Origin of the sequence: Glaciihabitans sp. dw_435, from assembly GCF_018449675.1 — a bacterium.
Taxonomy (GTDB): Bacteria; Actinomycetota; Actinomycetes; order Actinomycetales; family Microbacteriaceae; genus Glaciihabitans.
The window spans coordinates 1-55540 of record NZ_JAAVUZ010000002.1 but is presented as its reverse complement, the minus strand read 5'-3'; the positions used below and the strand labels follow the sequence as shown (position 1 = coordinate 55540).

58 protein-coding genes (1 of these 58 cut by a window edge) are annotated in these 55540 nt (G+C 68.4%); 26 read left to right on the top strand and 32 right to left on the bottom strand.

Going from position 1 to position 55540, the window contains the following annotated elements:
• Together HB677_RS03125 and HB677_RS03120 are read left to right on the top strand one after the other, a co-directional pair.
• Nucleotides 1–436 carry the 3' end of an HNH endonuclease signature motif containing protein gene (locus tag HB677_RS03125; protein ID WP_213814217.1) on the top strand. 1319 nt of this gene lie to the left of the window's left edge, so 436 of the gene's 1755 nt are visible here — the last part of the coding sequence; the start codon falls outside the window, past its left edge; its stop codon occupies nt 434–436.
• A gap of 18 nt (nt 437–454) precedes the next feature.
• The gene (locus HB677_RS03120) at nt 455–1000 is read left to right on the top strand and encodes a GNAT family N-acetyltransferase (protein ID WP_213814216.1); all 546 of its coding nucleotides are present in this window, start codon (nt 455–457) and stop codon (nt 998–1000) included.
• Between the two features lie 98 nt (nt 1001–1098).
• Here HB677_RS03120 and HB677_RS03115 read toward each other — a convergent pair whose 3' ends face one another.
• Genes HB677_RS03115 through HB677_RS03100 form a run of 4 tightly spaced genes read right to left on the bottom strand, consistent with a single transcriptional unit; the run spans nt 1099 to nt 4893 of the window.
• Nucleotides 1099–1524: a molybdenum cofactor biosynthesis protein MoaE gene (locus HB677_RS03115; protein WP_213814215.1), complete on the bottom strand. Its 426-nt coding sequence runs from the start codon at nt 1522–1524 to the stop codon at nt 1099–1101.
• A complete protein-coding gene (moaCB, locus tag HB677_RS03110) occupies nt 1517–2512 on the bottom strand; it encodes a bifunctional molybdenum cofactor biosynthesis protein MoaC/MoaB (RefSeq protein WP_307852461.1) in 996 nt (331 codons plus the stop codon). Before moaCB ends, HB677_RS03115 begins: the two co-directional genes overlap by 8 nt.
• Entirely contained in the window at nt 2509–3765 is a 1257-nt protein-coding gene (glp, locus tag HB677_RS03105; RefSeq protein ID WP_213814214.1) for a gephyrin-like molybdotransferase Glp, read from the bottom strand. The genes moaCB and glp overlap by 4 nt, the downstream gene beginning before the upstream one ends.
• A 6-nt stretch (nt 3766–3771) precedes the next feature.
• Nucleotides 3772–4893 carry a ThiF family adenylyltransferase gene (locus HB677_RS03100; RefSeq protein WP_213814213.1) on the bottom strand — a complete coding sequence of 374 codons (1122 nt, stop codon included), beginning with the start codon at nt 4891–4893 and terminating at the stop codon, nt 3772–3774.
• 81 nt (nt 4894–4974) lie between these two features.
• Between HB677_RS03100 and HB677_RS03095 the strand changes: the two genes are divergently transcribed.
• Genes HB677_RS03095 through HB677_RS03080 form a run of 4 tightly spaced genes read left to right on the top strand, consistent with a single transcriptional unit; the run spans nt 4975 to nt 8155 of the window.
• The gene (locus HB677_RS03095) at nt 4975–5379 is read left to right on the top strand and encodes a molybdopterin-binding protein (protein ID WP_213814212.1); all 405 of its coding nucleotides are present in this window, start codon (nt 4975–4977) and stop codon (nt 5377–5379) included.
• A gap of 4 nt (nt 5380–5383) precedes the next feature.
• On the top strand, nt 5384–6187 hold the full coding sequence (gene modA, locus HB677_RS03090; RefSeq protein WP_213814211.1) for a molybdate ABC transporter substrate-binding protein: 804 nt from the start codon (nt 5384–5386) through the stop codon (nt 6185–6187).
• Nucleotides 6188–6200: 13 nt separating this feature from the next.
• Nucleotides 6201–7070 carry an ABC transporter permease gene (locus HB677_RS03085; protein ID WP_213814210.1) on the top strand — a complete coding sequence of 290 codons (870 nt, stop codon included), beginning with the start codon at nt 6201–6203 and terminating at the stop codon, nt 7068–7070.
• The gene (locus tag HB677_RS03080; RefSeq protein ID WP_213814209.1) at nt 7070–8155 is read left to right on the top strand and encodes a sulfate/molybdate ABC transporter ATP-binding protein; all 1086 of its coding nucleotides are present in this window, start codon (nt 7070–7072) and stop codon (nt 8153–8155) included. The genes HB677_RS03085 and HB677_RS03080 overlap by 1 nt, the downstream gene beginning before the upstream one ends.
• 339 nt (nt 8156–8494) lie before the next feature.
• On the opposite strand, the gene HB677_RS03075 is transcribed toward HB677_RS03080, so the two are convergent.
• Nucleotides 8495–9790, bottom strand: a complete 1296-nt coding sequence (locus HB677_RS03075; protein WP_213814208.1) for an alpha-amylase family protein — start codon at nt 9788–9790, stop codon at nt 8495–8497.
• Nucleotides 9791–9867: 77 nt separating this feature from the next.
• Between HB677_RS03075 and HB677_RS03070 the strand changes: the two genes are divergently transcribed.
• Together HB677_RS03070 and HB677_RS03065 are read left to right on the top strand one after the other, a co-directional pair.
• Nucleotides 9868–10953 carry an acetamidase/formamidase family protein gene (locus HB677_RS03070; protein WP_213814207.1) on the top strand — a complete coding sequence of 362 codons (1086 nt, stop codon included), beginning with the start codon at nt 9868–9870 and terminating at the stop codon, nt 10951–10953.
• A complete protein-coding gene (locus tag HB677_RS03065; RefSeq protein ID WP_307852460.1) occupies nt 10946–12556 on the top strand; it encodes an AtzH-like domain-containing protein in 1611 nt (536 codons plus the stop codon). The genes HB677_RS03070 and HB677_RS03065 overlap by 8 nt, the downstream gene beginning before the upstream one ends.
• Before the next feature lie 15 nt (nt 12557–12571).
• On the opposite strand, the gene HB677_RS03060 is transcribed toward HB677_RS03065, so the two are convergent.
• The gene (locus tag HB677_RS03060; protein ID WP_213814206.1) at nt 12572–13039 is read right to left on the bottom strand and encodes an Lrp/AsnC family transcriptional regulator; all 468 of its coding nucleotides are present in this window, start codon (nt 13037–13039) and stop codon (nt 12572–12574) included.
• Between the two features lie 109 nt (nt 13040–13148).
• Here HB677_RS03060 and HB677_RS03055 point away from each other — a divergent pair, with 109 nt between their 5' ends.
• Nucleotides 13149–13616: a DUF2000 domain-containing protein gene (locus HB677_RS03055; RefSeq protein WP_213814205.1), complete on the top strand. Its 468-nt coding sequence runs from the start codon at nt 13149–13151 to the stop codon at nt 13614–13616.
• A gap of 120 nt (nt 13617–13736) precedes the next feature.
• Nucleotides 13737–14714 (top strand): diacylglycerol kinase family protein, encoded by a 978-nt coding sequence (locus HB677_RS03050; RefSeq protein ID WP_213814204.1) that lies wholly within the window; start codon nt 13737–13739, stop codon nt 14712–14714.
• A 27-nt stretch (nt 14715–14741) separates the two neighbouring features.
• Here the strand turns inward: HB677_RS03050 and gap are convergent, their stop codons facing one another.
• From gap to HB677_RS03035, 3 genes are all read right to left on the bottom strand, one after another.
• On the bottom strand, nt 14742–15740 hold the full coding sequence (gap, locus tag HB677_RS03045; protein WP_213814203.1) for a type I glyceraldehyde-3-phosphate dehydrogenase: 999 nt from the start codon (nt 15738–15740) through the stop codon (nt 14742–14744).
• A gap of 106 nt (nt 15741–15846) precedes the next feature.
• Nucleotides 15847–16803 (bottom strand): helix-turn-helix domain-containing protein, encoded by a 957-nt coding sequence (locus HB677_RS03040; protein WP_307852459.1) that lies wholly within the window; start codon nt 16801–16803, stop codon nt 15847–15849.
• A 55-nt stretch (nt 16804–16858) separates the two neighbouring features.
• The gene (locus tag HB677_RS03035) at nt 16859–17101 is read right to left on the bottom strand and encodes a hypothetical protein (RefSeq protein WP_213814202.1); all 243 of its coding nucleotides are present in this window, start codon (nt 17099–17101) and stop codon (nt 16859–16861) included.
• Between the two features lie 105 nt (nt 17102–17206).
• Between HB677_RS03035 and HB677_RS03030 the strand changes: the two genes are divergently transcribed.
• From HB677_RS03030 to HB677_RS03020, 3 genes are read left to right on the top strand one after another with little or no spacing between them, the layout of a single operon-like run.
• Nucleotides 17207–18448, top strand: a complete 1242-nt coding sequence (locus HB677_RS03030) for an alanine--glyoxylate aminotransferase family protein (protein ID WP_255546144.1) — start codon at nt 17207–17209, stop codon at nt 18446–18448.
• Complete coding sequence (locus HB677_RS03025; RefSeq protein ID WP_213814201.1) at nt 18445–19695, top strand: allantoate amidohydrolase; 1251 nt, start codon at nt 18445–18447, stop codon at nt 19693–19695. Before HB677_RS03030 ends, HB677_RS03025 begins: the two co-directional genes overlap by 4 nt.
• Nucleotides 19692–20519, top strand: coding sequence for a MurR/RpiR family transcriptional regulator (locus HB677_RS03020; RefSeq protein WP_213814200.1), 828 nt, complete (start codon nt 19692–19694; stop codon nt 20517–20519). Before HB677_RS03025 ends, HB677_RS03020 begins: the two co-directional genes overlap by 4 nt.
• A 25-nt stretch (nt 20520–20544) precedes the next feature.
• Here the strand turns inward: HB677_RS03020 and HB677_RS03015 are convergent, their stop codons facing one another.
• Together HB677_RS03015 and HB677_RS03010 are read right to left on the bottom strand one after the other, a co-directional pair.
• On the bottom strand, nt 20545–22749 hold the full coding sequence (locus HB677_RS03015; protein ID WP_213814199.1) for an acyltransferase family protein: 2205 nt from the start codon (nt 22747–22749) through the stop codon (nt 20545–20547).
• Between the two features lie 120 nt (nt 22750–22869).
• Nucleotides 22870–23223 (bottom strand): helix-turn-helix domain-containing protein, encoded by a 354-nt coding sequence (locus HB677_RS03010; protein ID WP_213814198.1) that lies wholly within the window; start codon nt 23221–23223, stop codon nt 22870–22872.
• A 113-nt stretch (nt 23224–23336) separates the two neighbouring features.
• On the opposite strand from HB677_RS03010, the gene HB677_RS03005 reads away from it, so the two are divergent.
• Nucleotides 23337–24290, top strand: coding sequence for an NADP-dependent oxidoreductase (locus HB677_RS03005; RefSeq protein WP_213814197.1), 954 nt, complete (start codon nt 23337–23339; stop codon nt 24288–24290).
• Between the two features lie 21 nt (nt 24291–24311).
• Here the strand turns inward: HB677_RS03005 and HB677_RS03000 are convergent, their stop codons facing one another.
• The 3 genes from HB677_RS03000 to HB677_RS02990 form a co-directional block, all read right to left on the bottom strand.
• On the bottom strand, nt 24312–24626 hold the full coding sequence (locus HB677_RS03000; protein WP_213814196.1) for an EthD family reductase: 315 nt from the start codon (nt 24624–24626) through the stop codon (nt 24312–24314).
• Nucleotides 24627–24689: 63 nt separating this feature from the next.
• Nucleotides 24690–26135 (bottom strand): NAD(P)/FAD-dependent oxidoreductase, encoded by a 1446-nt coding sequence (locus HB677_RS02995; RefSeq protein ID WP_213814195.1) that lies wholly within the window; start codon nt 26133–26135, stop codon nt 24690–24692.
• 2 nt (nt 26136–26137) lie between these two features.
• Nucleotides 26138–26698 (bottom strand): hypothetical protein, encoded by a 561-nt coding sequence (locus HB677_RS02990; protein WP_213814194.1) that lies wholly within the window; start codon nt 26696–26698, stop codon nt 26138–26140.
• A gap of 183 nt (nt 26699–26881) precedes the next feature.
• Here HB677_RS02990 and HB677_RS02985 point away from each other — a divergent pair, with 183 nt between their 5' ends.
• Both HB677_RS02985 and HB677_RS02980 read left to right on the top strand, forming a co-directional pair.
• Nucleotides 26882–28066: a sensor histidine kinase gene (locus HB677_RS02985; protein WP_213814193.1), complete on the top strand. Its 1185-nt coding sequence runs from the start codon at nt 26882–26884 to the stop codon at nt 28064–28066.
• Nucleotides 28063–28722 carry a response regulator transcription factor gene (locus HB677_RS02980; protein WP_213814192.1) on the top strand — a complete coding sequence of 220 codons (660 nt, stop codon included), beginning with the start codon at nt 28063–28065 and terminating at the stop codon, nt 28720–28722. Before HB677_RS02985 ends, HB677_RS02980 begins: the two co-directional genes overlap by 4 nt.
• Nucleotides 28723–28742: 20 nt before the next feature.
• Here the strand turns inward: HB677_RS02980 and HB677_RS02975 are convergent, their stop codons facing one another.
• Nucleotides 28743–29342 carry an NTP transferase domain-containing protein gene (locus HB677_RS02975; protein WP_255546141.1) on the bottom strand — a complete coding sequence of 200 codons (600 nt, stop codon included), beginning with the start codon at nt 29340–29342 and terminating at the stop codon, nt 28743–28745.
• Nucleotides 29343–29361: 19 nt separating this feature from the next.
• Between HB677_RS02975 and uraD the strand changes: the two genes are divergently transcribed.
• The 3 genes from uraD to HB677_RS02960 are packed head-to-tail and all read left to right on the top strand — an operon-like array spanning nt 29362 to nt 31282.
• Nucleotides 29362–29883 (top strand): 2-oxo-4-hydroxy-4-carboxy-5-ureidoimidazoline decarboxylase, encoded by a 522-nt coding sequence (uraD, locus tag HB677_RS02970; RefSeq protein ID WP_213814191.1) that lies wholly within the window; start codon nt 29362–29364, stop codon nt 29881–29883.
• A complete protein-coding gene (gene uraH / locus HB677_RS02965) occupies nt 29880–30206 on the top strand; it encodes a hydroxyisourate hydrolase (protein WP_213814190.1) in 327 nt (108 codons plus the stop codon). The genes uraD and uraH overlap by 4 nt, the downstream gene beginning before the upstream one ends.
• Nucleotides 30206–31282: a hypothetical protein gene (locus tag HB677_RS02960; protein WP_213814189.1), complete on the top strand. Its 1077-nt coding sequence runs from the start codon at nt 30206–30208 to the stop codon at nt 31280–31282. The genes uraH and HB677_RS02960 overlap by 1 nt, the downstream gene beginning before the upstream one ends.
• Nucleotides 31283–31305: 23 nt before the next feature.
• Here the strand turns inward: HB677_RS02960 and HB677_RS02955 are convergent, their stop codons facing one another.
• The 4 genes from HB677_RS02955 to HB677_RS02940 all read right to left on the bottom strand — a co-directional run bounded on the left by HB677_RS02955 (nt 31306) and on the right by HB677_RS02940 (nt 35535).
• Nucleotides 31306–31803, bottom strand: coding sequence for a nucleoside deaminase (locus HB677_RS02955; protein WP_213814188.1), 498 nt, complete (start codon nt 31801–31803; stop codon nt 31306–31308).
• A gap of 3 nt (nt 31804–31806) precedes the next feature.
• Nucleotides 31807–32700, bottom strand: coding sequence for a factor-independent urate hydroxylase (gene pucL / locus HB677_RS02950; protein WP_213814187.1), 894 nt, complete (start codon nt 32698–32700; stop codon nt 31807–31809).
• Between the two features lie 89 nt (nt 32701–32789).
• Nucleotides 32790–34124 (bottom strand): allantoinase AllB, encoded by a 1335-nt coding sequence (gene allB, locus HB677_RS02945; protein ID WP_213814186.1) that lies wholly within the window; start codon nt 34122–34124, stop codon nt 32790–32792.
• Nucleotides 34125–34191: 67 nt separating this feature from the next.
• A complete protein-coding gene (locus HB677_RS02940; protein WP_213814185.1) occupies nt 34192–35535 on the bottom strand; it encodes an MFS transporter in 1344 nt (447 codons plus the stop codon).
• Between the two features lie 206 nt (nt 35536–35741).
• Here HB677_RS02940 and HB677_RS02935 point away from each other — a divergent pair, with 206 nt between their 5' ends.
• The gene (locus tag HB677_RS02935) at nt 35742–36368 is read left to right on the top strand and encodes a class I SAM-dependent methyltransferase (RefSeq protein ID WP_213814184.1); all 627 of its coding nucleotides are present in this window, start codon (nt 35742–35744) and stop codon (nt 36366–36368) included.
• A gap of 65 nt (nt 36369–36433) precedes the next feature.
• Here the strand turns inward: HB677_RS02935 and HB677_RS02930 are convergent, their stop codons facing one another.
• The 9 genes from HB677_RS02930 to HB677_RS02890 form a co-directional block, all read right to left on the bottom strand.
• On the bottom strand, nt 36434–37120 hold the full coding sequence (locus tag HB677_RS02930; RefSeq protein ID WP_213814183.1) for an acetoacetate decarboxylase family protein: 687 nt from the start codon (nt 37118–37120) through the stop codon (nt 36434–36436).
• 75 nt (nt 37121–37195) lie between these two features.
• Nucleotides 37196–37786: a pyridoxal 5'-phosphate synthase gene (locus HB677_RS02925; RefSeq protein WP_213814182.1), complete on the bottom strand. Its 591-nt coding sequence runs from the start codon at nt 37784–37786 to the stop codon at nt 37196–37198.
• Nucleotides 37783–38565: a creatininase family protein gene (locus HB677_RS02920; protein WP_213814181.1), complete on the bottom strand. Its 783-nt coding sequence runs from the start codon at nt 38563–38565 to the stop codon at nt 37783–37785. The genes HB677_RS02925 and HB677_RS02920 overlap by 4 nt, the downstream gene beginning before the upstream one ends.
• Nucleotides 38562–39857: an FAD-binding oxidoreductase gene (locus tag HB677_RS02915; protein ID WP_213814180.1), complete on the bottom strand. Its 1296-nt coding sequence runs from the start codon at nt 39855–39857 to the stop codon at nt 38562–38564. Before HB677_RS02915 ends, HB677_RS02920 begins: the two co-directional genes overlap by 4 nt.
• Before the next feature lie 60 nt (nt 39858–39917).
• A complete protein-coding gene (locus HB677_RS02910) occupies nt 39918–40679 on the bottom strand; it encodes an SDR family NAD(P)-dependent oxidoreductase (RefSeq protein ID WP_213814179.1) in 762 nt (253 codons plus the stop codon).
• Between the two features lie 5 nt (nt 40680–40684).
• A complete protein-coding gene (locus HB677_RS02905; protein ID WP_213814178.1) occupies nt 40685–41857 on the bottom strand; it encodes an ABC transporter substrate-binding protein in 1173 nt (390 codons plus the stop codon).
• 58 nt (nt 41858–41915) lie between these two features.
• Complete coding sequence (locus HB677_RS02900; protein ID WP_213814177.1) at nt 41916–42761, bottom strand: ABC transporter permease; 846 nt, start codon at nt 42759–42761, stop codon at nt 41916–41918.
• On the bottom strand, nt 42761–43543 hold the full coding sequence (locus tag HB677_RS02895; RefSeq protein WP_213814176.1) for an ABC transporter ATP-binding protein: 783 nt from the start codon (nt 43541–43543) through the stop codon (nt 42761–42763). Before HB677_RS02895 ends, HB677_RS02900 begins: the two co-directional genes overlap by 1 nt.
• Before the next feature lie 8 nt (nt 43544–43551).
• Nucleotides 43552–44805 carry an amidohydrolase family protein gene (locus HB677_RS02890; RefSeq protein WP_213814175.1) on the bottom strand — a complete coding sequence of 418 codons (1254 nt, stop codon included), beginning with the start codon at nt 44803–44805 and terminating at the stop codon, nt 43552–43554.
• A gap of 220 nt (nt 44806–45025) precedes the next feature.
• On the opposite strand from HB677_RS02890, the gene HB677_RS02885 reads away from it, so the two are divergent.
• Both HB677_RS02885 and HB677_RS02880 read left to right on the top strand, forming a co-directional pair.
• Nucleotides 45026–45607 carry a helix-turn-helix domain-containing protein gene (locus HB677_RS02885; protein WP_213814546.1) on the top strand — a complete coding sequence of 194 codons (582 nt, stop codon included), beginning with the start codon at nt 45026–45028 and terminating at the stop codon, nt 45605–45607.
• A complete protein-coding gene (locus tag HB677_RS02880) occupies nt 45604–46563 on the top strand; it encodes a PDR/VanB family oxidoreductase (RefSeq protein WP_213814174.1) in 960 nt (319 codons plus the stop codon). The genes HB677_RS02885 and HB677_RS02880 overlap by 4 nt, the downstream gene beginning before the upstream one ends.
• A 26-nt stretch (nt 46564–46589) precedes the next feature.
• On the opposite strand, the gene HB677_RS02875 is transcribed toward HB677_RS02880, so the two are convergent.
• Nucleotides 46590–47552 carry a DMT family transporter gene (locus tag HB677_RS02875; protein ID WP_307852458.1) on the bottom strand — a complete coding sequence of 321 codons (963 nt, stop codon included), beginning with the start codon at nt 47550–47552 and terminating at the stop codon, nt 46590–46592.
• Nucleotides 47553–47624: 72 nt separating this feature from the next.
• On the opposite strand from HB677_RS02875, the gene HB677_RS02870 reads away from it, so the two are divergent.
• The gene (locus HB677_RS02870; RefSeq protein WP_213814172.1) at nt 47625–48176 is read left to right on the top strand and encodes a CGNR zinc finger domain-containing protein; all 552 of its coding nucleotides are present in this window, start codon (nt 47625–47627) and stop codon (nt 48174–48176) included.
• Between the two features lie 21 nt (nt 48177–48197).
• Here the strand turns inward: HB677_RS02870 and HB677_RS02865 are convergent, their stop codons facing one another.
• On the bottom strand, nt 48198–49511 hold the full coding sequence (locus HB677_RS02865) for an amidohydrolase family protein (protein WP_213814171.1): 1314 nt from the start codon (nt 49509–49511) through the stop codon (nt 48198–48200).
• An 84-nt stretch (nt 49512–49595) separates the two neighbouring features.
• Between HB677_RS02865 and HB677_RS02860 the strand changes: the two genes are divergently transcribed.
• Nucleotides 49596–50636 (top strand): XdhC family protein, encoded by a 1041-nt coding sequence (locus HB677_RS02860; protein ID WP_213814170.1) that lies wholly within the window; start codon nt 49596–49598, stop codon nt 50634–50636.
• Nucleotides 50637–50655: 19 nt separating this feature from the next.
• Here the strand turns inward: HB677_RS02860 and HB677_RS02855 are convergent, their stop codons facing one another.
• Together HB677_RS02855 and HB677_RS02850 are read right to left on the bottom strand one after the other, a co-directional pair.
• The gene (locus tag HB677_RS02855; protein WP_213814169.1) at nt 50656–53373 is read right to left on the bottom strand and encodes a molybdopterin-dependent oxidoreductase; all 2718 of its coding nucleotides are present in this window, start codon (nt 53371–53373) and stop codon (nt 50656–50658) included.
• Nucleotides 53370–54179, bottom strand: coding sequence for a xanthine dehydrogenase family protein subunit M (locus HB677_RS02850; protein WP_213814168.1), 810 nt, complete (start codon nt 54177–54179; stop codon nt 53370–53372). The genes HB677_RS02855 and HB677_RS02850 overlap by 4 nt, the downstream gene beginning before the upstream one ends.
• A gap of 193 nt (nt 54180–54372) precedes the next feature.
• Here HB677_RS02850 and HB677_RS02845 point away from each other — a divergent pair, with 193 nt between their 5' ends.
• Both HB677_RS02845 and HB677_RS02840 read left to right on the top strand, forming a co-directional pair.
• The gene (locus HB677_RS02845) at nt 54373–55005 is read left to right on the top strand and encodes a hypothetical protein (protein ID WP_213814167.1); all 633 of its coding nucleotides are present in this window, start codon (nt 54373–54375) and stop codon (nt 55003–55005) included.
• Between the two features lie 2 nt (nt 55006–55007).
• Complete coding sequence (locus HB677_RS02840; protein ID WP_213814166.1) at nt 55008–55484, top strand: hypothetical protein; 477 nt, start codon at nt 55008–55010, stop codon at nt 55482–55484.
• The last annotated feature ends 56 nt before the right edge of the window (nt 55485–55540 follow it).

Here is a 55540-nt window from a genome sequence, read left to right as displayed (position 1 = left end):
GCCCTTCACGATGCCCGAGCTTGGGCCGGCCGGGCCGATCGAGCTGCCCGAACTGCCCGAGCTGCCCGAACTGGTCGAACCCGGCGACGGGTCTCCACACGAACGGCCACCACATGTCGGGCCAGCACATGTCGAGCCACCACATGTCGACCCTGTAGAGGCCGACCCCATCGATGACGGCAACTCAGCGGTGCCCATCGATCCCCGCGATCCCTTCGGTTTCCCGGAACTCTTAGAACCTCTTCTCGACTGGCCCGAAACTCCACTCGACTGGCCGGAGCCACCTTCGGACTGGCCCGAACTTCCAGCTGACTGGCCGGAGCCACCATCGGACGGGCCACAACCTCCATCGGACGGGCCACAACCTCCATCCGACCGGCCGGAATCTCTACCCGACGGCCCGGAACGACCGCCCGGCGTTCCGTCCGCCACCTAGCCGATGTACCGTCACAGAATGACGACAGACGCAGCCGCTGGCTCCGACATCTCGCTGGCGCTCTGGGCCCCCGGTGACCTCGCGGTCCTCGAGCGGAGCAACAGCCCCGAGATGATGGTCTTCCTCGGAGGACCCGAAACCCAGCAGCAACTTGCGGCCCGGCACGAACGCTATCTGCGCCTCGTCGCCAGCGGCGAGGCTCAGATGTTTCGCATCGAGTTGGGAGGCCCGGGGCATCCCGTCGGTGCCGTCGGATACTGGAAGACGGAGTGGGAGGGTGCTCCCGTGTATGAGACCGGGTGGAACATCCACTCGCCGTTTCAGGGACGCGGCATCGCCAAGCGCGCCGTAGTCCTTGCCCTGCAGCACGCCGCCGCCCACGGCGACGGCGATCGCAGCCTGGTGCTCGCGTTTCCGCGCATCGATAACAGCGCATCGAATGCGTTGTGCAGGTCGATTGGGTTTGAGTTCCGGGGAGAGCAGGGGTTCGAGTATCCGAAAGGACATCCGATCCGGGTCAACGCGTTCGCGTACGACCTCGCGCGGCTCCGCACCTCGGCCTGAGCCTGAGCGCCACAGCCTGAGCCTGAGCACCGCGGCGTGAGCCTGAGCACCGCGGCGTGAGCCTGCCCTCTGCCTGAGTCTGAGCGCCTCCGCGGGAGCTACAGACCCACCCACTCGGTAGCGCCATCGGCGAGGTGCTGACGTTTCCAGATCGGCACCGTCTCCTTGATGATGTTGATGAGACGCTCACACGCGGCGAAGGCCTCCGCGCGGTGCGGAGCGGCAACCGCCGCCACCAGCGCGACGTCACCGATGGTGAGGGAACCGATGCGGTGGGCCGCAGCAACGCGCAGCCCGGTCTCCTCCGCGACCGTCACGCAGCAATCCTCGAGGAACTGCTGCGCATCCGGGTGTGCAGAGTACTCGAGCGAGCTCACCGCGGCACCATGATCATGGTTACGAATCACGCCGCGGAACGTCACCACGGCACCGTCCTCCGCAGCGAGCACAAAGCTCTCGATGTGATGCTCGTCGAGCGGCTGGTCGGAGACCAGCGCAAACACTGACACGTCCTGGTCACTCATGGGCTCCGCCTCCGCTGATCTGCGCTACGAGATGGTCGAGCAGACCATCGAGAACGGACAGGCCGTCCTTAACACCACCAGGCGATCCCGGAAGGTTCACGATAACCGTTCCGTTGGCGGTGCCGGCCAGCCCGCGACTGAGTGCAGCGGTCGGCGTGACGGCCAGCCCCCTCGCCCGAATCGCCTCGGCGACGCCGGGCAGCTCCCGGTCCAACAGCGCGCGCGTGCCCTCCGGCGTCACATCGGTCGGGCTGAGGCCCGTTCCGCCCGTCGTGATGATGACGGCAGGGGCGGATGCCACGACACGGGCGAGTTCGTCCGCGACGTCCGCATCCGCAACGACCGTCACCGCGTCGACCGCGTAGCCGTGGTCGGCAAGCCACGTCGCGATGCGCGGTCCGGTGGTGTCTTCGCGCGTACCGGCGGCCCCATTCGTGGACGCCACGATGACAGCGGCGGTGGACGGACGCGGCCGAGAGGGAACGGCGGTCGTGCCATCCGCCCCGCTCGTCCAATGCCCACGCTTGCCGCCGGTCTTCTCCCGCAGCTGGATGTCGGTGAGGATGCACCCCGGGTCGACGGCCTTGACCATGTCGTGCAGGGTGAGGCCCGCGATGGCGACCGCGGTGAGGGCCTCCATCTCGACCCCGGTCTGACCGGCAGTTTTAGCGGTCGCGGTGATGAGAATCGAGGTCTCGTCGAAGGCGAAGTCAATCGTCACCGACGACAGCGGCACCTGGTGACACAGCGGGATGAGCTCGCTCGTCTTCTTCGCACCGAGGATGCCGGCGATGCGCGCGGTGGCCAGCACGTCCGCCTTGGGCAGGTCGTCGGCACGCACGAGGTCGAGCACGTCCGGGCGAGTGATGAGCCGGCCGGTCGCGAGCGCGGTGCGGGCGGTGACCTTCTTCGCACCGACGTCGATCATGCGGGCACGACCCTCGGAATCGAGGTGGGTGAGTTCGGTGGGCGATGTCGCGTCGGTCACAGCTGCCAGGTCTCCACGGTGTCGCCCGCTTTCATGTCGAGTGTTTCTGTGGGTACGTCGATGAGGACGTCGGATGCCGCGAGCCCGGCAACCAGGTGGGACCCGGGTCCTGCCACCTGCTCCACCCGGCCATCGCCGAGGGTGCGTCCGCGGAGGAACTGCCGTTTGCCCGGCACCGACCGGATGTCATGCACGAGCCGAAGCACCGGTCGGGTGGCGGCGGGAAGTCCGGCGACCTCCCGCAGTATCGGCGCGACGAAGACCTCGAACGAGATCTGCGTGCTCACCGGGTTGCCCGGAAAACTGATGACTGGAACACCGTCGAACACCGCGGTGGTCTGGGGTCCGCCCGGCTGCATGGCGATGTGCCCGACGCGGGCGCCGAGCGGTCCGAGGACCTCGCGCACGACCTCGTACTCGCCCTTGGAGATGCCGCCAGAGGTCAGCACGATGTCCGAGGCTGCCGCGGCCTCGCGCAGGGCGGCAAGCATGATCGCGTGGTCGTCGACAACGCGCGCGACGAACGACACCTCGGCGTCGATGGCGCGCACGGCGGATGTCAGGGCGATGGAGTTGGCGTCGAACACCTGTCCCGCTCCGGCGACCTCGCCGGGAGCGACGAGCTCGGCACCGGTGGTCAGCACTGCGACCCGGGGCCGGGGGCGCACCGTTACGGTGGCGATCCCGGCGGCGGCAAGCACCGCGAGGTGGCGGGGCGCGAGCCGAAGCCCCGCGGGCAACAGTTCGGTGCCGGCGCTCACGTCACTTCCGCGATCCCGCACGTATTCGCCGATCGCGCGCCCCCGCGTGATGGTGACCGATTCGATCCCGAGGGAGGTCGCGACGGAGGTGTCCTCGACGGGAATGATCGCGTCCGCGTCATCCGGAACCGGCGCGCCCGTCATAATGCGCACGGCGGTGCCTGCAACGAGAGCGGCGGGGTTCCCGGGGCGGGCCGCGACCTCACCGACGACGGGGAGTGTTGCCGGCAGGGTATGCAGGTCCGCGGTGTGCACGGCGAAACCGTCCATCTGCGAGTTCCTGAAGAGGGGGAGGTCCACCGGGGAGGTGACCGCGACCGCGGTCACCCGTCCGAGGGCGTCCGCGAGGCCGACGGCCTGGAACGAGTCGGGATCTGTCGTGCGGGCGACGGCGGGCGCGAGTAGCTCCCGGACGAGGGCCGCATGGTCCTCCACCGACGTCGAGCTGTGCGCGTGGGTGCCGGCAGGCGCGGCGGGAGAAGTCGAATGCATCGTGATTCAGTATCGCGCGAGAGTGGGGTCCACGCGTCGCGCCCACGCGTCGATGCCACCCTCGAGGTGACGCACCGCCGTGAATCCGAACCGCTCGAGAATCTCCAGCGCCGTCGCCGACCGCACACCGTGGTGGCAGTACACGACAATCGGGTCGGACGGATCGAGGTCGGTGAAGCCGTGCTCGAGCGCTGTCTCCAGCGACCCGAGCGGCAGCAAGACGGTGCCGGGCAGGCTCGCGATTTCCGCTTCCCAGGTCTCGCGGACGTCGAGCAGTGTCAGCGCGGCGCCCGATTCGATCTCGCTCGCCAGCTCGTCGGCGGTGACGGTGTCCCGCGGTGGCGTGATGCCGCAAAACAGGTCGTAGTCGATGAGGCCGGTGATCGGCTCCGCCGTCGGATCGATGCCGTACGCGATCTCGCGGAAGCCACCGGTCAGCGCATCAAACGTCGTGACCTTGCCGAGCAGGGGCGCGCCTACACCGGTGATGAGCTTGATGGTCTCGGTTGCCATGATCGAACCGACGACCGCACACACCGTCGGCAGAACGCCACCGACCGCACACGACAGCACCGAGCCCGCGGGCGGCGGCGTGGGGAACAGGTCCCGATACTGCGGACCATGCCCGGCCCAGCAGACCCCTGCCTGCCCGGCGTACTGGGAGACGGCACCCCACACGAGTGGGATCCCGGTCAGCGCGGCAGCGTCGTTGGCCAGGTACCGCGTCGGAAAGTTGTCGCTGCCGTCCAGCACCACGTCGTAGCCGGCGAAGATCTCCAGCGCGTTCTGCGAGGTGAGCCGGGTCGCGTGCGCGACCACGTGCGTCGCGGGATTAAGAGCGGAAATGGATGCCACGGCCGAGTCCACCTTGTTGCGCCCGACATCCGCGGGGGAGTGCAGGTACTGCCGGTGCAAGTTGCTCGACTCGACGAGGTCATCGTCGATGATTCCGATCGTGCCGACCCCGGCCGCTGCCAGCGCCGGGATCGTCGAGCTGCCGAGCCCACCGGCGCCGATCACCAGCACGCGCGCCGCGCGCAGCGAGTCCTGCGCTTGCTGCCCGAAACCGGGAAGGGTGACCTGTCGCAGGTAGCGATCCGAGGGCTCGGGTACCGGGGCGTGTTCCATGTGCGCAATTCTCGCAGTCGCGACCGGGTGGATGCCGGTCAGGTTCATCGCAACCGCGTTCACGGATATATGGTTATCTTCATGACGCAGATACGGATTCGTGAGGCCGCGGGCTACCTCGGCGTCAGCGACGACACAGTTCGTCGCTGGATCGATAACGGCACCCTGTCGAGCACCCGGGATGACGCCGGCGTGATCGTCGTCGATGGGCTTGAGCTCGCACAGCTCGCCCAGGGACACGCGGTGCTACCCGAGGACCCGTCGGGGATGGGCAGTTCCGCCCGCAACCGCTTCGTGGGTCTCGTCACCAAGATCACCATGGACACCGTCATGGCCCAGGTGGAGCTGCAGTGTGGTCCGCACCGCGTTGTCTCCCTCATGAGCAGCGAGGCCGTGCGTGAGCTCGGACTCGAACCCGGCTCCGTAGCTGTCGCCGTTGTGAAAGCCACAACGGTCATCGTCGAAACCCCTCGGGGGAAGGTCTAACCCAATGCGCACATCCACTCGTTTCATCGCCGGGCTCGCCCTGTCGCTCGCTGTCGTCGCCGGCACCGCCGCGTGCTCGAGCAGCTCGTCGCCCGATAGCTCCAGCAGCGATACGGCAACCACGTCGAGCCTGAGCGGATCGATCACGGTCTTCGCCGCGGCATCCCTCAAGGGAACCTTCACCGACCTGGCAGCCAGCTTCGAGAAGGCCAACCCCGACGTGAAGGTCGCGCTGAGCTTCGCCGGATCGTCCGACCTGGTCACGCAGATCACCGAGGGTGCGCCGGCAGACGTCTTCGCGTCCGCGGACACCAAGAACATGACCAAGCTCACCGACGCAAGCCTCACCGCGAGTGACCCCGTGAACTTCGCCACGAACACGCTGGAGATTGCGGTACCGACCGACAACCCGGCATCCGTCGCGTCCTTCCAGGACCTCGCCAAGGCAGACGTCAAGACCGTCATTTGCGCGCCCGCCGTGCCGTGTGGGGCTGCCGCGCTGAAGATCGAGACCGCGACGGGCGTCACACTGAAGCCCGTGAGCGAGGAGTCGTCGGTCACCGACGTGCTCGGCAAGGTCACCTCGGGCGAGGCTGACGCCGGCCTCGTGTACGTCACCGACATCAAGGCCGCCGGCGACACGGTGAAGGGAATCACCTTCCCCGAGTCGAGTGAGGCAGTGAACACGTACCCGATTGCGACGCTCAAGGATTCGAAGGAGTCCGCGATCGCCGACGCGTTCGTCGCCTACGTGACCGGTACCGTCGGCCAGGGCGTGCTCGCCGACGCCGGGTTCGCCAAGCCGTAACATCGCTAGCACCATGACGCGGGCGACGAGACGATACTCCGCGGTACCCCGTTGGGTGATCGTGCTCGCCGCCCTCGGCGCCTGCTTCACCCTGTTGCCACTGGTCGCGATGGCGACCCGCGTCAACTGGGGTGACTTTGGCGCACTCATCACGTCGGAGTCCTCGGTCGACGCGTTGCTGCTGAGCCTGCGCACGTCGGTGTCGGCCACCGTGCTGTGCGTGGTGTTCGGGGTGCCCATGGCGCTGGTGCTCGCGCGCACCTCGTTCCCCGGCCAGCGAGTGCTGCGGGCCCTCGTGCTGCTGCCGCTCGTGCTGCCGCCCGTCATTGGCGGAATCGCTCTGCTCGCCACCTTCGGCCGCCGCGGACTGCTCGGCCACACGTTCGAGGTGCTGGGCATCCAGATCGCGTTCTCCACGACTGCCGTCGTGATCGCGCAGACGTTTGTCGCGCTGCCGTTTCTCGTGGTGAGTCTCGAGGGCGCGCTGCGCGTCGCCGGAACCCGGTACGAGGCGGTGGCCTCCACCCTCGGCGCGCGCCCCACGACGGTGTTGCGCCGCATCACCCTTCCCCTCGTGCTGCCGGCCCTCCTGTCGGGCGCCGTTCTGTCGTTCGCGCGGGCGCTCGGCGAGTTTGGGGCAACACTCACGTTCGCCGGAAGTCTTCAGGGGGTGACGCGCACGCTGCCGCTCGAGATCTACCTGCAGCGGGAGACGGATCCGGATGCCGCGGTGGCGCTGTCCCTCGTGCTGGTCGTCGTTGCCGTGCTCGTTGTTGGCCTGACGCTGCGCACCGGAAGCGTCGACGCGGGACTGGCGCGACGCCCGCGACTCGCGGTCGTCACGCCGGCGCGGGAGACTCACTCGGCGGCGGACGGCTCCTGATGCTGACCTTCGACGCGCGCGTCGACGCCCGCGGTTTCGACCTCGCCCTCGACGTCGCGGAGGGTGAGACGGTCGCAATCCTCGGTCCCAACGGTGCGGGAAAGTCGACGCTGCTGTCCCTCATTTCCGGGTTGCTGCGCGCCGATGAGGGATCAGCCGCGCTGGGGTCGACCGTGTTGTTCGACCAGCCCGGGGCATCCCGAGCCGGATCGCGAGCGGAATCGCGCGGGAGACCCGGGACAGCCGCCTGGCTTGCCCCGCATCTGCGCGGCGTCGCTCTGCTCTCGCAGGAGGCGCTGCTGTTTCCGCACCTGAGCGTGCTCGACAACGTGGCCTTCGGCCCGAGAAGCGCTGGGGTGTCCACCACTGCGGCACGGGCGACGGCGCGCGAGTGGCTCGCGGAGGTCGAGGCATCCGACCTCGCCGACCGCCGTCCGTCACAGTTGTCCGGCGGGCAGGCGCAGCGCGTCGCCATCGCCCGCGCGCTCGCCGCGAACCCCCGGCTGCTGCTGCTCGATGAACCGCTCGCCGCGCTCGACATCGCCGTCGCCCCGGCCCTGCGCCGGATGCTGCGCCGGGTTCTCGTGGGACGCACCGCCATCGTCGTCACGCACGAGGTGCTGGACGCGGTGACCTTTGCCGACCGGGTTGTCGTGATGTCCCGCGGCCAGATACTCGAGCAGGGCACCACGCACGATGTGTTGGAGCGGCCGAGGCATCCATTCACCGCGCAGCTGGCGGGACTCAACCTGCTGACCGGCATGCGCACCGCGGCCGGGATGCGCACCGACGCCGGCGTCGAGATCGCGGCCGGTCCGAGCGATCTCGCGGAGGGCATCGCCGTGGCGGCGGCCGTGCGTCCGGGTGCGGTCGCGGTGCTGCGGGACGGGTCGCCCGAGCCGGGTGCGGGAGTGATCGAGGTTGTCGTTACCGACCTGGAACCGCGGGGCGATGTCGTCCGTGTGCGTGCGGGAGAGCTGAGTGCGGATGTCCCGCCCGCGCGCATCGCGCAACTCGATCTGGTTCCTGGGGATTCCGTGCGCTTCGCGCTGCGTCCCGACGACGTGGAGCTGTACGCGCGCTGAGGATTAGCTGGTGCTATACCGGGTGCAGGTCTCGACCTTGCAGCACGACAATATGCTGAGCAAAACTCCACCAGCTAGGGGCGATCGATGGCAATATCTATGGAGATTTTAGAGTTTGGCGTTCGGGTGCTGGTTGAGGGCGTACTCACCTGGATATGGCCCAACCGCGCGACCGACACAATGACCCAGAAAAAGATGGATGCCGCCAACTCGCGGACACGTGCTCGCTTTCTTGCCAAGAACGAACGGCGTGACCGCAGGATCACGGCACAGCGGGAACGTGCGGGAATCCGACGCAGGTAGGTGGGAGCTCGCGGCCGCGGATGAATGGGTGGCGCGCTAGGCCAATACCGCCCAGCCGTGCGCGGGCACGGTTATTGTGCCCTCAATTCCTGCGGTACCAGCCAACACCTCGGAGACCAATGCCGTGGATGCCTCGACGGCGAGCGGGGCGTCCCCGAGGTTCAGCGCGACCACGAGCCGCCTCGTCTCCGGACCCCCGGGAGCAGTCATCTCGTAGACATACGTTTCGTTGGTCAGCGCGAGCTGACGGCTGGTCGCCGCGTGCAGCCAGGCGTGGCGGCGACGCAGCCCGATGAGTTCTTGGTGCAGCCGGAAGACGGGGTTGTCGTCGGGCGACACCTCGGCAGGGTCGGACGGGAACGCGGGACGAACAGCGTCGTCCCCACCGGCGCGCTGCTCCTTGATGCCGGTCATGCCGAGCTCGTCGCCGTAGTAGACACTGGGCGTTCCACCGAGGGTGAAGAGCAGCACGAGCGCGTGGGCGCGATGGCGCTCGTCGGCGATCTGGCTCGCGATGCGGGTGACGTCGTGGTTTCCGACGAAGGTGTACGGCACGAACGTCTCGAGGAACTCGGTGTGACGTTGTAGCGCCCAATCGATCTCGAAGAAGTTGGCCTCGGCGATGCCGTGCCAGATCGCCTGCCACAGTTCGTACTGGGTGGCGCTGTCCATGGTCGACGACGCCACGATGCCCGGATAGTCGCCGTGCAGCACCTCGCCGACGATGTACACGTCCGGATGGCTCTCGCGCACCCGCGGCAACACGCGCGCCCAGAACCCGACGGGAACCGAGTACGCGGCATCCAGCCGCCACCCGTCCGCACCGCGCTCGAGCCAGTGGTTCATCACCGACACGACGTAGTCGACCACCGCAGGGTTGTCGTGGTTGAGGGCCACGAGGGCGTCGTGCCCCTCGAAGTTGGCGAGCCGCCCCGAGGCATCCCGAACAAAGAGGGCATTGTCGGGTGCGTCGGCGTCCGCGAGCGCTGCCCGCAGCGGAGCGAAGTCGCGTCCGACATGGTTGAAGACGCCGTCGAGCAGCACGCGGATGCCCCGGGCGTGAGCCTCGGCGATCAGGTGCTCGAAGTCCGTGGTGTCGCCCAGCCGCGCGTCGATGCGGAAGTAGTCGGTGGTGTCGTATCCGTGCGTACCCGACTCGAAGATGGGACCGAGGGCGAGGCCGTTGACACCGAGTCGCAGCAGGTAATCGAGCCACCCCTCGAGGCCGGCGAGGCGGTGGGTCGGGGTGCGGTCCTGGCCGGTGGTGTCGGCCCCCACGAATCCGAGGGGATAGACGTGCCACCACATGACGTGCTCAGTCCATTCGGGCATGGTGTCCATTATCCGTGGGCGCGCTGGGCGGCGGCTCGGTGCAGTTTCGCGTAACACCGGGTCGCTAGGGTTCTCAGGTGAGCACGCACAGCATTCTTCAGCCCGGCAGCGGTCCGATTCGGTCGCAGCACTATGTACCCGCGGACGAGGCATCCATTCTGTGGGGCCGCCTTCCCTGCGCCGCCGATGTGCCGGTGCTGACCGTGGATTCCGGCACCGAAGTGACAATCGACACCATCAGCCACGAGGGCATCGTCGAAGACCAGGGACGTAACCCACTCGCGTTCTTCGCGAAGTACGGCGTCGACGCCGACAGTGTGCTGGTGGATGCCTCGGCGCTCGCAACCTCGGATTACCCGCGCGACACCACGACCGATGGGCCGCACGTCATCACCGGACCGATCGCCGTGCGCGGCGCCGAGCCCGGCGACCTGCTGAAGATCACCGTGCTGGAGACACTTCCGCGCGTGCCGTACGGCGTGATTTCCAACCGCCACGGGCGCGGAGCACTTCCCGGCGAGTTCCCGCGGGGCGAGGGCAACGTCAGTGTCTTCGCCGCGGTCGAGGAGCGTGACGGGGTCGACGTGGGCACGATGCCGCGCGTTCTCGGCGGTGCCCACACCGTCACCTTCCCGTTGGCGCCGTTCCTCGGCATCATGGGCGTCGCGGTCGCCGGCGACGTGCGACCGCACTCCGTCCCGCCCGGCGCGCACGGAGGCAACATCGACATCAACCTGCTGACCGTGGGTGCCAGCCTGTACCTTCCCGTGCAGGTGCCGGGTGCGCTCGCGTATGTCGGAGACCCGCACTTCGCGCAGGGTGACGGCGAGGTCGCGCTGACGGCGATGGAGGCGTCCCTGCGGGTGACGCTGCGCTTCGACGTGATTCCCGCGGCCACCGCGCTGCACGAATTCGGGGCGCTGGTGGGGCCGCTCGCGGAGACCACCGACTACCTGATCCCGACCGGCATGAGCCCGGACCTCGACGAGGCCGTGCAGAACTGCGTGCGCGCGGCGATCGCACTGCTGCAGGCCCGCTTCGGCATGGATCCCGAGCACGCGTACGCGTACCTCAGCGCCGCGACAGACTTCAACATTTCGCAGGTCGTCGACCTGGTCAAGGGCGTTCACGCCCGCATCCGAGTGGAGGATTTCCGTGGCTGATTCGGCACACATCGAGGATCGCCCCGCCCCGCACCTTCCCGCGGGCGTTGAGGCGCCCGCCGGCCTGATCGACGCTTTCTGGGAGTACGAGACCGCCCTGATGGGCGACGATCTTGTCGCCCTCGACCGCCTGTTCGCTCCCGGCGAGGACACGCTGCGCGGCGACGCCGGCGGGCTCCTCATCGGTCACGACGCGATCAGCGGGTTCCGCAAGGGACGGGGTGGATCACCGCAGCGCGCCATCCTCCGGGTCGAGGTGCGCCCGGTCGGGCACGACGCCGCCCTCATCGTCGCCGTGACGGCACCGCTGACCGGCGGTCGGGGCCAGCAGACCCAGCTTTGGCGCGCGCAGACCTCCATCGACGGCGCCCGCGAGTGGAAGGTCGAGGCCGCTCACGTGCACCTCCCGGCCCCCGCGATCCCACCGTCCACCTGGCGCGTTGTCGGTTCGCCGCTGGTGACCGGCGCCGGCGAGGGTCCGTTGATGGGCCAGCGCGTCGCCGTGAAGGACCTGTTCGCGGTGGCCCGCTACGCCGTGGGCGGGGGAGTTCCCGCCTTCCTCGATGGTGCCGAGCCCGCGACATCCCACGCTCCCGCCGTTGCCGCGCTGCTGAACGCCGGCGCCGACGTGCAGGGCATCGCGCAGACCGACGAATTCGCCTACAGCATCGCCGGCCGCAACCCGCACTACGGAACGCCTCCCAACCCGGCCGTGCCCGGAGCGATCTCGGGCGGGTCCTCCAGCGGACCGGCCAGCGCGGTGGCCATGGGCCAGGCGACCATCGGCCTCGGCACCGACACGGGCGGCTCGATCCGCGTGCCGGCGTCGTACCAAGGCCTCTGGGGTCTGCGCACGACGCACGATGCCGTCAGCGTCGGTGGGGTGCTGCCACTCGCGCCCTCCTTCGACACGGTGGGATGGATGACCCGGGATGCCGCGACGCTGCGTCTCGCCGCCACCGCGAGCCTTCCCCCCGCGCGTCAGAAGTCTGCGGAACGCAGGTTTGCCGTCGCTCCGGCGCTGACCGCGCTGCTCACCGACGAGGTGCGGACGAGTTTTGCCGCCGCGATCGCGGAGCTCTCGGCCGCCGGTCTCGTTGATGACCTGGTCGAGGTCGATCTCGGTGACATCGACAAGCTGTTCGAGACGTATCGCGTTGTGCAGGCGTCGGAGGCGTGGGGAGTTCACGGTGACTGGATCACCGCGCACCCCGGGTCCCTCGGCGATGACGTCGCGGCCCGCTTCCGCATCGCCGCGGAGATCAGTGGGGAGACCACTGCCCTTGCCCGGAGCGCCGCCATGGTGGCGGAGGCGCGCATCGGGGCCGAGCTGGACGACCGGATCCTGTTGCTGCCGTCCGCGACATCCGCTGCTCCCTCGGCGACAGCCGATTCCGCGGAGATCGAGACGGTGCGCGCCGGAACGATGCGGCTGACCTGCATCGCCGGGATCTCGCGCAAACCCGCCCTGTCGGTGCCGGTGATGACGGTGGCGACCGCCACGACCGACACCGCGCCGGTCGGGCTCTGCCTCGTGGGTCCGCGGTTCACGGACCTGTCGCTCATCCAGATCGGCGAGGACTTCGCGGCGGCGCTGGCCTGACCTGACTGGCCCTCGCTAGCGTTTGCGTGCGGGCAGTGGCTCGATGCGCGGGTTGCGGATGTGTTCGTAGACGACGGATGTCCGCACATCCGCGACCTCGGATCGCTGCGTCAACTCGTCGATGACGAACCCGTACAGGCTGTCGTTGTCGGCGACGGCGAGGTGAATGATGAAGTCCTCGTTGCCGGTGGTGACGAAGACGCCAAGGGTCTGCGGACGGGATGCTGCCCAATCCCGGAATGCCTCGATGACGGCGCGGGACGGCGGGCGGATCCGCACGGCGACGAGCGCCTGCACCGGGCGCCCGATCGAGGGCAGGTCGACATCAAGGACCGTGCCGCGGATGATGCCCCGGGCGCGCAGGGACCTGGTTCGGTCGAGTGCGGTGGTGGGGGAGACGCCGACGGCGGCGGCCACGTCGCGGTTGGTCATCCGGGCATCTGACTGCAATTCCCGCAGGATCGCCTGATCTAATTCGTCCATGTGCGCCAGAATAGCTGCCGTGCCGGACTAAATACGGACTTGCTGTGGCTAGTCCGAATCAGAAACTAGGGTTGCTCTCGGTTACCGGATTATCGAACGCAGGAGAGACATGACGACCGAGGTTGGATTCGCGCCGGACGAGATCGACACGAGCGCGCCCACGCGCGCCGCCCGCCTGAAGTGGGTCATCGTGGTCAACGACTCGCTGAGCCCGGGACTGGCGGTGAACGCGGCCAGCTGTGTCTCGGCGGCCACGTCGCAGCACATCGCCGGACTGCTCGGCGAGGGAGTCGTCGACCTGGACGGGAGCGACCACCCTGGTCTCCCGTGGGCCGGATGCTCCGTGCTCGAGGCGGACGTCGACTCGCTCCGGGTCATCCGTGCCAAGGCAGACGCGCACCCCGAGACCTTCGTCGTCGACATGCCCGCGGCCGCGCAGCAGACCCGCGTCTACGATGAGTACCGCGCCGCCGTCGCCGAGTCATCGGGGGACGCCATCGATTATTACGCCGTCAGCATCGTCGGCCCGCGGAACGCCGTGGATCGCATCGTGAAGAGGCTGTCGCTGCTGGGGTAGTCACCGCGGGCGCACACACGCCCGCGCCGCACAAGCACAGACGTGCGGCATGGACGACAGGTGATGTCAACCCTTGCGACCCGTTTTTGGCGGGGTTGACTGCCCTTCTAGGCTTACGGCATGCCTGATCCCTCGCTCAAGACCGCGGCCGTCATCTACAACCCGATCAAGGTCGACATCGAGGCACCGCGCGCGGCCGTCAACTCTGCCGCGTCGGACGCCGGGTGGGGCGAGAGCCTCTGGCTCGAGACATCCGTCGACGATGTCGGACAGGGCGTAACCCGGCAGGCGATCGATCAGGGAGCCGACCTCGTTATTGCAGCCGGCGGAGACGGAACCGTGCGTGCGGTCGCGGAAGCACTGCGAGGCAGCGATGTGCCCGTTGCCCTGCTGCCGTCCGGTACGGGCAACCTGCTGGCGCGCAACCTCAAGCTGACCCTCAACGACATGGAGGCGTCGGTGAGGTCCGCTTTTACTGGTGTGGACCGGGCCATCGACCTCGGCGTCATCGACATCGAGCGCGCCGATACGTCACGCAGCCGTCACGTATTCGTGGTCATGGCGGGCATGGGTATCGACGCGAAAATGATCAAGAACACCGATGACGACCTCAAGGCGAAGGCCGGGTGGGCGGCCTACGTCGGCGCCATCACCAAGTCGCTGCGGGACCCCGACGAACTGCACCTGCGCTTCCGCCTCAACGACGAGCCCGCGAAGCGCGCGACGGTCCACACCCTGATTCTCGGAAACTGCGGCTCCCTGCCGGCAAACATTCTGCTGCTGCCGGAAGCGGTCGTCGACGATGGGCTGTTCGACCTGCTGCTGATGCGCCCCGGCGGAGTGCTGGGATGGATCCGCATCTGGGCAAAGGTCGCCTGGCTCAACGGAATCGTGCGCCGCACCAAGACCGGCCGCGCCCTGGCCGGCGAGCACAAGAACGACCGCGACCTGCACTACCAAACGGGCACGAAGTTCGTCGCCCGGCTGTCACGCCCCGAGGAGATCGAGCTGGACGGCGACGGTTTCGGCCAGGCGGTCGCGTTCAACGCCCGGATCGACCCCGGTGCCCTGAAAGTGCGGGTTCCGGCCGACGCGTAACAACGCGCCGACCGGCACAGCTATCGGCTAGCTCGCGGCCAACAGCTCGAGCGTGTCGACCACCCGGTTGGAGAAGCCCCACTCGTTGTCGTACCAGGCGACGACCTTGACGTGCCGACCGTCGACACGGGTCAGCGCGGAGTCGAAGATTGCCGACGCCGGATTTCCGGTGATGTCGGACGACACGAGCGCGTCCTCCGAGTACTCGAGGATTCCCGTGAGCGCGCCGTTCCCCGCTGCCCGGTAGGCGGCCAGCACATCCTCGCGGGTCACGTCGCGGGAGACGGTGGTGTTGAGTTCCACGATGGAACCCACGGGGATCGGTACCCGAATCGAGTCGCCCGACAGCTTGCCCTCGAGCTTCGGCAGCACCAGGCTGATTGCTTTCGCCGCGCCCGTGGTGGTGGGCACGATGTTCTCCGCGGCCGCCCGGGCGCGACGGGCATCGCGGTGCGGGCCGTCCTGGAGGTTCTGTTCCTGCGTGTAGGCGTGAACGGTCGTCATGAAGCCGTGCTCGATGCCGGCAAGGTCGTCGAGCACCGACGCCAGCGGGGCCAGCGCATTGGTGGTGCAGGATGCGTTCGAGATGATCGTGTGGATGGCAGGGTCGTACGCGTCGGTGTTGACGCCGAAGGCGAGCGTGACGTCTGCGCCGTCGGAGGGAGCGCTCACCAACACACGCTTCGCGCCGGCGGTGAGGTGAACGCGGGATGCCTCGGCCGAAGTGAAGCGGCCCGTGGACTCCAGCACGATGTCGATACCCAGCTCGGCCCACGGCAACTGCGCCGGGTCCTTCTCGGCGAGCACGGTGATGCTGTGGCCGTCCACCACGAGGCTGTTGCCCTCGACGGACACCGGGCGTCCCAGCCGTCCCGCCGTGGTGTCGAAGGCGAGCAGTCGGGCGAGAGCTGCGGGTTCGGTGAGGTCGTTGATGGCGACGACCTCGAGGTCGCTGTCGCGTTCCAGCATCGCGCGCAGCACGTTGCGTCCGATGCGGCCGAATCCGTTGATGGCAATACGGGTCATGAGGGAAATTCCTTTCGATTCCCCCCTAGCTTCGTCCGGGTCATCCACCCGCAACAGTGGCGTGAGCGCCATGGTTCGAAAGTATCGCGCCACGGGCGCTGGGCCGCTAATCGCCCGGCGTGAAGGTGCTGCGATACTCGCTCGGAGTGGTGCCGAGGATGTGCTGAAAGTGCAGTCGCAGGTTCGTGCCGGTGCCAAGGCCCACGTCGGAGGCGATCTGTTCGATGCTGTGGGCGGAGCCCTCGAGCAGTTCGCGGGCGCGGTCGATTCGGGCTCGCATCACCCACTGCATGGGGGTGTAGCCCGTGTCTTCGACGAAGCGGCGGGAGAAGGTGCGCGGCGACACCGCGGCGTGACGCGCGAGGGAGGCGAGCGTCAGGGGGTCTCCGAGTCGATGGAGCGCCCACTCGCGGGTGGCGGCGAAGCGCTCACCGAGGGGCTCGGGCACGTCCCGCAGCACGTACTGCGCCTGTCCACCGCTGCGGTATGGCGCAGCCACGAGCCGGCGGGCCGCGTGATTAGAGGCGGCAATGCCGAGATCGCCCCGCAGGATGTGCAGACACAGGTCGATGCCGGACGCGGCTCCGGCAGAGGTGAGAACGCTGCCCTCGTCGACGAACAACACGTTTTCATCAACGTGGACGAGCGGATGCCTCGCGGCAAGCGCCCTCGTGTAGTGCCAGTGTGTGGTGGCCCGCTTGCCGTCGAGCAGCCCCGTCGCCGCGAGGGCAAAGGCACCCGTGGAGATGGCGGCGAGCCGCGCGCCCCGGGCGTGCGCGGACACCAGTGCCTCCACGACCGCCGGCACGGGGTCATCCCGGTCGGGAAACCGGTAACCCGGGATGAAGACGATGTCCGCCCACTCGAGCGTCTCGAGCCCGTGCGCGACGTGATACGAGAGCCCATCACCGCCCGCGACGAGCCCGGGAGTCGCGCCGCACACCCGCACCTCGTAGGGCATGGTGGCCCGGGTCGTGAAGACCTGCGCGGGAATCCCCACATCGAGCGGCTTCGCGCCGTCCAGCACCAGAACCGCGACGCGGCGCAGGCGGGTGGATGTCACGGTGACAGGCTACTCGCGACGACCGGAGCCACCAGGCTCCGTGGCCACGCGGGCGTCAGTTGTGCGGTGTGCCGTAGCGCTCGCCGCGAATGACGGCCACGGAGACCCGGAAGCACATGACCGCGGCGGCCACCAGGAGTCCGCCAGCAATCACCAGCTCAACGCCGCCGGCGTCGTGCTCGTCACCCAGCTCGAATGCCCCGAGTGCCAGCAGATACAGGCTGACCGCCAACATCAGCCACGCCCAGACCTGGAACAGAATCGCGCGCGCCTCCTCGGGGCGGTGAGGTGCGCTCATCCCACCAATGTATCTAATGAGGATCCCGATGAAACGTGCATGAAACATTCGTTCCTTAGTCTGGAAGTGAAGAAACAAATGATTCACGCTCCGAAAGGTTCGTCCATGACTTCCGCCCTGCCGCTTCCGATCAACCCGCCGCAGCGTCTGCTGATGGGACCCGGGCCGATCAACGCCGACCCCCGCGTGCTCCGCGCCATGTCTGCCCAGCTGGTCGGACAGTACGACCCGGCAATGACGGCCTACATGAACGAGACCATGGAGCTCTACCGCGGCGTCTTCCGCACGACCAACGACGCGACCCTGCTGGTCGACGGCACCAGTCGCGCCGGCATTGAGGCCGCACTTGTCTCTCTCATCGAGCCGGGCGACCGCGTGCTGGTGCCCGTGTTTGGCCGGTTCGGACACCTGTTGCGCGAGATCGCCGAGCGCTGCGGCGCCGAGGTCCACGTCATCGAGCGGGAATGGGGAACGGTGTTCACCCCGTCCGAGATCGAGTCGGCGATCGAGAGCGTTCGCCCCAAGATCCTCGCGATCGTGCATGGCGACACCTCCACGACTCTCGCCCAGCCCCTCGACGAGATCGGCGCCATCTGCGCCGCCAACGGCGTTCTTCTGTATACGGATGTCACGGCCTCCCTGGGCGGCAACGAATTCGAACTCGATGCCTGGGGCATCGACGTCGCCACCGCGGGACTCCAGAAGTGCCTCGGTGGTCCGTCGGGCAGCGCGCCCATCAGCCTGTCCGCGAAGGCAGTGGATGTCATCAACTCCCGCAAGAGCATCGAGGCGGGCATCCGCGCCGACGGCGACGAGGTCTCCGCCCGTCCCATCGCATCCAACTACTTCGACCTGGCGATGATCCTCGACTACTGGGGACCCAAGCGCCTGAACCACCACACCGAGGCGACCACCATGCTCTATGGGGCACGCGAGTGCGCGCGGCTGCTCATCGAGGAGGGCATTCCCGAGGCCGTCGAGCGTCACCGACTGCACGGAACGGCGATGGCCACCGGCCTTCGTGCCCTTGGCCTCACCCTGTTCGGTGACCAGAGCGTCAAGATGAACAACGTCGTCGGCGTTGAGATCCCCGACGGCATCAACGGCGACGCCGCGCGCTCCGCCATGCTCACCGACTACGGCATCGAGATCGGCACGTCCTTCGGTCCGCTGCACGGCCGCGTCTGGCGGATCGGCACGATGGGCTACAACGCCCGCCGCGACACCGTCCTGCTCACGCTCGCCGCCCTCGAGCAGGTGCTGCGCCGCGGGGGAGTCGGAGTCACCGCCGGCAGCGGCGCCGGCGCGGCCCTCGACTACTACGACTCGGAAGTCGTGGCAGCATGAGCCGCTATGTCGCGGGCGACCTGACCGACGCCGAACTGATCCTCGACCGCTGCAACGACCTCGCGGGCATCTCCAGCCACCCCGACTACCTCGAGCGCGTGCACCTGTCGCCACAGCACCGCGAGGCAAACGACCTCGTTGCCCGCTGGATGACCGAGGCCGGTCTCACGACATGGCAGGACGCCGCGGGCAACCAGTGCGGTCGGTTGGAGGGCCGCGAACCGGGCCTTCCCGCCCTGTTGCTCGGGTCCCACATCGACACCGTCCCGGACGCCGGCCGCTACGACGGGATGCTCGGGGTGCTTCTGGCGATCCAGGTCGTCGAACGGATTCGGCTCAGTGGCGTCGAGCTGCCGTTCGCCCTCGAAGTCGTCGCGTTCAGCGACGAGGAGGGCACCCGCTTCGGCAACGCCCTGCTCGGCAGCCGTGCGCTCTCCGGCACCTGGGACGACGACTGGTGGAAGCTCACCGACAAGGACGGCATCACCCTGGCCGAGGCGTTCCAGGACTTCGGCCTCGATCCCGCCCGCGTCCACGGCGCCTTCCGTCGCCCGGGCAGTCTCATCGGGTACCTCGAGACGCACATCGAACAGGGACCGATTCTCGAGGACGCCGACCGCCGCCTCGCCGTCGTCACATCGATCGCCGGCGCACGGCGCTTCGCGGTCACCATCACCGGCAAGGCAGGCCACGCGGGCGGCACCCCGTTCGACCGCCGCAAGGACGCCCTCGTCGGTGCGAGCGAGCTGGTCATCGAGGTCGAACGCCTCTCGAAGCAATACGGAGTAATCGGGACCGTCGGACGCCTGCAGGCGTTCCCCGGCGGCATCAACGTGATTCCCGGCCGCGTCGAATTCAGCCTCGACCTGCGCGGGGAGTTCGACGACGACCGCGACGAGTGCCTGCGACTGTTCACGAAGGCCGCCGAGGAAATGTGTGCCCGCCGCGGCCTCGGGTTCGATGCCACCGAGATCTACCGTGCCGACGCCGTCATGTGCGACCCCGCGCTGAAGGACGCCATCGCCGCGGGCATCGCCGCCACCGGCGACACCGAGCCGCTCGCATTCTGGAGCCGGGCTGGCCACGACGGAATGGCCGTCGTGAACATCGCCCCGATAGCGATGCTGTTCCTGCGTTGCCGCGGAGGAATCAGCCACCACCCGGATGAGGCAGTGAAGAAAGCGGATGTCGCGGCCGCCCTGGACGCGTTCGAGGCCGCCGTGCTCTCGGTAGCGACGTCCCGATGACCACCGGGCCGGCGCTCGCCCAGCGACTGGACGACGCGTTTGCCGACCTCTCCCCGCAGGAGAAGCGGGCGGCCGACTTCATGCGCGACCACCTCGCCGATCTCGCCATCTATAACCTCACCGAGGTCGCCCGCCTCAGCGGAGTGTCGAAGGCCACGATCAGTCGCCTCTATCGCCGACTCGGATTCGACGGCGCCGAGAGTCTGCGCGACCACGTGCGAGCCCTGCGCGCGGCGGGCAACCCCGTCGCCAGCGACACGGCGGCACCCCTCGGCGCGCATGTCGAACGGGAGCTCGCCAACCTGCGCGCCGCCGTTTCCCAACCGGGAACCCCGGCCGCAGCCGAGGCGATCGCCGCAGCCCGTCGCGTGCTCGTCATCGGGTTCCGCAACAGCTATCCGGTGGCCCTGCACCTGCGCCAACAGCTCGCGCAGGCCCGCGACGCCGTCGAGCTCGCCCCGCTGCCGGGCCAGTCGGTGGGCGAAGAACTCGCGTCCCTCGGCCCGGATGACCTCGTGGTGCTTGTCGGCTTCCGCCGTCGCCCCGAATCCTTCGCCCGCGTCGTAGCGGCGGTCGCGGCCACCGGTGCCCGGACCATTTTGCTGACGGATGCCACGGGCCGCCGCCACGCCGCCGGCGTCGAGTTTCTCCTCGAATGCCCGGTGGACAGCGTCTCCGCGTTCGACAGCTACGCCGCCGCCTCCAGCCTGGTGAGCGTTCTCGCCGCCGCGGTACTCGGCTGCCGCCTCCGGGACGGACGCGAGCGCATCGCCACCATCGGCAACACCTATGCCGCACTGGACGAACTCGAGTCGCTGTCCTGACCGGGTGATGCCCGAGGACGTGCGGTTAGAGCCGCAGGGCTTCGCCCACGAGGGGCGCAAGCTCCCGCGACTCGGCCGCCGACAGGTGCAGCCCGTCTGCGGTCACCGGGGTCGTGCCGACGAACGCGGGGCAGCGTCCCTCCGCACTGCAGAACCACGAGATGGTGGCCGGTACCGTGACTCCCGGGTGTTGGCGTGCCACCTCCCGGGTGATCCTGCCCGCCTCGACGAAGGCGGCGGACGGGGTGCCCACGCAATCGGCGGGAACACTCCAGCGTCGTGCGCAGGTGGCGAGTGACGCGCCCTCCGCGGGAGGGTCGAGCACCGTGACATCCATTCCGGAAAGCGCCGCGAGGGTCCTGTCGGTGCCGGCCCGCCATTCGCCCAGGGCGGCGGCTCCCGTTGCGCCGTCCGCCAGCTCAGCGAGGCTGTTCGGGGTCGAGCTGAGCACGACCCGTTCGGGCCGCTCGGTCGCTACGCGGGCGAGCGCCCACCGGCGGAAGCTGTCGCACTGCGGGTGTGCGGCGCCGCCGATGAAGTTCACGGTGAGGTCCACAGCGGGGCACTGGGCCATCGTGTAGACCTCGATGCGCCAGTTCGTTCCCGCGGCGGCGCGAATCGCCTGCACCCAGCTGATGGCGACGGAATCACCGATCACGGCAATCGTGTGGGGCGCGTCGGGGGTGCCGTACACGCACCGCTGCGCGTCTTTCTCGGGGGTTTGTGTCGCGACCGGGTCGAGCTGGAGGCAGTCGTCGGTCATCCACTCGGGCGCGCGGCTGGCGAGGCCGAGGCGGGTGATGTCGGGCGACAGCGTCGGCCAGGCGGTCGCCGCGAGCGCCGCGGTGACGGCATCGGCGCGCGCGAACTCCAGGGCCGTGGGGGCGGCGGGAAAGCCCGCCGCGGCGACCGGTGTCGTGAGGGCGGAGATATCCATCGTCTCGACGCGGGCGGGAACGCGTGCCGCCGCCGTCACGAAACCGATACCCACGACCGCGGCGACCAGCGCGAGCAGCGCGGCCGGACGCAGCAGGGGCCGTCTCGGGCGGGATGCGGCGGCCCGGGGCATCCCGAATCGCCACGAGCGGGTGCGCAGGGGCGTCTCGATCCAGTGATACGAGAGCACCGAGAGCACGGCGATGAGCGCGAGCGACAGCAGTTCGTAGCGGCGGCCGAGGTCCGGGAAGAGCGCGCCCATCACGACGATCACCGGCAAATGCCAGAGGTAGAGGGAGTACGAGATGGTCCCGATGTACACGCCGACCGGATTGTTCAGGGGAAAGAGCTGGCGGCGGTTCGTGCCGGTTCCCGCCGCGATGACCACCGCGGTGAAAAGCACGGGAGCAACCGCGCCGGGAGCGGGCATGCGGGTCGTCGTGTCGATGAGGAGAGCGGATGCCACGATGCCGGCGATTCCCGCCCAGGCAAACCATGTCCGCACCGCGTCGGGCAGGCGCCGCAGGGAGGGGGCTGCGAAGGCCAGCAGGGCGCCGACGCCCAGTTCCCAGATGCGGGACCCGGTCGAGAAGTACGCGGAGGTGGGATGGGCGGCGCTCTCCCACAGCGACCACGCGAGGGATCCCGCGGTGACGAGGGACAGCACCGCAAGGGGCGCGCGACGGGAGGAGACTGCAGTGCCGTCCGGGCGACGCAGCCGCCACCGGGCGAAGGCGAACGCCGCGACCATGAGCACCGGCCACAGGAAGTAGAACTGTTCCTCCACCGCGAGCGACCAGTAGTGCTGCAGGGGTGACGTGCTGTCGGTGGCGTGCAGGTAATCGGTGCCGAGGGAGACGAAGCGCCAGTTCGCGGCGAACAACGACACCCAGGCCGCATCGACGAGGATCTGCGTGCTGCGCACGAGCGAGAAAATCGCGAACGATGCGGCGACGGTGACCACCGTGACGGTGACGGCGGCGGGCAGCAGACGCTTCACCCGCCGCAGGTAAAACCGGCGGAACGAGATGCGACCGGTGCGCTCGTGCTCCCGCAGGAGGAGACCCGTGATGAGGAACCCGCTGATGACAAAGAAGACATCAACCCCGATGAATCCGCCGCTCGGGCGCCGGATGAGGTGATCGGAGATGACCAGCAGCACGGCGATCGCGCGGAGCGTCTGGATGTCCCCGCGGCGGGAACTGGGAGCGCCGGACGGCGGATCGGCGGCCGTGGTGACGGGAGGCGGTGCTGCGCGGGGCGCGACAAAGGGAGATGACTTCGGGTGTGTCATGAGGGGATGTTAAGCGGGCACCCCGCCGTCGGAAAGACCTAGATGCCCGGAGATGTCGCTGCTACGCGCGGATGCCCCGAGCCCTCGACACCGCCGCCGGTTACCGTTCGCGCGTCCCGGTCAGGCGGCGTCGCAGTGGGACTGTGACCAGGCACGGAGTTGCGCGAGCGGTGCCGTCAGCGTGATTCCGACGGGCGTGAGTTCGTAGCTGACGGCCAGCGGCCTGTCGATGACACTCCTGGTGATCAGTCCCTGGCCCTCGAGGTCCCTGAGCTTGTCGGTCAGGACCTTCTGGCTGATTCCTTCCAGCCGTCGACGGAGCGATCCGAACCGCTGGGGCCCGTCTTCGAGCGCCCCGATGATGAGCACGGCCCATCGGCTGGTGACGAGATCGAGGAGCGACCTTGACGGGCAGGTGGGGGCGTAGACGTCGAACACCGTCACCGTCTGTGGATCCTGACGTAGAACAGCCATCGTGCGTCTCCTTAGTTACAAAAAAGTACCTAGTTGTGAATAGTAACTAGTCGCGGCAGGGTGGACAAGGCCGGTAAGTCCGGTGTGGTTGACGCGAGAGAAGGAGCCCCGGCATGAGCCGTGTCATCGTCCAGAGATCGTTCGGATCCCCATCAGTGCTCGAGGTTGCAGAGGTGGCCGTGCCTCCCTCTGACGAGCTTGCGCCGGGAGAGGTGCTCATCCGGGTGGCGTACGCGGGCGTGAATCCCGTCGACATCAAGACCCGCAAGGGCGGTGCCGTCGCCGGACTGTTCGACGGCTTCCCCGTGACCGTCGGCTGGGATCTCGCCGGCACCGTGAACGCTGTCGGGTCCGAGGTGACCGACTTCGCGATCGGCGATCGTGCCTTCGGCATGTCCCGGTTCCCGCAGCCGGGACGAGCGTATGCGGAACATGTGGTGGCGGATGCCACGGACCTGGTGCACACCCCGGACGCGGTGTCCGACGAACAGGCCGCGGCCCTGCCGCTTGCGGGACTCACCGTCTGGGAGAACCTGGTCGACCTCGCAGAGCTGCAGGCGACCCAGCGGATCGCGATCATGGGAGCCGGGGGAGGCACCGGGCACCTCGCGGTGCAGATCGCCCACCACCTCGGCGCCACCGTCACGGCGGTGGCGAGCGCCGGCAAGCTGGACTGGCTGCGCAGCCTGGGTGCCGACGTGACAGTCGACTATCGGAGCGATGATCTGGTCACCCTCTTCGCCGACCGTCCGTTTGACGTCGTCTTCAACGCCAGCGACACCACGGCGGGGACCGGTATCGCCGTGACCCGACCCGGCGGCGTCGTGATCGACATCTCCGAGACGGTCACCGACGACGACCGGGCGCTCGCCGCGCGGACCGGCGTTCGGGTCGAGGTGCCGTCGGTGACCCGGAACCGGGTGGCGTTGCAGACGCTCGCCGATCTCGCCGCACGCGGCAGTCTCGTCAGCCACATCAGCAGCACCTTCCCGCTGGCCGACGCCGCGGCCGCGCACGCCGAGATCGAGGCCGGTCACGCCCGGGGCAAGATTCTCCTGCAGCCCTGAGCGCGACCGGCCCCGTCGGGGTTAGGACTCTTCGACGTCGGCGAAGACGATGCGCACTCCTCCGGTGGCGATGCCGAAGATGGTGGGGAACAGCTCGCCGGCGGCCGGGGTAGCAACCGCGGCCGACGCGGCGTCATAGTCCGCGAAGTACAGGTCGACGAGACGGTGCGCGGGAGTGGGGGAGCCGTCTTCCTTGGGCCAGACCTTGGAGGATTCGAGCCGCTGGAGGCCGGGAAGTGCGCGGGCGAGGTCCAGCTGCTTCGAGTCGACGAAGCCCTTCTCGAACGCATCGGTGTCGGTCGGGTTGTCGTAGATGATGGTGATCTTCGTAGTCATTGTTCTGTGCAACTTTCTGTGTGGGTGGTAACTGGTGGGTGGAGCGGAAGGAGCGAACGAACGTCAGGCCTCGCGGCCGTAGGTTTCCAGGAGTCGGAGCCAGACCTCGCTCACCGTCGGGTAGGCGGGAATGGCGTGCCAGAGTCGGTCGAGCGGAACTTCTGCGGCGATGGCGATGGTCGCGGCGTGCAGCAATTCGGCGACGTCCGGCCCCGCGATCGTGAAGCCGACGATGACCTTCCGGTCTTCGTCCACGACCATGAGTGCGCGACCGGTGTATCCGTCGGCGTGCAGCGACGCCCCGGCGACAGCCGCGAGGTCGTACTCGACGGCGCGGATGCGCAGCCCCCGTGCAGTGGCCTCGGCGACGGTGTATCCGACCGTGGCGATCTCCGGGTCTCCGAAGATCACCTGGGGCACGGAACGCTCGTCCGCGGTGAACGCGTGGCGCCCCCACGCGCTGTCATCGATCGGGGTGCCCTTCGCGCGGGCAACGATGCTGTCACCCAGCATGCGCGCCTGGTACTTGCCCTGATGCGTGAGGAGAACGCGACGGTTCACATCTCCCGCGGCATAGAGCCATTCGCCGGCTACGGGCTCGCCGCTGTGCTGCACAACGCGCAGGGCGTCGTCGACGGTGAGCCAGTCTCCCGGCGTCAGGCCGACATTTTCGATACCGACGGCGCCGGTGTTCGGGGTGCGGCCCGTGGCAACGAGAACCTCGTCGGCCACCACCGTGGTCCCGTCAGCGAGATCGATGTGGACGTCTCCGCCCTGGTCCCGATGGACGCTCTCCGGCTCGGTGTCCAGGCGCAGCGTGACGCCGTGCGCTTCCAACGACGCGGCAACGAGGCCGCTCGCGAAGGGCTCAACGGCGGGCAGCAGCCCATTGCGGGCGATGATGGTGACGGTACTTCCGAGGGCGGTGAAGGCCGTGGCCATTTCGGTGGCAACAACGCCGCCACCGATGATGGCCAACCGCCCGGGGATCGTGGCAGCGGATGCCGCCTGCCGGCTGGTCCACGGGATGGTCTCGGCCAGTCCCGTGATCGAGGGCACGCGGGCGCTGCTTCCGGTGCTGATGACCACCGCGTGACGCGCCGTGAGTTCCCTCGTCGTGCCGTCGGGGGCGGTGACCGAGACCCTGCGGGCGGAGGCGATTCGGCCTTCGCCGCGGAACAGGGAGATTCCGGCGCCACGCAGCCACTCGGCCTGGCCGTCGTCGTTCCAGTGGGAGGCGAAGGAATCGCGGCGGCGCAGGACTGCGGCGACGTCGAGCTCGCCGGTAATCGCGTGGCTGGCTCCCGGCAGCGCGCGGGCTGCGCGCAGGGCCGCGGCATCCCGCAGCAGCGCCTTGGTGGGCATGCAGGCCCAGTAGGAGCACTCGCCGCCAATGAGTTCGCGTTCAATGATGGCGGCGGTGAGTCCGCCCTGGACGATACGGTCGGCAACGTTTTCGCCGACGGGACCGGCGCCGATGATGATGACGTCGAAGGTGGTGTCGCTCATTGTTAGAGACCCTTCGCGGCGCGGCGCAGGCGCAGGGCGGAAATCAGGAAGAAGACGCCGCCGAGGGTGGCGTAGCCGCCGAGCGAGGTCACGGATGCGGATGCGCCACTGGCCATGCCGATGAAGGCGGCTCCCACGAGCACGGAGAGTCCTCCGGAGATGATCATGATCCACTGGCCGCCCAGTGCGCGGCGGCGGATCCCGACGATGAGCTGCACAAGCCCGGCGGTGAGCGCCCACGCACCCCACACCCGGAGCACCGCGGGGGCACCGGAGGTCGCAGCGATCGCGAGACCGACGGCGGCCAGAAGGCTCAGGGCCATGTTGACGTACAGCAGCCGCACGGACCCGGCGGCCCGGCTGGCCCGGACATCGACGATTGCCGCCGCCAGGTCGAAGAGCGGATACAGCACAAGCACGACGGCCGTGATGGGGCTGAGGCTGGACCCGATGGCGAACACCACGGCCGCCCAGACGAGTGCGAAGCCGAAGCGGAAGAAGTAGAGCTTTCGCAACGATGTCGCGACGCTGGTGGGGGAGAGGGAGGTGGGTGTGCTGGACATTGTCTTCCTTACGAATCGAGATCGCGGCGACTGCCGTGATGAGCAGTCTTCGCGTCGCCGGAGAGGGTCACGTACTTCGTTTGAAGTAATTCCGGCACCGATCCGACGCGAAGTGTCGGGGACGCTCCCCGTCTACTTCGTTCGAAGTACACGGGGACGCCAGTGGTGAACCAGAATCGGAACATGCGCACACCAGCCACCGTTGATGACGGGCCCCGGGTACCCCTGTGGATCCGCCGCCCCGCAGCTCTCCATCTCGGCGCCTACGTTCTGGCCGGCCTGATTTTTGCCGCTCAGATCATCACCGCTCTCGCGATCGGATCGGAGCTCCCGACGATTCTCGCCGTGCTCCTGGCCGGCGGAGGCGTCGCCCTGTCCTGGTGGAGGCCATGGGCGGGGCTCGTCGTCACCAGCGCGGCGTCCCTCGCAGTGACCGCACTGGGAGACGATCCGGTGTCGGTGTGGATGATGGCAGTGCTCGTGCTGTTCTCGTTCACATTCCGGGGGAAGCCACCCGTGCCCGGCACGGCGGTCGTCGCCGCGTTCTTCTTCGCCGGACTGTGGATGGGGCACGGCTTCGGCAGCGGATCCCTCGTGTCCGCCGCGGCGCTGTTCACGGCAATCGGCGGCGGAGCAACGGGAGCCGCCCTGCGACTCTCCCGCGATCACTGGCTGGTCTCCGAGGAGCGCGCACGCACCGCAGTTGCGACCCGGGAAATGGAAGTCGAGCGCCGCGTCACGGAGGAACGCCTCCGGATCGCCCGCGACCTGCACGACGTCGTCGGTCACCAGGTCGCCATGCTCAGCGTGCACCTGGGAGTGGCCGAGATCGGCCTGCCGGAACAGGCAACGTCGTCCCGGCAGGCGCTCGAATCGGCGCGATCGAACGCGCGCAATGTCGTCTCCGAGACCCAGCGAATCCTGTCGCTCCTGCGCCGGGGAGACACGATTCCCCACGACGATGCCCTGCGGCCCACGCCGTCACTCGGCAGTCTCGATGGCTTGATCGCGTCGTTCGGCAGCATCGGACTGGACGTGTCGGCCTCCATCTCCCTCGATGATCCGGAGGGCGAGCCGAGTGTTGGGGTGACCGTGTACCGGATCGTGCAGGAAGCGCTCACCAACGCGTACCGCCACGGCGAGGGAGCCGCGACCGTCGACATCCACGAATCGGACGGCAGGATTCACGTCACCGTCAGCAACCGCATTGGGCACGCCCTCCGGGGAGCGGTCGCCGGCAGCGGGCTCGGGCTCGTCGGGATGCGCGAACGCGTCGAGTCGTGCGGCGGAAGACTGACCATTGTTACCGCGGACGGCCAGTTCCGCGTCAGCGCGGAACTCAGCCCCATCGGAGCGCAACTCGCATGACGAACATTTTGATCGTGGACGATCAGGACGACATGCGGGCCGGGATTGCCTCGATGCTGCTCCTCGACCCGACGTTCGTTGTCGTCGGGGACGTCTCCGACGGACTCCAGGTGCCATCGTTTTTGCGGGACAACCCCGTCGACGTGGTGCTCATGGACATCCGGATGCCCGGGATTGACGGGGTGGAGGCCACCCGGAGGATCCGCAGGGAGTATCCCTCCGAGACCCTGCGCGTGATCGTGCTCACCACCTTCGACCAGGACGACATAGTTCTCGCCGCCCTGCGCGCCGGGGCAAACGGCTTCCTCAGCAAAACTGTGAGCCCCTCCGAGCTCGTCGCCGGCATCGCCGAGGTCGTCGCCGGCGGCGGCGCGCTCTCCGCCGCGGCAACGGCGGCCCTTATTGGTCACATGACCGACAGCCCACCTCCCACCATCGACCAGGAACTCCTCCAGCGCTTCAGCGCTCTCACGCCGCGGGAGCGGGATGTGATCGTGCTCGTCGCGAGCGGCCTGGACAACCACGAGATCGCGGCCCAGATGTCGGTGTCCCCGTTCACCGTCAAGACGCACGCCATCCGGGCGATGACCAAGGTCGGCGCCCGGGACCGCGCGCAGTTGGTGACCTTCACGTTCCGGGCTGGCCTCTACCCCTGATCCGCCGGCACGAGGTTCAACTACAGCGGCAGTTGCGCGGGAGTGTCGATGTCGTGCCCGTCGTAGAGATCGCTGCACTCCACCTCGTCCACGCCGTGCGCGGCGAGAAAGCGGCGGGCGCCGCGATCACCCTCGATATCGAGCGCCAACGCTTCCCAGTGGCGGCGGCCGACGAGCACCGGATGTCCCGGAGCCCCGTGAAACATCGCCTGCCGCAGGGTGTCATCGGTGATGGGCGAGTCCAGGATGCGCCGCACGACGGAGAGCGGAAGGTCGGGCATGTCCACGAGGGCGATGAGCGCGGCCGTGCCCGTTGCTCCGGATAATCCCGCGCGCAGCGAGTGCGACATCCCCTCCACCCAGCGGTCGGCGACCACGACGGTGACGTCGGCGCCGGCGGGCACCAGCGACTCCGCGACATCCGCGTCCGCACCCAGCACCACAACGACCCGGTCGCAGCCCGCATTCCGCAGGAGGAATACGGCGCGTGACAGCCACGGTTCACCGTCGGGAGTGTGGAGGAGCGCCTTGGCGCGGCCCATGCGGGATCCGGCGCCGGCGGCAAGCACGATCCCCGTTACGCCGTGCGTCGGCGCTCCCGAAGTCTGCATATCCGCCATGGGTACAGTTATACACACGATGATCGACCTTCCCGCCGCAGAGCTCCGCGCGGCCCTCACCGCCGCCCTGTCCATCACCCGCTGGGTCGACGACGTTGCCGCCGCCGCGCCGTATTCCTCCCTCGATGAGCTGCTCGCCGTGGCGTCTGCCGCCGCGACTCCGCTGTCGCCGGCCGAGATTGACGAGGCAATGGCCCACCACCCGCGCATCGGCGACAAGCCCGTCGGCGAGGGTGCCGCGCAGTCCTTCAGCCGCAGCGAGCAGGCGTCCGCCGACGCGGACGACGCCGAGCTCGCCGCATCCCTCGCGCGTGGCAACGCCGACTACGAGGAGCGCTTCGACCGCGTATTCCTCATCCGCGCCGCGGGTCGCTCGCGCGCCGAGATCCTCGCCGAGCTGCGCCGCCGCATCCAGTTGGATGACGCGACCGAACTGGCAATTGTGGGCGAACAGCTGCGCGACATCGCCCTGCTGCGTCTCGAGAAGACGTTCGCCTCCACCGTCCCGTCCGTACCCACCGATCCCCCGGAGCGCGCATGAGCCACGTCACCACCCACGTTCTCGACGCAGCGCTGGGCAAGCCGGCCTCCGGCGTCGCCGTGTCGCTGCGGGATGCGTCGGGGCTCGAGCTGGGCTCCGGTGCGACCAACGCGGACGGGCGCATCCCCGAACTCGGACCTGACGCCCTCGCCGCGGGAACCTACACGCTGGTGTTCGACACCGGCTCGTACTTTGCGGCGCTCGGACAGCCGTCCTTCTACCCGCGCGTCACGATCGATTTCGCCCTGGCCGATGCCGCATCGCACTATCACGTGCCCCTGCTGCTCAGCCCGTTCGCGTACTCCACCTACCGAGGAAGTTAATGATGACAACCCCAACGACAGCTCCCACCCACGCACACCTCGTCGGCAGCATCAACCTGCCCGACGCGGACTCCACCTTCCGCCACGTGAGCGAGCATCTCGGCACCCGCGTGACCCGCATTCCCGACGGTGAAGTGGGCGAGCGTTTCTACTGGATCCAGTTCCAGCGCAACCGCTTCGATCAGGTCGACGGCCTTGTGCGGGTGGGGGAGACACGCATCCCGTTCCGCGAGATCTTCGATGCACGTCCGATGGCGCTCGCTGCCGGTTTCGACGCGACAGAGCTGCGCTTTCCATCCCTCGGGTACGCGGACGCGGCAATCGCGTCATACGCCGACTTTGCCCGGCTCAAGGCCGACGGCATCATTCCTGCGCACGTACGGTTTCAGGTGTCATTGCCGACACCGGCGGGAGTCATCGGGAGCTTCGTCGTGAGCGAAAGCCAGGCGGCGGTGGAACCCGAGTACGAGAAGGCGCTGTTCTCCGAGCTCGACCGAATTCTCGCCGCAATCCCGCACGACCAGCTCGCGATCCAGTGGGACACCGCGTTCGAATTCGGGATGCTGGAAGAAGCCGTCATTTGGGGCACCAAGCTCACGTCGTGGTTCGCCGACACCCACGAGGGGATCCTCGAAGGTGTCATCGAGCGCGGCGTGCGGCAGGCTGCCGCGGTGCCCGGTGATGTCGAGGTTGGCTATCACCTCTGTTATGGCGACGTCGAGGAAGCCCACTTCGTGGAGCCCGAGGACGCGTCAACTCTCGCGGAGGTACTCACGGGGCTCTTCGTCGAGGCTCCCCGCGTGATCTCGTTCGTGCACCTGCCGGTACCGATTGAGCGCGACGATGACGCGTTTTTCGCTCCCCTCGGAGCTGTGGCCTGGCCGCAGAACACCGAGGTTTTTCTCGGGCTGGTCCATCACGAGGACGGCGTCGAGGGCGCTCTGCGTCGCGCCGCCACCGCCTCCCGGGTGGTGCCGAACTTCGGCATCGCCACCGAGTGTGGCTTCGGTCGCGGACCGAGCGAGCGGACCGACGGGCTGCTCGACCTGCACAACGAAGTCGCCGCGGCCCTCTGACCGCACCTCCGCGAGCAGGGGGGCTAGTAGTCCGTGCGTCCCGAGGTCGCCAGCCAGGCGTCGAACGGGGCAGCGGCGTCGTCCGGGCGGATCGACTCGATGCTGACGTCCCAGGTGGACCGGTCGCGGGCGAACAGTTCGTAGAACTCGCGGTCATCGAAGCCACCGCGGGCCGCGTCATCCCGGTCCGCGGCAAAAACGACGCGATCCACGCGCGCCCAGAGAGCCGCCGACAGGCACAGCGGGCACGGCTCGCACGAGGTGTAGAGCGTTGCACCGGCAAGGGAGAAGTCGCCGACGACCTGGCACGCCGCGCGGATCGCCGTGACCTCGGCGTGGGCGGTCGGGTCGAGGTTCGCGGTGACGCGGTTCTGTCCCTCGGCGACCAGCTCGCCGTCGCGCACGATGAGGGCGCCAAACGGTCCGCCGCCGTTGGCGACGTTCTCGGTCGCAAGTTCGATGGTGCGGGCGAGCCAGCGGGCGTCAACGCCCGCGTCGACCGGAGTTGTGCCGGAGCTCATGGATCAGGCCAGTCCGGCGGAGTACCGCCATGCTTCGCCGGCGTCCGGGGCGTCGTCGCGCAGGATGGTCGCTTCGATCAGTCCGTAGGGGCGATCGGCGGCGAAGAAGACCTCGTTCGGGTTCTCCATCTCGAACGGCGAGAGGTCGACCACGAAGTGGTGCTTGTTCGGCGCCTTCAGGCGGATCTCCGCGATGAACGGGTACGCCTCCAGCACGGCCTTGCCCATGTGCCACAGCGTCTGCTGCAGGGCGAGCGACTGCAGGGTGGCGAATTCCTTCAGCATGATCTGCTTGATGCCCACGTAGACCTCGTCCCACGGGACATCCACCGAGGTAAATCTCCACTTGGCCACGAGCGATGTCGCCATGACGCGGTCGTGGGTCTCCGGCAGGGTGGTGTAGTCGTCGACCAGGAAGCCCGCGAACTCCGAACCCGTGGACTTCAGCAGCACGAGGTCCTTGAAGCCGCCGATGACGTACTCGCCGGAGGCGTCGACAGTGACCGCGGCCGTGCGGGTCTCCTGACCCTTGCGCGTCCAGGTGTGGTCGTGTTCGACACCGTCGACGATGGCACGCTCCCAGGCGTACTCCTCGACCTCGATGCGGGCGCCCTCGACGGGATCGATGTCGTGCACGAAGTGGCGGGCAAGATCCAGGCCGAAGTCCTCGATCGCCTCGACACCCTTCGAGCGGGCGAAGGCATACGCGGTGTTCTTCTGGGTGTCCGTCGGCAGCACGTTTGACTGGTCGCCGACGAGGTACGCGTTGTCCCACGGGCCGCGCAGCGCGGTCGTCACATTGAGGTCGCGAATTTCGTGACGGGCCTGGTCGCGATAGAAGCGAACCAGGCGTGATTCTGCCTTGCCGTACTGGTGGTCACCGAGAATTATTGCCATGGCGACATTGTCTCAGTGCCATGTGACGGGGGTGTTTCGGGCGCGGGGTGGGGTCGCCGTCAGCGTCAGCGTCGTGGTCGGGGTCGGGGTCAGCGCGTGAGCAGGTGTCCGTCCGCCGCCGCATCGCTTCCGGTGGTGAGGGTCGTGCCGCGCAGGATCGTGCGGCGCACCCGTCCGCGCAGCTCGCGGCCGTCGAACGCCGACACCGGGTTCTTATGCAGCAGCTGGTCCGCATGCACGGTGAACGTGTCATCCGGAGCAAAGATCACGAGGTCGGCGTCACCACCCTCCCGGATCGAACCCTTGGCGGTGAGACCCGCGAAGGCGGCGGTGGCCGTCGACATCCAGGTCAGGACGCGTTCGAGGGGGATGCCCCGGCGGGACGCTTCCGTCCAGATGGCGGCAAGTCCCAGCTGCAGTCCGGCGATGCCACCCCAGGCAAGCCCGAAGTCGCCACCGTGGGCGAACTTGAGTTCCTTCGTGCTGGGGGAGTGGTCGGTGACGATGATGTCGATGTCGCCGTCGAGCAGTGCCTGCCAGAGCAGCTCGCGGTTCGCGTCATCCCGGATCGGCGGACAGCACTTGAACTGGGTCGCGCCGTCGGGAATCTCCTCCTCGGTGAAGCTGAGGTAGTGCGGGCAGGTCTCGACGGTGATGGGCAGACCCTCGGCGCGGGCGGCGCGCAGGGCGGGCAGCGCGGCGGCCGACGAGAGGTGGAGGATGTGGGCGCGGGCACCGGTGCGGCGCACCCCGGCGATGACGCGGTCGATCGCGGTGGTTTCGGCCTCGTCCGGACGGGACTCGACGAAGCGGTGGTAGTCGACACCGCCGGCGTTGGTGTGCGCGTCGAGCACGCCGGGGTCTTCCGCGTGAACGATGAGCAGACCGCCGAAGCCCGCGATCTCCTCAAGGGCTCGCTCGAGCTGGTCGGCGTCGAGGTGGCCGAATTCGTCGACGCCCGAGGGCGCAAGGAACGCCTTGAACCCGAAGACCCCGGCGTCGTGCAGTTCGCGCAGGTGCCCGAGGTTCTCGGGAACGGCTCCACCCCAGAAGCCGACGTCGATGATTGCCTTGTCCGCCGCGACCGCCCGCTTGACCTCGAGGGCGTCGACGGTCGTGGTCGCGGGGATGCTGTTGAGGGGCATGTCGAGCACGGTGGTCACGCCGCCGGCCGCCGCGGCACGCGTGGCGCTGGCGAAGCCCTCCCAGGTCGTACGCCCGGGGTCGTTGATGTGCACGTGGGTGTCGACGATGCCGGGTATCAGCACCTCATCGGGCGCGAGCGACAGCAGCTCGACGCCGTCCAGCGGGGTCTCGCTGATCGCCGCGACGATGCCGTCCGTCACTCCGACATAGGCCGGGCGAAACGCCCCGTCGATGAGGGCAGATGTCGCGTGAACAACGAGGTCGTAGGTGTCGGCCATGCGCCTGGGGGTCCTTCCGGGTGACGGTCGCGCGAGGGCGCGCCGTGATGCATCGATGGTACGGGGCTTACGGAGTGGGGTTCAGCGCGTCGTAGTTGCGGAACGATGCCGTGCGCTGCACGAGCAGGAACACCAGGGCAATCACGATGACGCCACCGAGCAGCGACGGAAGCCACAACAGGGTCGTGGCGACGAGGAGCCCCACGTACGCGTCGCCGAGGCGCGGCCCGCCGGTCACCACCACGATGTAGAGGCCCTGCGTGCGGCCGCGCATCGAGTCCGGTGCCGCCGCCTGCATGAGGGTGTTGCGGAACACCGCACTGATGTTGTCCGCGGCGCCCGCTCCGGCCAGCGCGATCGACGCGACGATCAGACCCGGCATGTTCGCATCCCCGAGCGACTGCACGATGCTGCCGCTTGCGTGATTGCCCAGCACCAGAAGCACGCCGCCGAACAGCGCCATGAACGCGCCGTAGGTCATGATGGCGTTGCGGATGGCTCGGCCCTGCCAGCGCACCTGGCCAAGGCGGCCCGACAACAGCGAGCTCAGTAGCGTGCCCACGGCTCCCGCGGCGAACAGGATGCCCACCGTCACGGCGCCACCGCCGATGACGAGGGCTCCGACCGCCGGGTACAGCACCCGGGCCATGCCGAACGTCATCGCAATGATGTCGAGAAGGAACGACAGGCGGATGTTCGGCGCGTGCCGGATGAACGACAGCCCCTGCTTGATGCCAGCGAAGCCCGGGCGCTTTGCGCCGCCTTCCGGCATGATGCTCGGCAGCGAGACGATGCCGGTGAACGCGGCGAGGAAGAGGATCGCATCGATCGTGTACGTCCACTGGATGCCGACCGAGGACACGAGCACACCGGCGAGGGCGGGACCCGCGGTGACCTGCAGGCCGAGCGAGATGCCTCCGAGAGCGGATGCCGCGGGCAGCAGTTCCTTGTCAATGAGCCGGGGAATGATCGCCGACCGGGTAGTGCCCACGACCGTCACCGACACCGCGTTGAGGGTCGTCAGCACGTAGAACATCCACAGCGTGTCGACGTGGAACCAGGCGAGACAGGCGAGACCGATGACGGACAGCCACGCGATCGACTCCGCGAGAATCGCCACGATCCTGCGATCGAACGTGTCCACAAGCAGTCCGCCATAGATGCCGGCTATCACCATCGGGACGAGTCCAAAGACTCCGACGAGGGCGACCGCGGCGGTCGATCCGGTCAGCGCGAAGATGTGAAGGCCGACGGCGACCACGGTCATCTGGCCGCCGATACCGGCGATTCCGCTGCCAAGCCACAGGCGGAAGAACGCGGGGCTTGCCCGGAACGGCGTCAGATCGACGAAGTGGCTGCGGCGCGGAGCCGCCTCGGGCGTTGCTGGTGGTGTGGGGAGTGCTGAAGTCACGCTGGTCTGGCATCCGTTCGGTCGACCTCTATCGTGTCAGGTTCGGTCGCGTCCGGTGTGCCCGGCAATAGGATTGCGTCTGACCGGGCAGAAAGGGGCACAATGCCACAGAATCTGTTCGCGTCGTGCCCCAAGGACCGCCGGGCTATCTCGACCGCATCCTCGCCGCGCGTGACCCCGTCACACCGAGAGGCCCGTTGCGCCCCATGACCAACGAATTCTGGGAAGCCCGCTACACCGAGGCTGCCCGCACCGGCTCCACCATCTGGTCCCTCGACCCGAATCTGTGGATAGCGGATGTCACGGGACAACTGACCCCGGGCACCGCCGTCGATCTCGGTGCCGGCGAGGGACGCAACGCGCTGTGGCTCGCATCCCTCGGGTGGTCCGTCGCCGCCGTCGACTTTTCCCCGGCGGGGCTGGCGATCGGCAGGTCCCGCGCCGAATCGATCGGCGTCGAGGTGGAGTGGGTGGAAGCGGATGCCACCGCCTGGGTGTCACCACGCCCCGTTGACCTGGTGGTGATGGCGTACCTGCAGCTTTCGCGGGAGGCCCTTGCCCGGGTCATCCGCAATGCCGCCGACTCCCTGCGCAGCGGCGGCACCCTCGCCCTCATCGGCCACGACCGCAGCAACCTCACGGCGGGATTTGGGGGACCGCAGGATGCCACGCTGCTGAGCACTCCGGACGAGCTGCGCACCGCGGCCGACGCCGCCGGTCTTACCGTGGTGTCGGCGACCCTCTACGACCGGGTCACCGCCGACGGTCACGTCGCCATCGACTCGACCCTGATCGCGACGAAGCCGGCCCCGCCCCCTCCGCGAGTTGCATGATTCTGCTCCAAAATCCCGATTTTTAGAGCAGAAATATGCAAGTCGCGGGAATCGGGCGGGCGGGGTCAGGAGCGGCGGACCCGCATGCCGAAGATGACGGAGGAGTTGCGCAGCGCGAAGCTGACGAGGGGTTTGCGGCCGGCGAGGTAGCCGAGGGGGCCGTCGGCGTCGAACGTCCAGCGGGTGGTGAGGCGGGTGATGGCGCCGATGATCCGGTTGTGGGACAGGAAGTCCCGGCCCGCGAGGCGCTGGGCAACCGGGAGGGCAAACTGGTGCATTCCCGGGAGCGTACGGCCGTAGGTGGAGGCGATGTGTGCCGAATCCGATCCATGCGAGCGCATGGCCATCGACGTGGTGTCGTGCGCCTCGATGCGATCGAACTCGGCCAGGTGCTTGGGAATGCCCCACAACTCGCGGGCGCCGGTGCGGGACGCGGGACTGTCCACCCAGATCTGGGGGATCGTGAATCGCAGCCGCGCGCGGTGGAGTGCGGGAGTCACCACCAGCAACTCGGTGTACTCCATGGCGCCGCCCGGCAGGTAACAGACGAACGCTGTGCCGACGATGACCCGTCCGGCGATGCGCACCATCCAGTACCCCGGGGGCAGCGTGTCGCCGAAGTTGCCGGGCAAGGACCTCGCCGGCACGAGAAAGACCGATACAAGCAGGGTCCCACCCAGGTACCAGGGCTCCGGCGGGTACGCGGCGCGGCTGCGGCGGTAGTTCAACGCGCGCTGCGGGTTCGGAGACATGGAGGCGAGTATAGCTCGCATATTGGTACATTTGTCCAGCCTTGACGCGAAAGAGACCGACTCGGTGCGTCCGCGTTACCCGGCGAGGTAGGACATGGTCCACCGACCGGCGTCGAGCGCCCACTCGCGACGCTGACTGGCCGCGAGGGCGTTGCTCTCCCAGAAGGTCAGTCGCGTCGGGCGCACCAGGAAGCCGGTCCACGTGACGGGTTGGTCGAACCCCTCCGCGTGCGCCAGGCCGAACTCCGCCCAGCGCCGTTCCCGTTCCTCCGTCGGAAGGGCAGCGAACTCCGTGGTGTTCTGCCAGGCGAGCTGCTGCAGGTAGGGCGAGCGCGAGGCGTAGGCGCGGGCGATCTCGGCGTCCGGGGCACGCTCGGCGCGTCCCCGGATGACGATCTGTCGGGTGAAGCCCGGCCAGAGAACGGTGATCGCCACGGCAGGGTTCGCGTCGATGTGCGCGGCCTTCCGCGACAGCGCGTCGGTGTGGAAGTAGAAGCCGTTCCCGTCGAATTCACTGAGCAGCACGGTGCGGGCGTCCGCTTCGCCGCGTGAATCCACGGTGGACAGGGTGATCTGCGGACGATCCGGATCGTCGTTCGCCGGCAACCACGCGGACAGCAGGGCCCAGGGCTCTGACGGGATCGCCGGATCATCCGCCCCACTCACTGCGGAGGCTCCGCCCTGAATCTCGCAATCTCCTTCAGGGACGCGACGCCCTTGACGACCGCGCGATCGAACAGCTCCTTGCCCCACTCGGCGCTCGCGCCGGTGGCGTCGCCCACGACACCGGCGGGACCGAAGTCGTTGGAGAGCCATCCGAAGCTCACCGGACCGCCATTGAACTTGATGAACTCGAGGTCGGCCATGTGGTCCGGCACCCAGCGCTCGGCGAGCGACATGTCCACCAGTTCCGGACGCAGGTGCATGATCATGGATGTCTCGCTGTGGCCGCCGTGGATACCGAAGCCGCGTTCGTCGGGCCCATCGATGCCGTCACCGGCGGGCATGCCGCTGCCCATGAGGAACGTCCGCAGCCCGAAGCGGCGACGCAGCTCCCGCAGCGCCACCTGCAGCAGCGCGATGTTGCCGCCGTGCCCGTTGTAGAACACGATCGTCTTCGCGGGGGTGTTGGCAACCGAGCGACCGATGTCCACGACCGTCTGCATGAGCGTCTCCCAGGAGAGCCAGATCGTGCCGGGAGCCCAGTGGTGCTCGTCCGACTTCGTGTAGGCAAGCGCGGGCAGCAGCCACACGTCCTCGCCCTCGGCCGCCGCGGCCTCGACGACCGCGCGACCGAGCATGTCGGCGACCAGGTAGTCGGTGGCCAGCGGCAGGTGCGGTCCGTGGTGCTCGATGGCGCCGGTGGGCAGCACAAGGATCGAATCTTCGGTGAGGGCAGCGGATGCCGCGGGGCCGGACAGTTCGACCAGGTTCCGGGTGCTCATACGAGCTTGCCCGGGTTGAGAAGGCCGGCCGGGTCTGTGGTGGCCGCCAGGATCTTGGTGCGCTCGACCTCGTGGTCGACGTACCACTGATGTGGACTGTGCACGCCGACGCCGAGGGCCCGGAGCTTGTCGTAGCCGGCGATGACCTGGTCGGCGTTTTCGTAGACGCCGGCGAGCATGCCGATGGGGTTCTTGTGCTGGGCCTCGATGTGGAGCATGCCGCCGGGGTAGACCTCCAGTACCTCGTCGATGCGGTCGACGAGCGCGTCGCCACCAACCTCGACGTGGAAGTAGGTTCCCGGAGAGGTCTTCTGCAGCCACTCGATCGGGTGGTTATAGCTGAGGAGACTGAGCTTCATGCTCGTCTGCGGTCCCTCTCGCACGTCTTCGATACGGCCGCCGGCACCCTCGATCAGGGCTGTTGCCTCCGCTACCGCCTCAAGCGCGATGATGCCGCGGAAGCTGGCGCGGTCGGCGGGGAACGCGTCGTCCTTGGGGAGGGCATTGGTGATGACGGGCGGGTCGGCGCTCACGAGCCGCGGCGTGGGGGTCAGTTTGCCGACCTCGCGCAGCACGGAGATGGCGTCGGCGAACGTGTCGAAGGACGCGTACACCCCGCGCCAGTCCCGCAACGGTTCGAGCTTTACCGTTACCCGGGCGATGATTCCGGCAGTGCCGTAGGTGTGTACGTAGGCCTGGGCGTCGTCGCCCTCGACGTGAACGAGGGAGGCATCGGGCGAGGCGTGGATGACATCGAGAGCAACAACGAAGCCCTGGCTGTTGGAGCCGTGCTCGATCGACCCGGTGCCGCCGGAGCCGCCGGAGAGGAAGCCGCCGATGCTCGACTGGGCCGTCGACGGGTACATCCAGAGTTCCTGGCCGGTCTCTCGGGCCGCCTGCTCGAGTTGCACCATCTGGGCGCCCGCCTCGGCGACGATGTAGCCGTCGCCCACCTCGACGACCGCGCGGGCCTTGGACACGTCAAGCACGAGCCCTCCCTGCAGGGGGATGGCCTGGCCGTAGTTGCCGGTTCCCTTGCCGCGGGGCGTGATGCCGATGCCGTGGCGCACGGCAGCGGCGACGACCAAGGCAATTTCCTCCGCGGTCGTGGGGAACGCGACGAGGTCCGCGAGTCCGAGGGGGAGCTGCTCCGACAGGATCGGAGACATCTTCGCTCCGTCAACGCTGGAGCGTTCGCGGATGCGTTGGTCGCTGGAGACCCCGCGCTCGCCGAGGATCTCGACGAGCTCGGCTTCCAGCGCCGCGGTCGGGGTGGGGGAGATGGTGCTCATGATGTGTACCTTCTTGTGGTTCGTGTTCGTCGGGAGCGTGTGTTCGTGGGGCGCAGCGGGCTAGTGCATGACCATTCCGCCGGTGGCGTTGAGGGCCTGTCCGGTGAGGTAGGCGGATTCGCTTGAGGCGAGGAACAGCGCGACGTTCGCGACATCCACCGCCTCTCCCAATCGTCCGAGGGGCGAATAACCCGACCACTCGGCGATGTTCTCTTTCGTGCGTGTGGCGGCGCCCATCTCGGTGAGGATGTAGCCCGGGCAGAGCGAGTTGGCGGTGATGCCGTGGTTGCCCCACTCGAGCGCCGCGACGCGGGTGAGGGCGACGACCGCGGCCTTGGACGCCGCGTAGTGGCCCTCGCCGGCGCCACCCTTTTTGGCGGCCATGCTCGCGAGGTTGATCATGGTGCCGCCGGTGCCCGCGGCGATCATGCTGCGCGCGGCGATCTGCATCGTGGTGAGCATGGCCCGGGTGTTGATGGAGAACATCTCGTTCCAGTCGGCAACGGTGATCTCCAGGAGCGGGGAAAACTTGAGGATGCCGGCGCTGTTGACGAGAACGTCGATGCCGCCGAGATCCCAGAGGGCGGCGTGCATGGCGGAGTCGATCGCGTCCGGGTGGAGCAGATCGACCTCGTGGAACGTGCCGCCGATGTCGGCCGCGAGGCCCGTGCCTTCGGCGACCAGGCGGTCGAGGATGCTGACGTACGCACCCTCGGCCGCAAAGCGGGTGGCGATGGCGCCACCGATTCCGCGTGCCCCGCCCGTGACGACGACGCGCTTACCGGCGAGCCGATCGGTCGTCGCCACGGGAGGAGTAGTCATCGGTCTTAGAACTTGATCGACGAATCGAGGAATTCGTTGGTGAACATGTCGGCGGCGGTGAGACCGGCCTTCAGCGTCGAACCCTGGCCCGTGAAGATCGGGGTGTCGAGGTCGAGAACCGTCTTGATGCGAGCCTCGTCGAAGCTGCCCGCAACGCCGTCGGTTCCGTTGGCGGCGATCTTCAGGTCCTTCATCGTCTTGACGCCGTAGTCAGCGGTCTCGGCCGTGTAGACCCAGCCGTTGTTGTAGGCACCGACGAGGTCGATGATCAGCGCGTTGGTCTCGGTCGGGTTGTTGATGTAGTCGACGTCGGCCTGCTGCAGCACGGGAACGAGTGCGGTGAGGCAGCCCGAGAGTGCGTCCTTGTCGCCGGTGCGGATCGAGACAGCCTCCGGGTAGATCGGGTAGCCGGCGTCGTTGATCAGCTGGTAGTTGACCTTCTTGCCCCAGGCGCCGATCTCGTTCTCGTACGTGTACGGCTCAGCGGTGGCGAAGCCCTGCTGGCCGTCCTTGCCCTTGGCGGTGACGAAGTCCGCCGGGGTTCCGGTGTAGCCACCGTCGAGCACTGACTCCGGCAGCACGCCGGCGCCCTGGAGGTAGCTCATGTAGGCGGCGCCCTTGAAGTACCGAACGACTCCGCCGTCGGCCTTCAGAGCGGTTCCGAGTTCAGCGATCGTCTTGACGTCGGGGTAGGTGGCCGGGTCCCACATGATCATCTGGGGAGAGATCTGGTTCTCGGCGAACACGGCTGTCGTCTGCAAAGTTGCCGAGTTCTGGATGGCCTCGTCGGTGGAGACGTAGCCGAGCGTAATGTCGGGGTCCTGGTACATCTGGGCGCTGACCGAGCTGTACCCGATGGCGGGTCCACCGGCGCGAACCTCAACCTTGACACCGGTGGACTTGCCACCGGACATCAGGTCGCCGGTCACTGTCTTCTTCTCCGAGTCGATGACCGGGTTCGGTCCGACGAGTTCGTAGGCGTGGCCGTGGTCGGCCTCCGGGTTCCAGTCCGTCTGGATGACGACGGTGGCCGGGCACCCGGCAGCCTTGAGGTCGACGGCCGCTGCCGCCGACGTCGTGGTCGGGGCAGAAGGTGTGCTGGTGGAGCAGGCGCTCAGCGCGGCAGCGGCGACGACAACAAGGCCGATCGACATGAACACGCGGGACTTTTTGGGCATGGTTACTCCGTTTTCTAGGGACTGCTGTGTGTGGGAAGGGCCGTGCGGACAGAGAAAATCAGTTGAAGTCGTACCACTTGCCGATCGCGAGGCGACCGAGCAAACCGAAGACCAGGAACACCACGACGCCGAGAAGTGACGCGGCGATGATCGTGGCAAACGTGTCGGATCCCTGCAGGCGGGAGTTGTAGAGCTGGATGAGCACTCCGAGTCCGCCGGCACCGCGCTGGAAGAACTGGTCTCCCACGATCGCGCCGATGACCGAGAGGCCGGCCGCGTTGCGCAGGCCGACGAAGATCAGGGGCAGCGCGGCGGGGAACTGGAGCTTCGTGAGCACCGTCCAGCGCGACGCCCCCTGCAGCTTGAACAGTTCGCGCTGTGCGCGGTCGGCCGATTGCAGTCCGAAGAGCGTGTTCGACACCAGCGGGAACAGCGCGATCATCGTCGTGACGATCACACGGGACGGGAAGCCGTAGCCGTACAACGATCCGATCAGCGGCACGAGCGCGAGGATCGGGACGCACTGCAGAATCACCGCGTAGGGAAAGAGTGAACGCTCCGCCCACTTCGCCTGCGACATGATGACAGCCCAGGTCATGCCGATCACGATCGCAATGACGAGCCCGGTCAGCATGACTGCCGTCGTGTTGCCGATCGCCTCGAACAGGTCGGGGCGGCGCTTCGCGTCGAGGAACAGCGATTCGAAGACCTTGTGCGGGTACGGCACCAGGAAGCTGAGCTCCTGCACCTTGTCGTAGTACCAGGCAACCGTGTACCAGATGCCGATGAGCACGGCGAAGACGGCAACGGGCTGCCACCACGACATGCGGGACGCGAGGCTGCGGCGGGCGGTCGGACGCTTCGCGGGGGCGGATGTCGCGGGGGAGCCGATCACGGTGGCCATCAGTGGTGCCCCTCTCGGAGTGCGTGGGAGACTTCGCCGACGAGGGCGGCAAACTCCGGGGTGAAGCGAATGTCGGGGTCGCGGGGCATGGAGAACGGAACGTCGAAGGTCTTCACGATGCCGCCGGGCCGGCCAGACATCACGACGACCTTGGTGGAGAGGTAGACGGCCTCCGACACCGAGTGGGTGATGAACAATCCGGCGAACTGCTTTTCGACGAAGAGTCGCAGCAGTTCGTCGTTGAGACGCTCGCGCGTGATTTCGTCGAGTGCGCCGAACGGTTCGTCGAAGAGGAACAGTTCCGGCTCGAGGGTGAGCGAGCGGGCGAGGGACGCGCGCATGCGCATTCCGCCCGAGAGCTGCTTGGGCAGGTTCTTCTCGAACCCGGTCAGCCCCACGAGGTCGATGGCCTCCTTCGCCTTGGCGGCGCGGTCCTTCGACTTGACGCCGTGCAACTCGGCAAGCAGCTCCACGTTCGCCTGCACCGTGCGCCAGGGCAGGAGGGTCGCGTCCTGGAACACGTAGCCGATGCGATTGGTCTCCACCGTGGCCGTGCCCTCCGAGGCGCTCTCGAGTCCGGAGGCGATGCGCAGGAGTGTGCTCTTTCCGCAGCCCGAGGGGCCGACGACGGTCACAAACTCACCCCGCTTGACCGTGAGATCGACGCCCTGCAGGGCGATGGTGCCGTTGGGGAACTGCATGGCGACGTTGCGGAAGTCGAGGAGGACATCGCTGGTCGGGGTCGCAGTGGATGACGATCGTGCGGGAGCTGTAACCGACATGGACAGCATCACCTCGTTTCCAGGAGAGTGGGCGGGGAGTACGGTGCGGGGGCCGCGACGGCGTAGGTCACGGTGCTGTGGGCGACGAGTCGCCCTGCGTGGATCACAAATCGGTCGGCGGAGGCGTTGGCGATCACGTCGGACAGCCCCGTGCCGCGCACGGCAAGCAGTTCTGCCTTCGCCCCGACGATGGGTCCCGCGACGGGTAGGGACATGACCGACCGCGACCCCGCGCTCACCATCGAGTACGCCTCGTCGAGCGTGAGGTGTCCGGCGGTAACCAGCAGCGATGCCGTCTCCAGCGCGTCACTGCGGCCGACCGGGTTGAACGGGTCCCGCACGTTGTCGGCGCCGGCACCCACACGGACACCCGCATCGAGAAGCGCCCGCAGAGCGGTGAGCCCCCGCGGCGTCGAGACGGGGTGCTGCCAGCCCTGGAGGTACAGGTTGGTGATCGGCAGCGAAATGATGCCTATGTCGGAGGCACGGATCGCAGTGATCACCTCGTCAAGTTCTGCGGTATCGAGGGTTCCCAGGCGCACGCAGTGACCCGCGGAGGCCGGCTGCGTCGCGGGCCAGTCACGCACGATCCGGGCAAACTCCAGCAGCGTGGTCTGGCCCTCGAGCGCCTCATCGGTGTGGATATCCACGCCGACCCCACGCCGTTCGGCGATCTCGAGCAGGCGGGCGAGGTCGGCAATCGGGTCTTCGGCGAGGTGCGGGGCGCCGCCCACGAGGTCGACCCCGAGGTCGAGGGCAAGCTCCACGCGGTCGGAGGGGACGAACGGACCCGCGAGCGCGACGAGCTCGATGTCCATCAGGTCGCGCAGTTCCTCGCGCACCCGCACGAGCGCCTCGACGCCGCGCATCGGCTCGTCGCCGGTGAGAACGTCAACGTGGCAGCGGATGGCGGTGATGCCGTTGCGCAGCATCGTCAGAGCCTGCTCGCGTGCACGGTCGGCGATGGACTCGACGGTCATCACGGCCGAGTACTCCTGCCACGAGCGGATCGCCAGTCCCAGGTCGCCCATGGGCGGGTTGATCAGGTCCCAGGACAGCGCCTTGTCGAGATGGGCGTGTGGTTCGGCCGGCGCGGTCAGCAGCACAAACCCGGTGAGGTCGAGCGTGGCATCCGGATCCGCGTCGGGTGCATCTCCCGCGGGAAGCACGGACACGACCGTGTCGCCAGCGATTTCGACATCGCAGAGCGAGCCGTCGGACAGGAGGGCACCCCGCAGCAGCGAGATCGGGCGGGGGAGCAAGGTGGCGATGGCGAGACTCCGGGATCTAGGTCAAAATGTTGATGTGATCAACATCTTGAATCTAGGGACGTTGCGTTTCGGCCATGTAACGTCGTCATTTCCATGTATTAATTACCGGCGGACGCCTGCAGCAGTCGTCCCGGCCGGCGTGATACAGCTATAGCCCCGGCATTTACCCCGGCAGCCCCACCCACCACCTCAGGAGTACCCCGTCAGCGCGATCAAGTCCGCCGTCGACCGACAGGCCGAGCTGATCGGCGCCCGCATTCGCGTGCTGCGCCGCGCTCGTGGACTGACGCTCGTGCAGCTGGCAGACCTGGCCGAGCTCTCGCACCCGTTCATCAGCCAGCTCGAACGTGGCCTCGCCCGCCCGAGCATGGTGTCGATGGAGAAGATCGCCCGAGCCCTCGGCAGCAGCCAGCTCGAACTGATGGAAGCCGCCGACGACGGGGCCGATGATCCCGATCAGCCGTCCGTGGTGCTCGTGCGGGCCAATGAGGGCACCGTCGGGCCCTACGGCAAGGGCGAGGGCCGACTGCTCGTGCACGGCAAGCGCCACTTTCATCCCATGGAGTTCCGGGCGAACAACACCGACCCGGGCGAGTACTACACGCACGCTGAGGACGAGTTCGTTCACGTGCTCGAGGGCCGCGTGGCCGTCGACCTGAAGGGCGAGGGCATCTTCGAGCTCGGGGTCGGCGACTCGATCTACTACGAGGGCGGCACCGCCCACCGGTGGGGCGCCCTCGATGAGGCCGGATACCGCATGTTCGTTGTCAAAGAGAAACCAGAGCTTCTATGAGTCACCTGCACGATGGCGAGTTCGACACGGTCGTGGTGGGGCGCACTCGCGCCGCGGACGGCGTCGACTTCTTCGAACTCGGCGGCGTCGATGGCGCGGCCCTGCCCGCGTGGACCCCCGGGTCTCACATCGACGTGGTGCTGCCCAGCGGCGACGAACGCCAGTACTCGCTGAGTGGACGGGCGGATGCCCCGACCTGGCGTCTCGGCGTACTACGCGAGACTGCGGGCCGCGGTGGCTCCGCGTGGGTGCACGATTCCGTCGCCGTCGGTGACACCCTGCGCGTCCGCGGGCCCCGGAATCACTTCGCCTTCACCCCCACGCCCGGATCGCGCTATCTCTTCCTCGCCGGAGGCATCGGCATCACGCCGATCGCACCCATGGTCGCGGCGGCGGCCGCCGCCGGCGCCGACTTCACGGTGGCCTACCTGGGACGCTCCCGCTCGACGATGGCGCTCGCCGCGGAGCTGGAGCGGGATTATCCCGGGCACGTCTCGATTCACGCCGCCGATGAGGGTGCGCGGCTGGACCTGGCCGCGCTGTTCGCCTCGCTCGACCCCGGCACCACCATTTACTGCTGCGGGCCTACCCGCCTCATCGACGCCGTTGAGTCGGCGCTCGAGTCATCCGACCATCACCTGCATGTCGAGCGGTTTGCGGCGCGCGCGCTGGAGACGCCCCTGCTGGATGAACCGTTCGAGGTCGAGCTCGCCTTCACGGGCACCACGCTGACGGTGCCACCGGGGCGCAGCATTCTCGATGTCGTCGAGGAGAGCGGCGTGCTCGTGCTGTCGAGCTGCCAGGAGGGAACCTGCGGAACCTGCGAGACGCAGGTGATCTCGGGCGAAGTGGACCACCGCGACTCGATCCTCACGCCCGAGGAGCGTGCGGACAACACCGTGATGTACATCTGCGTGTCCCGGGCCGCGTGCCCGCGGCTGGTGCTCGAGCTGTAACCCGGGCGACCGCCGGAGGGCTCTCGCTACGGTGTTGGCTGCGGCACGGCGGGCGTTGCCGCCGGGGCGACGTGCCCGTCCACTGCGGACGTGTCTTTCGCGCTGCGCACCAGCGCGATGCCGGCGAGGATGAGCGCGCCGCCGACGAGCTGAATCACGGTGATGTTTTCACCGAGCAGCAGCCACGCGTAGAACGTCGCCGCGATGACCTCGAGCAGTCCGGCGAACGAGGCGAGGCGGGACCCGAGGATTGCGCTCGCCGTGATGTTCGCGGTGTACGCGACGGCGGTGGCGACAACGCCGACGATCACCAGGGGGATCCACCACGGCTGCTCGGCGCCGAACATCCGCACGGTGGTGAAGGGCGCGGTGAACGGAACCAGGCCGGTCAACCCCACCAGCCACAGGGCGCCGCCACCCAGCAGCAGCCCGAACGAGGCGAGCGCGACCGGCGGGAGTCCGTCGTTGGGGCGGGCGGCAATCACGTAGTAGATCGCGCAGCCGACCATTGCGAGGAGGGCGAAGACAAGGCCGAGCACGTCCGCTCCTCCGGCGGGCCCGACGACGAGCACGAGGCCCGCCACGGCGACGACGCTGCCGGCCAGGACGACGACCTCGGGGAGGCGGCGGGAGCGGGCCCAGACGAAGAGCACGAGCAGGATGGGCGCCATGTACTCGAGCAGCACGGCCGTGCCGATGGGGATGCGCTGCAGGGAGGCAAAGTAGGCCAGTTGTGTGCCCGCGACGCCGATCAGGCCCATTCCGAGCACTCGCCAGCGGCCGCGCCACAGGGCATTCCAGTTGCCCCGCAGACTGAGGACGGCGATGGGGCTGAGGACGACCCCACCGATGAGGGCGCGGGCGGTCACGGCGGCCGCGGGGCTCCAGCCCGACTCGAGCAGCGGCTTGACGAGCGCACCGGATGCGCCGAACGTGAGCGCGGCGATGACGGCGATGACGAGGCCGGTGGTGACGGATGTACGCTGCACGCGGGCTCCCTGGCTCGTGGGTTGAACTGCTCCTGAGTGCGACGTTAGTATCGTCGTGAGTAAGGAGTCAAATTGCATTTTGCCCCTGACACGATTGACAGCCTCGAGTTCACGGTGACGCTCGTGAATACGCTCGCCGGCGCGACCAAGAGCGGCCTCGACGAGCTGCGCACGCCGGAGCTCCTGACCGCTTTCTTGGACAAAGTCAGATTCTCCGGACGCTTCGACCGCGACGAGAAGGAACTCGCCGAGGTACTCGAGGCACGCGCCCTGTTTCGCCGACTGTGGACGATGCCGCGGGACGAGGCAGTCCTCGAGGTGAATGCCATGCTGCGGGATGCCTCTGCGCCGCAGTTGGTTCGCCACGACGCCCTCGACTGGCACCTGCACGCCACCGAACCGACGGCACCGCTCAGCGAGCGGATTCGCGTCGAGGTGGCGCTCGCCCTCGTGGATGTGATCCGCACCGATGAGAGCTCGCGGCTGCGCGAGTGCGCGGCCGCCGACTGCGACGGGATCCTCCTCGACCTGTCGCGCAACGGCTCCAAGCACTACTGCAGCGTGCGGTGCGGCAATCGGATGAACATGATCGCGTTCCGGGAGCGCGCGGCGCTCACGGAGTGATCGCCCGGTGGTTCGTGCGGGCTACTTCGTGAGGCGTTCCCCGAGGGTCGCGACCAGCTCGCGTTCATCGGCGTTCACGAGCGCGTAGTCGCGCACCACCACGCGCCCCGCGACAACAACGTGCTTTGGGCGACGCCCGGGCGAGGCCCAGAGCAGGCCCGCGATGGGGTCGGCGACTCCGGCATCGGCGACGCCCGAGACATCCCACACGCACAGATCGGCTGCGGCACCCGCGCGCAGGTGTCCGAGCTCTGGGCGGCCGAGGCCCGCGGCGGAGCCGGCCATGCTCATGCCCAGCACCTCCCGCGCCGTCAGCGCCGGACCGACGAGGGGCGCAACCTGCATCGCGAGACGGGCGTCGGCGAGCAGGTGCCCGGCATCGTTGCTTCCGCCGCCGCTGGTGCCGAGGCCCACCGGGATGCCGGCGGCGCGGAGGGCCGCGACCGGCGCGATTCCCCAGCCCATGGGGAGATCGCACCCCGGTGCGTGAGTCGCGGTGACCCCGGCGGTGGCGAGGCGGGAGATCTCGTCATCGGTCACGGCCACCAGGTGCGCGATGGTGACGTCGGGGGCGAGCCATCCCCACTCCTCCAGCAGGTCGAGCGGACGCTTACCGTACCTGTCGAGGGCGATCACCACGTCGACCTGCTCGTTTGCCTGGGTGCGTCGGCGCAGCCCGTGGCGGGCGGCGACCTCGCCGAGCAGCTCGAAGGTCTCGCGGCTGTCGCTGTGTACGCCGGCGGGGCCGACGGCGAGCTGCAGCATGCCGTCGGCGCTGACTCCACCGGTGACGCCCGGCAGCAGCGCGGCGATGATCGCTTCGGCGGAGGCGGCGGCCTCCTGCGGGTCATCCCGCGCAGACCCGCGCACAAACGCGATGCGGCCGCCGAGTGCCCGGGCCGCGTCCGTCGTGGCGCGGGCGATCGCCACGGTGTCGCCCGCGTTCGGCCAGTTCAGGTGGTGGTCGGCAACCGTGGTGACGCCGCTCAGCAGTCCCTCCGCGACGCCGACCGAGGCGGAGGCGTGGGCGAGGCTCGCGTCGATTCCCGCGCGGGCGTAGGCGGCAGCCATGGTCGGGAGCCACTCGGCCATGGGCACGCCGCGGGTTCCGGGAAGGGTGCGGAAGGCGCTCTGCAGCAGGTGGTGGTGAGCGTTGACGAGTCCCGGGGTGACAACGCAGCCCGAGGCATCCAGAGTCTCGCTCTCCTGCGTCCCGCCCGGGGCCGCGGCAGCACCGGCGGGCCCGACGACGAGCCCACCGTCGAGCACCAGGTCACCCTCGGTTTCGGTGGTCTCGTCGATGAGGATGCGGGTGGCGCCGGTGATGGTGAGCATGCTGCGTTTCTAGCACCCCCGTGTGTCAGGCTCGTGTCGGATTCGGGCAATCTCCCCGTAACGTCGATGTGTCAGGCTGGGATCATGTTTGAGATCGCCGACCGCCTGCTCGCCGCGCTGGACCGCGGGGTTCCCCTGGCCGTCGCGACCGCCGTATCGATTCAGGGCAGCGCCCCGCGCACGGTCGGCACCTCCATGGCGTACGACGGCGCGGCCGTGATCGGCAGCATCGCGGGCGGCTGCGTCGAGGGCGCGGTCGTCGGCGCCTGCGAGGAGGTGCTGGACGACGGGATGACCCGGACCGTCGAGTACGGCGTCAGCGACGAGATGGCCTACGGGGTTGGGCTGACCTGCGGTGGCCAGCTGCGCATCACCGTGCAGCTCGTGACGAAGGATTCACCGGTCGCCGCCCAGCTGCGCGAGGCGGTCGCCGGTCGCGTGGCGGGGATCGCGACGATCGTTGACGGCGGCGAGGACGGGGTGGCAACCACCGCCACCACCACGTTCGATCGTCGCATCGATGCGGAGCTCACGGCCCGCGTCTCGCTGGGCGAGAGTGCCCTGACGATCGTCGACTGCGATTCCGAGCTGGTCGAGGTGTTCTTCGAGGTGTCGTCCGCGCCGCCGCGGATGATCATTTTCGGGGCGATGGAGTTCTCGGCGGCGCTCGCCGCGGCATCCACTGTCCTCGGCTATCGCGTGACGGTGTGTGACCCGCGCGAACTCTTCACGACGGCGCAGCGGTTCCCGGGCGCCGAGACGGTGGTGTCCTGGCCCACGACCTATCTGGCGCAGACCGAGGTCGACGAGCGCACGGTCATCGCGATCCTGAGCCACGACTCCCGGTTCGACGCGGAACTCGTCGACATCGCACTCGGGCTGCCGGCGGCGTTCGTCGGGGCGATGGGCTCCCGCCGCACGCACGACCGCCGCATCGCGTCCCTGCGTGAGCGCGGGGTGAGCGAGGACCGCATTGCGCGGCTGCACTCGCCCATCGGTCTCGACCTCGGCGCGAGCACGCCGGAGGAGACGGCGATCTCGATCCTCGCCGAGGTCGTGGCGACCCGCACGCGGTCGACGGCGGCCTCCCTCGCCCGCACCGAGGGCACGATCCACCGCATCTAACCCCCGTTCCGGGGGTGGGTCAGGCCAGGTGCGGGTTGCGGACCGGCAGGCCCGAGGTGAGGCGCCAGAGGCGGTCGCGGGACATCGGCAGCTCGAACGGACGGGTGCCGATCGCGTCCCGGATCGCGTTCGCGAGGGCCGGCGCCACCGGGTTATAGGGCGCCTCGCTCATCGACTTGGCTCCGAGCGGCCCGGTCACGTCGTGCGTCTCGGCGAAGAACACCTCGGTGTCCGGGATATCCGCCATTTGCGGCACGTGATAGTTGCGGAACGCCGCGGTGAGCACGGTTCCCTCGCCGTCGAGGATGACCTCCTCGTAGAGGGCTGTGCCAATGGCCTGGGCGGTCCCACCCTCGATCTGGCCGCGCAGCTGTTCCGGGTTGAGCACGTTCCCGGCATCCGCTGCCTGAACCGACTGCAAAATGCGCACCTCGCCACTGGCCGTGTCCACCGCGACCCGGAACGCGTGCGCGTTGAACGCGACCGTACGCGGGGTGCCGTCGTGGTACCCGATGGCGACGAGCGGGCCGGATTCCAGCAGCTCAGCGGCCGTCACCAGGCGGTCGCCCGACCGCACCCCGTCGGCCTCGACGACGCCGTCCGGGAAGCCGAGTGACGCGGCACGTTCGACCATGAGCGCGTTGAGGGACGTGGATGCCGCGTGCAGCGCCTTGCCCGCCACGACGACGCCCGCCGACCCGAACGCGCCCGTGTCATGCCCGACGATGTCGGTGTCCGATTGGCGAATGCTCACCCGGTCGACGGTGGTGTTCAACGCGGACGCCGCCAGCTGCGTGTGGACGGTGGTGGTTCCGTTGCCGAACTCGGCCGTGCCCACCCCGATGTCGTAGCGTCCGCCGGGCTGCAGCGCGATCGTGGTGTCCGCGAAGTGTCCGCGCGGAGGCATCGAGGCGATCATTGCCAGTCCCATGCCGGATCCCACCCGCCAGGTCGGCCCGGTAGGCGCGTCGAGTCCGCGGCCGCTGGACAGCGCCGTCTCGACGAGGTCGAGGCACTGGTCGAGCCCGTAGCTGCCGTAGAGCAGGTCGGATTCCTCCTCGACGGCGTGCCCGATCATCGGGTCGCCGGGGACGATGGTGTTGATCCGCCGCATCTCGAACGGGTCGATGCCGAGGGTGCGGGCGAGTTCGTCCATAGCCGACTCGACCGCGAAGATGACCTGCCCGAGACCGTATCCGCGGAAGGCGCCCGAGGGCGGGTTGTTGGTGTACACCGACTGCGCGTCGACGCGCTTGTTCGCGCAGCGGTACAGCGCGATCGACTCACCGATGCTGTGGAACATGACGCCGATCGAGTGGTTGCCGTAGGCACCGGCGTCCATCAGCTGGTCGACGGAGAACGCCGTGAGCACGCCGTCGCTCGAGGCGCCCAGCGTGACGTTAATGCGCATGGGGTGGCGCACCGGCACGATCCGGAACTGGTCCTCGCGCGTCAGCTCGTACTGAACCGCGCGGCCCGTGCGCAGCACCGCGAGGGCGACGAGGTCCTCGGTCAGCAGCTCCTGCTTGCCGCCGAACCCGCCACCGACGCGGGCAGCGAACACCCGCACCGTGTCGCGCTCCAGCCCGAAGATGTGGCACAGCTCGTCGCGCACGAGGTAGGGCACCTGGCTCGAGGTCCGCAGAACCAGGCGGCCCTCCTTGTCGAGCCAGCCGCGCGTGCCGTGGGTTTCGAGGGCCGCGTGCGAGATGCGCTGGGTGGTCCAGGTGCCGGACACGGTGGCAGCGGATGCCTCGAGCGCGGCCTCCACGTCGCCGATGTGTCCGTGGGCCTCCGCAACCGTGTTGCGCGTGGGATCACCGATGCGGGATTCTTCTCCCTTCTCGGCGTGCAGCTGGGGAGCTCCCGGGGCGCGGGCGACGTCCGGATCGAAGACCGCGGGCAGCACCTCGTACTCGACGGCGATGACCTTCACCGCCAGCTGCGCGAGGGCGACGGTGTCCGCGACGACGGCGGCCACGCGCTGGCCGCGGAACCGCAGCACCGGGTCCATGACGAGGGTGTCGTCCGGGTCATCCGTTCGGTGCTCGTGTCGTCCGGTGGAAAAGAGCACACCGGGGGAGTCGAGGTGGGTGAGAACGAGCTGCACGCCCTCCATCGCCTCGGCCGCCGAGGTGTCGATGGAGAGGATGCGGGCGTGTGCGTGCGGGCTGCCGAGAATGGCGAGGTGCAGCAGGCTCGTGGTCTTCAGATCGAGGGTGTACTCCTCGCGTCCGGTGGCGATCCTCATGCCGGCGGGAGCGCGAACCGAACTTCCCGCGGCCTGCCCTGCCGCGGCGTGGTCGGTGTTGGTGACCCCGCAGATCGCGTCCTTGATGGAGCGGTACCCGGTGCAGCGGCAGATGTTGCCCTTCATGAGGCGCGGCAGGTCGTCCTTGTCCTCCTCGGTGAAAGTGGACGCCGTGACGATCATTCCCGCGGTGCAGAACCCGCACTGGAACCCGGCGGCATCGACGAAGCTCTGCTGCAGGGGGTGGGGGTGCTCGGGCGTTCCGAGGCCCTGCACCGTGGTGACCTGTGCGCCCTCGAGGCGATGCGCGGGGTAGATGCAGGAGTGCACGGGTTCGCCGCCGACGAGCACCGAGCACGCGCCGCAGTCCCCGGCGTCACAGCCCTTCTTGACCTCGAAGTGGTCGAGTCCGCGCAGCACCGTGCGCAGCACCTGCCCGGGCAGGGGAGTGGTCTCGACGCTCTCGCCGTTGATCTCGAATTTCATGCAATGCCGCCCAGCTCGATACGAATCTCCTCGGCAAACTTCGCGCTCATCGCGTGCCGCCAGTCGGGGGCGCCGTGGGCGTCGGAGTACCACTCGTGGATGCTCGCGACCGCCGAGGCGAGGGCGCCCCGGTCGGGAAGTTCGTCGAAGCGCAGCTGACGCGGCCGGTAGGTGCCGCCCGAGATCGTGACGACGAGGGAGCCGTCGGCGTCGAGCCGGCCAATCACGAGAGTGCCCGTGCGGCCGAGGGTCGAGAGCGCGATGCGCCGGAATGCCGTGCGCGACCGCAGGTTCTCGAGCGGGTATTCGATGGCACGCAGGATCTCGCCGGGTGCCAGCTCGTTCTCCCGCACACCGGTGACGAAGCTCGCGATGGGCATGCGGCGTTCGTGACCGTCGATGGTCCAGATCACCGCCGTGGCGTCGAGCGCGGCCGCGAGGGAAATCATCGGGCCGGCGGGCAGGGACGTACAGATGTTGCCGCCCACCGTGGCAACGTTCCAGATCTTGAATGAGGCAAGCAGCGAGTTCACGCATTGCGAGATGAGTGGATGCGCCGTCCAGCCGTCCTGCGCCGGAAGTCGCGAAAACTCGGCGATCGTGCAGGTCGCCGCGACCACGAGGTTCTCGTCGGTCACCTCGATGGGCTGCCAGCCGAGGCCGGTGAGGTCCACGAGGCCGGTGATGCCCTCCTGCACCTCGGAGAACAGCCACGTACCACCGCCCAGCGGGATCTCCCCGGGCGCGAACGAGATCTCCTCGCGCGTGCGGGGAACGCGAATCTCGCGAACGGTGATGAGGTCCATCGTTCGAGTCAACATCATGGATGTGACGGACGTGTAACGCAGGCACTCGCCACGCCGGGGGCGGTGGCGCCGGTGCCCGCACATCCCAGCAAACAGGCGGGGGAGGCATCCGCTCAATTGGTGAATCGTACGGTTCACTCGCGCCGGCCGGGCGTCATCCTTGTGCGGTCGGACAGTCGGCGATACTTGAGGGGTGAGTAAAGACCCCGAAGACGACGCCCTCAGCTGGGGTGACGAGAGCGACCCGACGCACATCGAAGCGCCGGAGCCCGCAGTTCCCCGCAGCACTCCGGCAGAACGCCGGGCAGCGCGCCGCGCGGCCATCGCCGCCGAGGATGCCGCCGTTGCCGCGCGCACTCCCGGGGCAACAATCGACACCGCCGGAAGCGGCCACGACCACCACGCGCACGGCACTGCGGCGACGTCCGCCGGAAAGCCCGCCGGAGAGTCCACCGACCCGACCGACCGCGACACCGACGCTGATGACGACCTCGACCTCGACACCGTCGACGAAGACGACGAGTCCGACACCGCCGCGGCGCCCATGAACTCGTTCGTGCTGCTGGTGATCGGAATCCTCTCGGGCGTCTACCTGCTCTACACGATCGGATGGGTCGTCACCCTGCAGCGGGCGACCGACATCCTGCCGAGTGCGCTCGACCAGTTCATGGCCCAGCTGCGCCTGTACCTCGCGATCGTCGCGCCCGCCGCCTGGCTCGGCGCCGCCCTCCTTCTCACCCGCGGACGCCGCAGCGTCGTCCGCATCCTCGCACTGCTGCTCGGGGCCCTGGTGCTCGTGCCGTGGTCCTTCGTTCTGGGGGCGTAAGCATGTCCGACAACACACCCCGCGAGCGGGACGTCGACCCGACGGCCACCGCCGGCAGCGCGCTCGACGCGGGCAGCGAGCTCGACACCGACACCGAGTTCGACCCGTCCGATTCCGGGACGCCCGCCCGCCGTGGCATCCGCTCCGGCTGGTTCTCGTCCCTCATCGCCGTGCTGTTCGGCATCGTCTACGCGTACTACCTCTGGGACGCCATCCGCTCGATGGTCGAGCTGCCCAAGAACTACACGGACCTGGGATTGACGACGGCGGATGTCCCGTGGTGGCTGCTCATCGTCGGTGTCGCCGTCCCGCCCGTCGTCTACCTGCTGGCGTTCCTCATTGGCCGTCGACATGGCGTCGCCACGAAGGCACTGGTCTTCTTCGCCGGCCTCGCGACGGTCGCTGCCCTCGGCCTCGCGGTGATCGCCGTCGGGTCCCGCGTGCTCACGACCCTCCTCGGACCGGCCGGCGGCCTGTAGACACTCGGGGGAGGGCCCCGCCATCCCGCCGGTGGATCCGGGCGAGTCCGGCGCTA

Coding starts and splice junctions, on each gene's coding strand:
- HB677_RS03085 (WP_213814210.1), top strand. CDS start 6,201: ATGACGCGGGCGACGAGACGATACTCCGCGGTACCCCGTTGGGTGATC.
- HB677_RS02855 (WP_213814169.1), bottom strand. CDS start 53,373: ATGAAATTCGAGATCAACGGCGAGAGCGTCGAGACCACTCCCCTGCCC.
- HB677_RS03050 (WP_213814204.1), top strand. CDS start 13,737: ATGCCTGATCCCTCGCTCAAGACCGCGGCCGTCATCTACAACCCGATC.
- HB677_RS03095 (WP_213814212.1), top strand. CDS start 4,975: ATGACGCAGATACGGATTCGTGAGGCCGCGGGCTACCTCGGCGTCAGC.
- HB677_RS03010 (WP_213814198.1), bottom strand. CDS start 23,223: ATGGCTGTTCTACGTCAGGATCCACAGACGGTGACGGTGTTCGACGTC.
- HB677_RS02880 (WP_213814174.1), top strand. CDS start 45,604: ATGAGTCACCTGCACGATGGCGAGTTCGACACGGTCGTGGTGGGGCGC.
- HB677_RS02975 (WP_255546141.1), bottom strand. CDS start 29,342: ATGGCGGATATGCAGACTTCGGGAGCGCCGACGCACGGCGTAACGGGG.
- HB677_RS03055 (WP_213814205.1), top strand. CDS start 13,149: ATGACGACCGAGGTTGGATTCGCGCCGGACGAGATCGACACGAGCGCG.
- HB677_RS02905 (WP_213814178.1), bottom strand. CDS start 41,857: ATGCCCAAAAAGTCCCGCGTGTTCATGTCGATCGGCCTTGTTGTCGTC.
- HB677_RS03080 (WP_213814209.1), top strand. CDS start 7,070: ATGCTGACCTTCGACGCGCGCGTCGACGCCCGCGGTTTCGACCTCGCC.
- pucL (WP_213814187.1), bottom strand. CDS start 32,700: ATGGCAATAATTCTCGGTGACCACCAGTACGGCAAGGCAGAATCACGC.
- HB677_RS02935 (WP_213814184.1), top strand. CDS start 35,742: ATGACCAACGAATTCTGGGAAGCCCGCTACACCGAGGCTGCCCGCACC.
- HB677_RS03120 (WP_213814216.1), top strand. CDS start 455: ATGACGACAGACGCAGCCGCTGGCTCCGACATCTCGCTGGCGCTCTGG.
- HB677_RS02930 (WP_213814183.1), bottom strand. CDS start 37,120: ATGTCTCCGAACCCGCAGCGCGCGTTGAACTACCGCCGCAGCCGCGCC.
- HB677_RS02865 (WP_213814171.1), bottom strand. CDS start 49,511: ATGCTCACCATCACCGGCGCCACCCGCATCCTCATCGACGAGACCACC.
- allB (WP_213814186.1), bottom strand. CDS start 34,124: ATGGCCGACACCTACGACCTCGTTGTTCACGCGACATCTGCCCTCATC.
- HB677_RS02955 (WP_213814188.1), bottom strand. CDS start 31,803: ATGAGCTCCGGCACAACTCCGGTCGACGCGGGCGTTGACGCCCGCTGG.
- uraD (WP_213814191.1), top strand. CDS start 29,362: ATGATCGACCTTCCCGCCGCAGAGCTCCGCGCGGCCCTCACCGCCGCC.
- HB677_RS03075 (WP_213814208.1), bottom strand. CDS start 9,790: ATGCCCGAATGGACTGAGCACGTCATGTGGTGGCACGTCTATCCCCTC.
- HB677_RS03035 (WP_213814202.1), bottom strand. CDS start 17,101: ATGAGCGCACCTCACCGCCCCGAGGAGGCGCGCGCGATTCTGTTCCAG.
- HB677_RS02960 (WP_213814189.1), top strand. CDS start 30,206: ATGATGACAACCCCAACGACAGCTCCCACCCACGCACACCTCGTCGGC.
- HB677_RS03060 (WP_213814206.1), bottom strand. CDS start 13,039: ATGGACGAATTAGATCAGGCGATCCTGCGGGAATTGCAGTCAGATGCC.
- HB677_RS03020 (WP_213814200.1), top strand. CDS start 19,692: ATGACCACCGGGCCGGCGCTCGCCCAGCGACTGGACGACGCGTTTGCC.
- HB677_RS02900 (WP_213814177.1), bottom strand. CDS start 42,761: ATGGCCACCGTGATCGGCTCCCCCGCGACATCCGCCCCCGCGAAGCGT.
- HB677_RS03015 (WP_213814199.1), bottom strand. CDS start 22,749: ATGACACACCCGAAGTCATCTCCCTTTGTCGCGCCCCGCGCAGCACCG.
- glp (WP_213814214.1), bottom strand. CDS start 3,765: ATGCATTCGACTTCTCCCGCCGCGCCTGCCGGCACCCACGCGCACAGC.
- HB677_RS02850 (WP_213814168.1), bottom strand. CDS start 54,179: ATGGACCTCATCACCGTTCGCGAGATTCGCGTTCCCCGCACGCGCGAG.
- HB677_RS03115 (WP_213814215.1), bottom strand. CDS start 1,524: ATGAGTGACCAGGACGTGTCAGTGTTTGCGCTGGTCTCCGACCAGCCG.
- HB677_RS03000 (WP_213814196.1), bottom strand. CDS start 24,626: ATGACTACGAAGATCACCATCATCTACGACAACCCGACCGACACCGAT.
- HB677_RS02895 (WP_213814176.1), bottom strand. CDS start 43,543: ATGTCGGTTACAGCTCCCGCACGATCGTCATCCACTGCGACCCCGACC.
- HB677_RS02920 (WP_213814181.1), bottom strand. CDS start 38,565: ATGAGCACCCGGAACCTGGTCGAACTGTCCGGCCCCGCGGCATCCGCT.
- HB677_RS02910 (WP_213814179.1), bottom strand. CDS start 40,679: ATGACTACTCCTCCCGTGGCGACGACCGATCGGCTCGCCGGTAAGCGC.
- HB677_RS02990 (WP_213814194.1), bottom strand. CDS start 26,698: ATGTCCAGCACACCCACCTCCCTCTCCCCCACCAGCGTCGCGACATCG.
- HB677_RS02980 (WP_213814192.1), top strand. CDS start 28,063: ATGACGAACATTTTGATCGTGGACGATCAGGACGACATGCGGGCCGGG.
- HB677_RS02860 (WP_213814170.1), top strand. CDS start 49,596: ATGTTTGAGATCGCCGACCGCCTGCTCGCCGCGCTGGACCGCGGGGTT.
- HB677_RS03025 (WP_213814201.1), top strand. CDS start 18,445: ATGAGCCGCTATGTCGCGGGCGACCTGACCGACGCCGAACTGATCCTC.
- HB677_RS03100 (WP_213814213.1), bottom strand. CDS start 4,893: ATGGAACACGCCCCGGTACCCGAGCCCTCGGATCGCTACCTGCGACAG.
- HB677_RS03005 (WP_213814197.1), top strand. CDS start 23,337: ATGAGCCGTGTCATCGTCCAGAGATCGTTCGGATCCCCATCAGTGCTC.
- gap (WP_213814203.1), bottom strand. CDS start 15,740: ATGACCCGTATTGCCATCAACGGATTCGGCCGCATCGGACGCAACGTG.
- HB677_RS03030 (WP_255546144.1), top strand. CDS start 17,207: ATGACTTCCGCCCTGCCGCTTCCGATCAACCCGCCGCAGCGTCTGCTG.
- HB677_RS02915 (WP_213814180.1), bottom strand. CDS start 39,857: ATGAGCACCATCTCCCCCACCCCGACCGCGGCGCTGGAAGCCGAGCTC.
- HB677_RS02995 (WP_213814195.1), bottom strand. CDS start 26,135: ATGAGCGACACCACCTTCGACGTCATCATCATCGGCGCCGGTCCCGTC.
- HB677_RS02985 (WP_213814193.1), top strand. CDS start 26,882: ATGCGCACACCAGCCACCGTTGATGACGGGCCCCGGGTACCCCTGTGG.
- uraH (WP_213814190.1), top strand. CDS start 29,880: ATGAGCCACGTCACCACCCACGTTCTCGACGCAGCGCTGGGCAAGCCG.
- modA (WP_213814211.1), top strand. CDS start 5,384: ATGCGCACATCCACTCGTTTCATCGCCGGGCTCGCCCTGTCGCTCGCT.
- HB677_RS02840 (WP_213814166.1), top strand. CDS start 55,008: ATGTCCGACAACACACCCCGCGAGCGGGACGTCGACCCGACGGCCACC.